The 54,546-nt window shown below is 63.7% G+C and carries 62 protein-coding genes (1 of these 62 running past the window's edge); 29 read left to right on the top strand and 33 right to left on the bottom strand.

Annotation, left to right across the window (positions count from 1 at the left end):
• The 3 genes in view from C7451_RS15135 to C7451_RS15125 are tightly spaced (at most 27 nt apart) and all read right to left on the bottom strand, a layout consistent with a single transcriptional unit that may run on beyond the window.
• Positions 1-332: the 5' portion of a hypothetical protein gene (locus tag C7451_RS15135; RefSeq protein WP_110299798.1), read on the bottom strand. The gene continues 46 nt to the left of window position 1, outside the view; only the first 332 of its 378 coding nucleotides appear in the window; it begins with the start codon at positions 330-332; its stop codon lies off the left edge, out of view.
• Between the two features lie 27 nt (positions 333-359).
• Positions 360-1,349 carry an aldo/keto reductase gene (locus C7451_RS15130; RefSeq protein ID WP_110299797.1) on the bottom strand — a complete coding sequence of 330 codons (990 nt, stop codon included), beginning with the start codon at positions 1,347-1,349 and terminating at the stop codon, positions 360-362.
• On the bottom strand, positions 1,346-2,566 hold the full coding sequence (locus tag C7451_RS15125; protein ID WP_110299796.1) for a dicarboxylate/amino acid:cation symporter: 1,221 nt from the start codon (positions 2,564-2,566) through the stop codon (positions 1,346-1,348). The genes C7451_RS15130 and C7451_RS15125 overlap by 4 nt, the downstream gene beginning before the upstream one ends.
• Before the next feature lie 278 nt (positions 2,567-2,844).
• Here C7451_RS15125 and glmM point away from each other — a divergent pair, with 278 nt between their 5' ends.
• The 4 genes from glmM to C7451_RS15105 all read left to right on the top strand — a co-directional run bounded on the left by glmM (position 2,845) and on the right by C7451_RS15105 (position 6,537).
• A complete protein-coding gene (gene glmM / locus C7451_RS15120) occupies positions 2,845-4,188 on the top strand; it encodes a phosphoglucosamine mutase (protein ID WP_110299795.1) in 1,344 nt (447 codons plus the stop codon).
• Complete coding sequence (locus tag C7451_RS15115) at positions 4,188-4,418, top strand: DUF1272 domain-containing protein (RefSeq protein ID WP_110299794.1); 231 nt, start codon at positions 4,188-4,190, stop codon at positions 4,416-4,418. The genes glmM and C7451_RS15115 overlap by 1 nt, the downstream gene beginning before the upstream one ends.
• 245 nt (positions 4,419-4,663) lie before the next feature.
• On the top strand, positions 4,664-5,797 hold the full coding sequence (locus tag C7451_RS15110) for a bifunctional hydroxymethylpyrimidine kinase/phosphomethylpyrimidine kinase (RefSeq protein ID WP_425266497.1): 1,134 nt from the start codon (positions 4,664-4,666) through the stop codon (positions 5,795-5,797).
• Positions 5,798-5,913: 116 nt separating this feature from the next.
• The gene (locus C7451_RS15105) at positions 5,914-6,537 is read left to right on the top strand and encodes a superoxide dismutase (protein WP_110299792.1); all 624 of its coding nucleotides are present in this window, start codon (positions 5,914-5,916) and stop codon (positions 6,535-6,537) included.
• 95 nt (positions 6,538-6,632) lie between these two features.
• Here the strand turns inward: C7451_RS15105 and C7451_RS15100 are convergent, their stop codons facing one another.
• The 7 genes from C7451_RS15100 to C7451_RS15070 all read right to left on the bottom strand — a co-directional run bounded on the left by C7451_RS15100 (position 6,633) and on the right by C7451_RS15070 (position 13,300).
• Positions 6,633-7,274 carry a hypothetical protein gene (locus C7451_RS15100; RefSeq protein WP_110299791.1) on the bottom strand — a complete coding sequence of 214 codons (642 nt, stop codon included), beginning with the start codon at positions 7,272-7,274 and terminating at the stop codon, positions 6,633-6,635.
• The gene (locus tag C7451_RS15095; protein WP_110299790.1) at positions 7,259-7,681 is read right to left on the bottom strand and encodes a hypothetical protein; all 423 of its coding nucleotides are present in this window, start codon (positions 7,679-7,681) and stop codon (positions 7,259-7,261) included. The genes C7451_RS15100 and C7451_RS15095 overlap by 16 nt, the downstream gene beginning before the upstream one ends.
• A gap of 130 nt (positions 7,682-7,811) precedes the next feature.
• Entirely contained in the window at positions 7,812-8,468 is a 657-nt protein-coding gene (locus C7451_RS15090; RefSeq protein ID WP_425266496.1) for an inner membrane-spanning protein YciB, read from the bottom strand.
• Positions 8,465-9,391: a signal recognition particle-docking protein FtsY gene (ftsY, locus tag C7451_RS15085; RefSeq protein ID WP_110299789.1), complete on the bottom strand. Its 927-nt coding sequence runs from the start codon at positions 9,389-9,391 to the stop codon at positions 8,465-8,467. The genes C7451_RS15090 and ftsY overlap by 4 nt, the downstream gene beginning before the upstream one ends.
• Entirely contained in the window at positions 9,388-10,764 is a 1,377-nt protein-coding gene (gene mtaB / locus C7451_RS15080) for a tRNA (N(6)-L-threonylcarbamoyladenosine(37)-C(2))-methylthiotransferase MtaB (protein ID WP_110299788.1), read from the bottom strand. Before mtaB ends, ftsY begins: the two co-directional genes overlap by 4 nt.
• Positions 10,765-10,769: 5 nt before the next feature.
• Positions 10,770-11,564, bottom strand: coding sequence for a diaminopimelate epimerase (gene dapF / locus C7451_RS15075; protein WP_110299787.1), 795 nt, complete (start codon positions 11,562-11,564; stop codon positions 10,770-10,772).
• Positions 11,565-11,605: 41 nt separating this feature from the next.
• Entirely contained in the window at positions 11,606-13,300 is a 1,695-nt protein-coding gene (locus C7451_RS15070) for a putative bifunctional diguanylate cyclase/phosphodiesterase (RefSeq protein WP_110299786.1), read from the bottom strand.
• A gap of 410 nt (positions 13,301-13,710) precedes the next feature.
• On the opposite strand from C7451_RS15070, the gene ffh reads away from it, so the two are divergent.
• The 10 genes from ffh to C7451_RS15020 all read left to right on the top strand — a co-directional run bounded on the left by ffh (position 13,711) and on the right by C7451_RS15020 (position 20,020).
• Positions 13,711-15,216 carry a signal recognition particle protein gene (gene ffh, locus C7451_RS15065; RefSeq protein ID WP_110299785.1) on the top strand — a complete coding sequence of 502 codons (1,506 nt, stop codon included), beginning with the start codon at positions 13,711-13,713 and terminating at the stop codon, positions 15,214-15,216.
• A gap of 40 nt (positions 15,217-15,256) precedes the next feature.
• The gene (rpsP, locus tag C7451_RS15060) at positions 15,257-15,685 is read left to right on the top strand and encodes a 30S ribosomal protein S16 (protein ID WP_110299784.1); all 429 of its coding nucleotides are present in this window, start codon (positions 15,257-15,259) and stop codon (positions 15,683-15,685) included.
• Positions 15,686-15,735: 50 nt separating this feature from the next.
• The gene (gene rimM / locus C7451_RS15055; RefSeq protein ID WP_110299783.1) at positions 15,736-16,209 is read left to right on the top strand and encodes a ribosome maturation factor RimM; all 474 of its coding nucleotides are present in this window, start codon (positions 15,736-15,738) and stop codon (positions 16,207-16,209) included.
• A gap of 31 nt (positions 16,210-16,240) precedes the next feature.
• Positions 16,241-16,516, top strand: a complete 276-nt coding sequence (locus tag C7451_RS15050; protein ID WP_110299782.1) for a hypothetical protein — start codon at positions 16,241-16,243, stop codon at positions 16,514-16,516.
• The gene (locus C7451_RS15045) at positions 16,513-16,887 is read left to right on the top strand and encodes a type II toxin-antitoxin system VapC family toxin (protein WP_110299781.1); all 375 of its coding nucleotides are present in this window, start codon (positions 16,513-16,515) and stop codon (positions 16,885-16,887) included. The genes C7451_RS15050 and C7451_RS15045 overlap by 4 nt, the downstream gene beginning before the upstream one ends.
• Positions 16,884-17,615 (top strand): tRNA (guanosine(37)-N1)-methyltransferase TrmD, encoded by a 732-nt coding sequence (gene trmD, locus C7451_RS15040; RefSeq protein WP_110299780.1) that lies wholly within the window; start codon positions 16,884-16,886, stop codon positions 17,613-17,615. Before C7451_RS15045 ends, trmD begins: the two co-directional genes overlap by 4 nt.
• A 10-nt stretch (positions 17,616-17,625) precedes the next feature.
• Positions 17,626-18,015: a 50S ribosomal protein L19 gene (gene rplS, locus C7451_RS15035; RefSeq protein WP_110299779.1), complete on the top strand. Its 390-nt coding sequence runs from the start codon at positions 17,626-17,628 to the stop codon at positions 18,013-18,015.
• A 259-nt stretch (positions 18,016-18,274) separates the two neighbouring features.
• Entirely contained in the window at positions 18,275-19,300 is a 1,026-nt protein-coding gene (locus C7451_RS15030; RefSeq protein ID WP_023836467.1) for an aspartate-semialdehyde dehydrogenase, read from the top strand.
• A gap of 50 nt (positions 19,301-19,350) precedes the next feature.
• A complete protein-coding gene (locus tag C7451_RS15025) occupies positions 19,351-19,617 on the top strand; it encodes a FitA-like ribbon-helix-helix domain-containing protein (RefSeq protein WP_146215386.1) in 267 nt (88 codons plus the stop codon).
• Entirely contained in the window at positions 19,601-20,020 is a 420-nt protein-coding gene (locus C7451_RS15020; protein WP_110299777.1) for a type II toxin-antitoxin system VapC family toxin, read from the top strand. Before C7451_RS15025 ends, C7451_RS15020 begins: the two co-directional genes overlap by 17 nt.
• Positions 20,021-20,044: 24 nt before the next feature.
• Here C7451_RS15020 and C7451_RS15015 read toward each other — a convergent pair whose 3' ends face one another.
• Genes C7451_RS15015 through C7451_RS15005 form a run of 3 tightly spaced genes read right to left on the bottom strand, consistent with a single transcriptional unit; the run spans position 20,045 to position 23,177 of the window.
• Positions 20,045-21,631 (bottom strand): DHA2 family efflux MFS transporter permease subunit, encoded by a 1,587-nt coding sequence (locus tag C7451_RS15015; protein WP_167398569.1) that lies wholly within the window; start codon positions 21,629-21,631, stop codon positions 20,045-20,047.
• Between the two features lie 6 nt (positions 21,632-21,637).
• Positions 21,638-22,750, bottom strand: coding sequence for an HlyD family secretion protein (locus tag C7451_RS15010; RefSeq protein WP_110299776.1), 1,113 nt, complete (start codon positions 22,748-22,750; stop codon positions 21,638-21,640).
• A complete protein-coding gene (locus C7451_RS15005) occupies positions 22,743-23,177 on the bottom strand; it encodes a MarR family winged helix-turn-helix transcriptional regulator (RefSeq protein ID WP_110299775.1) in 435 nt (144 codons plus the stop codon). The genes C7451_RS15010 and C7451_RS15005 overlap by 8 nt, the downstream gene beginning before the upstream one ends.
• A 93-nt stretch (positions 23,178-23,270) precedes the next feature.
• Here C7451_RS15005 and C7451_RS15000 point away from each other — a divergent pair, with 93 nt between their 5' ends.
• From C7451_RS15000 to C7451_RS14990, 3 genes are all read left to right on the top strand, one after another.
• Positions 23,271-23,921, top strand: a complete 651-nt coding sequence (locus C7451_RS15000; RefSeq protein WP_110299774.1) for a 2-hydroxychromene-2-carboxylate isomerase — start codon at positions 23,271-23,273, stop codon at positions 23,919-23,921.
• Positions 23,918-24,685: an alpha/beta fold hydrolase gene (locus C7451_RS14995; protein WP_110299773.1), complete on the top strand. Its 768-nt coding sequence runs from the start codon at positions 23,918-23,920 to the stop codon at positions 24,683-24,685. The genes C7451_RS15000 and C7451_RS14995 overlap by 4 nt, the downstream gene beginning before the upstream one ends.
• Positions 24,686-24,746: 61 nt before the next feature.
• Positions 24,747-26,588, top strand: a complete 1,842-nt coding sequence (locus tag C7451_RS14990) for a M2 family metallopeptidase (protein WP_110299772.1) — start codon at positions 24,747-24,749, stop codon at positions 26,586-26,588.
• Between the two features lie 142 nt (positions 26,589-26,730).
• Here C7451_RS14990 and C7451_RS14985 read toward each other — a convergent pair whose 3' ends face one another.
• The 5 genes from C7451_RS14985 to C7451_RS14965 all read right to left on the bottom strand — a co-directional run bounded on the left by C7451_RS14985 (position 26,731) and on the right by C7451_RS14965 (position 31,803).
• A complete protein-coding gene (locus tag C7451_RS14985; protein WP_110299771.1) occupies positions 26,731-27,306 on the bottom strand; it encodes a hypothetical protein in 576 nt (191 codons plus the stop codon).
• A gap of 187 nt (positions 27,307-27,493) precedes the next feature.
• Positions 27,494-29,113 carry a SulP family inorganic anion transporter gene (locus tag C7451_RS14980; protein ID WP_244181939.1) on the bottom strand — a complete coding sequence of 540 codons (1,620 nt, stop codon included), beginning with the start codon at positions 29,111-29,113 and terminating at the stop codon, positions 27,494-27,496.
• Positions 29,114-29,150: 37 nt separating this feature from the next.
• Positions 29,151-29,822, bottom strand: a complete 672-nt coding sequence (locus C7451_RS14975) for a carbonic anhydrase (RefSeq protein WP_110299770.1) — start codon at positions 29,820-29,822, stop codon at positions 29,151-29,153.
• A 37-nt stretch (positions 29,823-29,859) separates the two neighbouring features.
• The gene (locus tag C7451_RS14970; protein WP_110299769.1) at positions 29,860-30,201 is read right to left on the bottom strand and encodes an ArsR/SmtB family transcription factor; all 342 of its coding nucleotides are present in this window, start codon (positions 30,199-30,201) and stop codon (positions 29,860-29,862) included.
• A gap of 162 nt (positions 30,202-30,363) precedes the next feature.
• Positions 30,364-31,803: an AMP nucleosidase gene (locus tag C7451_RS14965; RefSeq protein WP_110299768.1), complete on the bottom strand. Its 1,440-nt coding sequence runs from the start codon at positions 31,801-31,803 to the stop codon at positions 30,364-30,366.
• A 140-nt stretch (positions 31,804-31,943) separates the two neighbouring features.
• Here C7451_RS14965 and C7451_RS14960 point away from each other — a divergent pair, with 140 nt between their 5' ends.
• Positions 31,944-32,495 carry a YbjN domain-containing protein gene (locus C7451_RS14960; protein ID WP_110299767.1) on the top strand — a complete coding sequence of 184 codons (552 nt, stop codon included), beginning with the start codon at positions 31,944-31,946 and terminating at the stop codon, positions 32,493-32,495.
• A gap of 148 nt (positions 32,496-32,643) precedes the next feature.
• Here C7451_RS14960 and rplI read toward each other — a convergent pair whose 3' ends face one another.
• From rplI to C7451_RS14935, 5 genes are all read right to left on the bottom strand, one after another.
• Positions 32,644-33,252 (bottom strand): 50S ribosomal protein L9, encoded by a 609-nt coding sequence (rplI, locus tag C7451_RS14955; RefSeq protein ID WP_023836481.1) that lies wholly within the window; start codon positions 33,250-33,252, stop codon positions 32,644-32,646.
• A 12-nt stretch (positions 33,253-33,264) separates the two neighbouring features.
• Positions 33,265-33,489: a 30S ribosomal protein S18 gene (gene rpsR / locus C7451_RS14950; protein WP_023836482.1), complete on the bottom strand. Its 225-nt coding sequence runs from the start codon at positions 33,487-33,489 to the stop codon at positions 33,265-33,267.
• Positions 33,490-33,510: 21 nt separating this feature from the next.
• A complete protein-coding gene (gene rpsF / locus C7451_RS14945; protein ID WP_023836483.1) occupies positions 33,511-33,870 on the bottom strand; it encodes a 30S ribosomal protein S6 in 360 nt (119 codons plus the stop codon).
• Between the two features lie 328 nt (positions 33,871-34,198).
• On the bottom strand, positions 34,199-35,338 hold the full coding sequence (locus C7451_RS14940) for a GGDEF domain-containing protein (RefSeq protein ID WP_110299766.1): 1,140 nt from the start codon (positions 35,336-35,338) through the stop codon (positions 34,199-34,201).
• Between the two features lie 115 nt (positions 35,339-35,453).
• Complete coding sequence (locus C7451_RS14935; protein ID WP_110299765.1) at positions 35,454-36,851, bottom strand: phosphotransferase family protein; 1,398 nt, start codon at positions 36,849-36,851, stop codon at positions 35,454-35,456.
• A gap of 152 nt (positions 36,852-37,003) precedes the next feature.
• On the opposite strand from C7451_RS14935, the gene fabD reads away from it, so the two are divergent.
• The 5 genes from fabD (at position 37,004) to mltG (ending at position 41,672) form a co-directional block, all read left to right on the top strand.
• A complete protein-coding gene (gene fabD / locus C7451_RS14930) occupies positions 37,004-37,939 on the top strand; it encodes an ACP S-malonyltransferase (protein WP_110299764.1) in 936 nt (311 codons plus the stop codon).
• A 179-nt stretch (positions 37,940-38,118) separates the two neighbouring features.
• The gene (gene fabG / locus C7451_RS14925) at positions 38,119-38,856 is read left to right on the top strand and encodes a 3-oxoacyl-[acyl-carrier-protein] reductase (RefSeq protein ID WP_110299763.1); all 738 of its coding nucleotides are present in this window, start codon (positions 38,119-38,121) and stop codon (positions 38,854-38,856) included.
• A gap of 109 nt (positions 38,857-38,965) precedes the next feature.
• The gene (locus C7451_RS14920; protein ID WP_023836488.1) at positions 38,966-39,202 is read left to right on the top strand and encodes an acyl carrier protein; all 237 of its coding nucleotides are present in this window, start codon (positions 38,966-38,968) and stop codon (positions 39,200-39,202) included.
• Between the two features lie 228 nt (positions 39,203-39,430).
• On the top strand, positions 39,431-40,690 hold the full coding sequence (fabF, locus tag C7451_RS14915) for a beta-ketoacyl-ACP synthase II (protein ID WP_110299762.1): 1,260 nt from the start codon (positions 39,431-39,433) through the stop codon (positions 40,688-40,690).
• 7 nt (positions 40,691-40,697) lie between these two features.
• The gene (gene mltG, locus C7451_RS14910; protein WP_110299761.1) at positions 40,698-41,672 is read left to right on the top strand and encodes an endolytic transglycosylase MltG; all 975 of its coding nucleotides are present in this window, start codon (positions 40,698-40,700) and stop codon (positions 41,670-41,672) included.
• On the opposite strand, the gene C7451_RS14905 is transcribed toward mltG, so the two are convergent.
• The gene (locus C7451_RS14905) at positions 41,673-42,092 is read right to left on the bottom strand and encodes a hypothetical protein (protein ID WP_110299760.1); all 420 of its coding nucleotides are present in this window, start codon (positions 42,090-42,092) and stop codon (positions 41,673-41,675) included.
• A gap of 220 nt (positions 42,093-42,312) precedes the next feature.
• On the opposite strand from C7451_RS14905, the gene C7451_RS14900 reads away from it, so the two are divergent.
• Together C7451_RS14900 and C7451_RS14895 are read left to right on the top strand one after the other, a co-directional pair.
• Positions 42,313-42,858: a peroxiredoxin gene (locus tag C7451_RS14900; RefSeq protein ID WP_066114329.1), complete on the top strand. Its 546-nt coding sequence runs from the start codon at positions 42,313-42,315 to the stop codon at positions 42,856-42,858.
• Positions 42,859-42,962: 104 nt separating this feature from the next.
• A complete protein-coding gene (locus C7451_RS14895) occupies positions 42,963-43,487 on the top strand; it encodes a 2'-5' RNA ligase family protein (RefSeq protein WP_110299759.1) in 525 nt (174 codons plus the stop codon).
• A gap of 191 nt (positions 43,488-43,678) precedes the next feature.
• Here the strand turns inward: C7451_RS14895 and C7451_RS14890 are convergent, their stop codons facing one another.
• The 8 genes from C7451_RS14890 to C7451_RS14855 all read right to left on the bottom strand — a co-directional run bounded on the left by C7451_RS14890 (position 43,679) and on the right by C7451_RS14855 (position 49,191).
• A complete protein-coding gene (locus tag C7451_RS14890; RefSeq protein WP_110299758.1) occupies positions 43,679-44,101 on the bottom strand; it encodes a Ros/MucR family transcriptional regulator in 423 nt (140 codons plus the stop codon).
• A gap of 129 nt (positions 44,102-44,230) precedes the next feature.
• Entirely contained in the window at positions 44,231-44,884 is a 654-nt protein-coding gene (locus C7451_RS14885; RefSeq protein ID WP_110299757.1) for a GNAT family N-acetyltransferase, read from the bottom strand.
• Positions 44,885-44,969: 85 nt separating this feature from the next.
• Entirely contained in the window at positions 44,970-45,398 is a 429-nt protein-coding gene (locus C7451_RS14880) for a helix-turn-helix domain-containing protein (protein WP_110299756.1), read from the bottom strand.
• Entirely contained in the window at positions 45,395-45,817 is a 423-nt protein-coding gene (locus C7451_RS14875; RefSeq protein WP_110299755.1) for a hypothetical protein, read from the bottom strand. Before C7451_RS14875 ends, C7451_RS14880 begins: the two co-directional genes overlap by 4 nt.
• Positions 45,818-45,848: 31 nt before the next feature.
• Complete coding sequence (locus C7451_RS14870; protein ID WP_110299754.1) at positions 45,849-46,199, bottom strand: hypothetical protein; 351 nt, start codon at positions 46,197-46,199, stop codon at positions 45,849-45,851.
• Positions 46,200-46,252: 53 nt separating this feature from the next.
• Complete coding sequence (locus C7451_RS14865) at positions 46,253-46,729, bottom strand: helix-turn-helix domain-containing protein (RefSeq protein ID WP_244181937.1); 477 nt, start codon at positions 46,727-46,729, stop codon at positions 46,253-46,255.
• Between the two features lie 235 nt (positions 46,730-46,964).
• A complete protein-coding gene (gene cysK / locus C7451_RS14860; RefSeq protein WP_110299810.1) occupies positions 46,965-47,882 on the bottom strand; it encodes a cysteine synthase A in 918 nt (305 codons plus the stop codon).
• A 52-nt stretch (positions 47,883-47,934) separates the two neighbouring features.
• Complete coding sequence (locus C7451_RS14855; RefSeq protein WP_110299809.1) at positions 47,935-49,191, bottom strand: MFS transporter; 1,257 nt, start codon at positions 49,189-49,191, stop codon at positions 47,935-47,937.
• A 156-nt stretch (positions 49,192-49,347) separates the two neighbouring features.
• Between C7451_RS14855 and C7451_RS14850 the strand changes: the two genes are divergently transcribed.
• Positions 49,348-51,087: a DUF885 domain-containing protein gene (locus C7451_RS14850; protein WP_110299752.1), complete on the top strand. Its 1,740-nt coding sequence runs from the start codon at positions 49,348-49,350 to the stop codon at positions 51,085-51,087.
• Between the two features lie 4 nt (positions 51,088-51,091).
• Here C7451_RS14850 and C7451_RS14845 read toward each other — a convergent pair whose 3' ends face one another.
• Positions 51,092-51,439, bottom strand: coding sequence for a BufA1 family periplasmic bufferin-type metallophore (locus C7451_RS14845; RefSeq protein ID WP_110299751.1), 348 nt, complete (start codon positions 51,437-51,439; stop codon positions 51,092-51,094).
• Between the two features lie 120 nt (positions 51,440-51,559).
• Between C7451_RS14845 and tgt the strand changes: the two genes are divergently transcribed.
• The 3 genes from tgt to C7451_RS14830 all read left to right on the top strand — a co-directional run bounded on the left by tgt (position 51,560) and on the right by C7451_RS14830 (position 54,533).
• Complete coding sequence (gene tgt, locus C7451_RS14840) at positions 51,560-52,702, top strand: tRNA guanosine(34) transglycosylase Tgt (protein WP_110299750.1); 1,143 nt, start codon at positions 51,560-51,562, stop codon at positions 52,700-52,702.
• 74 nt (positions 52,703-52,776) lie between these two features.
• The gene (locus C7451_RS14835) at positions 52,777-53,304 is read left to right on the top strand and encodes a DOMON-like domain-containing protein (RefSeq protein WP_146215385.1); all 528 of its coding nucleotides are present in this window, start codon (positions 52,777-52,779) and stop codon (positions 53,302-53,304) included.
• Positions 53,305-53,336: 32 nt separating this feature from the next.
• Positions 53,337-54,533: an exo-beta-N-acetylmuramidase NamZ family protein gene (locus C7451_RS14830; protein WP_110299748.1), complete on the top strand. Its 1,197-nt coding sequence runs from the start codon at positions 53,337-53,339 to the stop codon at positions 54,531-54,533.
• Positions 54,534-54,546 lie beyond the last annotated feature (13 nt).

Here is a 54,546-nt window from a genome sequence, read left to right as displayed (position 1 = left end):
AGGATGAGGGCCGGGATGATGATCAAGGCCCAGATCGCCGCGAACAGCGCGATCTCGTCAACGCCGCCGTTGAGCAGCAACCGGGGGCTGTTGAGGAGATAGACCGGCCAGCACCTGCGGCGGCATTCGATTCCATAAGCATCAGGCCAGCCAGTCCGCCCCGAAAGATAGTCGTAAACGGCTATCTCGCCTGCGACGAGCACGACAAATCCGAATGTCAGCAGGCACAGCTGCAGCCATGACAGCCTGATCGCGACGACACCGTCGGATCGCTCGCTACGCTGGTGGTTACCGCTGCCCTCAGACGGTGGCTGTTCGGATGGTCCGTCCATCTGCTTTGCCTGCGTGGGCAGGCCGCTTCAGAGTCGGACCATGCTCATGCCCATTTCGCCATAGCGCTGCCCCGCAGTCGATCCGGGCGGCGCTGCGGCATCCAGCGCGTCGAGATCCGCAGCAGACAGGGCCACGTTCACCGCTGCCATCGAATCTTCCAGCGTCGCGCGGCGCTTGGAGCCGGGGATGGGGACGATGTCATCGCCCTGCGCCAGAAGCCATGCCAGCGCGATCTGGGCCGGCGAGACGCGGTGCGCCACGGCCATCTGCTCGACCACATCGACGATGCCGAGATTCTTCGCGAAATTCTCTTCGGAATAGCGCGGGTCGTTAAGCCTGTAGTCGCCCTCGGCAAGGTCCGAACGCTGGCTGATCAGGCCGGTCAGGAAGCCGCGGCCCAGCGGGCTGTAGGGAACAAAGCCGATGCCAAGGTCCTGGCAGAGTGGCAGGATCTCCTCCTCCACCCCGCGCTCCCACAGCGAATATTCGCTCTGCAGCGCAGCGATGGGATGGGTCGCATCGGCGCGGCGAATGGTGTCGGCGCCAGCTTCGGACAGGCCGAGATAGCGCACCTTGCCCTCTTCGACGAGCCGCGACATCGCCCCGATGGTTTCCTCGATCGGCACGTTGGGATCGACGCGGTGCTGGTAATAGAGGTCGATCGTGTCGATACCGAGCCGCTTGAGCGAGCCTTCGCAGGCGCGGCGGACGTTCTCTGGGCTCGAATCGACGCCCCTGATCGCGCCATCCTCGATCCGGAAGCCGAATTTGGTGGCGATGACCAGCCGGTCGCGGCGACCCTTGATCGCCTGACCCAGCAGTTCCTCGTCGGCAAAGGGACCATAGACTTCGGCCGTGTCGAAAAAGGTGACGCCCAGTTCGATCGCGCGTTCGAGTGTGGCCAGGGATTCGCGATGGTCGGCCCTGCCATACATGGCCGCGCCGATACCGGCCATCGGCATGCAGCCCAGGCCCAGTGCGGAAACCTGCAGCCCACCCAGCTTGCGATAGATCACTCCGTATCTCCTTCTGCGCGGGCAATGGTCGTCGTCACTGCCATGTCCATGGTCACATTCCCCAATGTGCGCATGATATCGGGGAACACTTCAATCGCCAACAGCAGCGCCAGGGGTTCCACTGGAATACCCATGGCGATGCAGATCGGCGCGATCGAACTGATGAAACTGATAGAGCCGGGCAGCGAAACCGCGCCCATGGTGGTGATCGCGGCCGCTGCAATGCCAGCACCGAGCGCCACCGGACCCAGTTCGATGCCCATCAGATGCGCGACATAGACCGCCACGGCCATGTTCATGCAAGGGCCTGTCGCGCGAAACAGCGCCACCGCGATCGGCAGCACCACGTCGGCGGTACGTTCGCCCACGCCGAGCGACCGCACCCCGGTCAGCATTGCGGGCAGCGAGGCGAGCGAGGACTGGGTCGAAATGGCCACGGCCTGTGCCGGTATGGAGGCGCGCAGGAAGCGCAGCGGGTTGATGCGCCCGCCGACAAAGGCCAGCGTGAAGGCAGAAATCCAGACCAGCGAACCCGTGCCAGCGACGATCAGCACATAATGGCCGAGCGCGCCAAAGGCAGCGACGCCGGCGCGCGACCCCACGACCAGGCCGAGCGCGAAGACGCCGATTGGGGCCAGTGCCAGCACCCAGCTGATCAGGATGATCATGGCATCGGCAATCGCGGCAAACAGGCCCTGCACGGGGGCGCGCTGGTCGGCAGGCAGGCGGGTCAGCGCAAAGGCAAAGGCCAGCGTGAAGATGATCAGCGGCAGGATGGCGTCATTGGCAGCCGCTGCCACCGGGTTGGTCGGCACCAGCGCGCGCAGGAATTCGGTAAAGGGCGGGACCTCGCCGGTGGGGTCGGCGCTTGCCAGCGCGCCGCGCAGCGCAGCACGGGCCGCTTCGGGCAGCGGAAAGGCTGTCAGCAGGGCAGGGGTGACGAGAGCCGCCATCGTGGCCGAGGCCCAGAGCAGCGCGATCATCGTGGCAATGGCGCGCACCGTCAGCCGCCCGGCGCTGGCCATCTGCGCGGTGCGCAGGATGCCGGTGATCAGCAGGGTGACGACCAGCGGCACCACGGTCATCTGCAGCCCGCGCAGCCACAGCGAGCCGACGACGTCGGCGCCATCGACGACCCCCGGTGCATCGCCGCCGATCGCCATCCCCAGCGCAATGCCAATGGCGAGAGCGCCGAGGACCAACAGTGTTTTCAGCATTCAATACGCGCCCTTGTATCACGCCGCTGTTCTTGCAGACCGCCAAATCCGGTATTCCCGACCATGGCTTGCCCGCCCCGTCGCCCGGAAGTTGCTGCAGCGCCGTTCCCGCCGGAGACCGTTTCAGCTTCTGGGACACGATGGCGCATGAAACAAGCCTGTCTTGAGCCCGTTCCCGACGTTCAGGATGACGCGATTTGACATGACCGCTGGCGACAAGGTTGGCAAGTCCCGATCCAATCCGCTAAGCCGCCAGAAAACCAGGCAGGGGTTCACGCGTGACACGCAAGTTTTTCGGCACGGACGGTATTCGCGGCCGCACCAACCAGGGCTTCATGACCGCGGCCATGGCGATGGCGGTAGGGCAGGCCGCCGGCGCGCATTTTCTGCGCGGCACCCACAAGCATCGTGTTGTCATCGGCAAGGATACCCGGCTGTCGGGCTACATGATGGAAAACGCGCTCGTCGCCGGCTTTACCAGCGTGGGCATGGACGTGGTGCTCGTCGGCCCGATGCCGACGCCTGCCGTCGCGCTGCTCACCCGCTCGATGCGCGCCGATCTGGGCGTGATGATCTCCGCCAGTCACAATCCCTTCCAGGATAATGGCATCAAGCTGTTCGGCCCCGATGGCTTCAAGCTCTCGGACGAGGACGAGATGCAGATCGAGGCGCTGCTGGAGCAGGGCAACCCCCAGCTGGCCGCGTCCGAGGCGATCGGACGCGCGCGGCGCATCGAGGATGCGCGCGGCCGCTATATCCATGCGGTCAAGGCCTCGTTGCCCGATCAGGTACGCCTGGACGGGCTGAAGATCGTGGTCGATTGCGCCCATGGTGCCGCCTATCAGGTTGCGCCTTCCGCCTTCTGGGAGCTGGGCGCGGAAGTGATTGCCATCGGCGTCACCCCCAATGGTCTCAACATCAACGACCGGGTCGGCTCGACCCATGTCGAGGCGATGCAGGAGCGGGTCGTCGCATCCGGGGCGGACATCGGCATCGCGCTCGATGGCGATGCCGACCGGCTGATCGTGGTCGACGAGAAGGGCAGCATCGTCGATGGCGACCAGATCATGGCGCTGATCGGAAGCAGCTGGGCGCGCCAGGGGCGTCTGCGCGGCGGCGGCGTGGTGGCGACGGTGATGTCGAACCTGGGGCTGGAACGCTATCTCGGCGGGCAGGGGCTTGAACTCGTCCGCACCAAGGTCGGCGACCGCTATGTGCTGGGCGCGATGCGCGCGGGCGGCTACAATGTCGGCGGCGAGCAGTCGGGGCACATGATCCTGACCGACCATGCCACCACGGGGGACGGTACGGTGGCCGCGCTGCAGGTGCTGGCCGAACTGGTGCGCGAGGGCAAGCCGGCGAGCGAGCTGCTCCACCTGTTCGATCCGGTGCCGCAGCTGCTGAAGAACGTGCGCTTTGGCGGCGGCAAGCCGCTCGACAATTCCAGGGTGCAGCAGGTCATCGCCGATGCCGAGGACGAGCTGCGGGGCAAGGGGCGGCTGGTCATCCGGCCGTCGGGCACCGAGCCGGTGATCCGCGTGATGGCCGAAGGCGACGATGCGACGCAGGTGGAGGCGGTTGTCGATCGTATTTGCGCGGTCGTGGCGGAGGTCGCGGCCTGATGCTGGAGATGCGTCCCGATTGCGAACGCTGCGGCGCCGATACGCCCGCTCAGGCCCCCGGCGCTTTCATCTGTTCGTTCGAATGCACCTTCTGCGCGGAATGCGCGGAAGAGCTTGACGACCGCTGCCCCAATTGCGGCGGCGAACTGGTCGATCGCCCGGTGCGACCCAAGAAGCTGCTGGAGAAGTTTCCGGGATCGACCGTGCGGAAATTCACCCAGCATGGGTGAGCTTTCATCCGCACCTCTTCCGTTTGTCCCGAGCCCTTCGACGCCGCCTGTCGGCGTCGCTCAGGATAAACTTCAGCCTCCGGCTGAAGTCGAGGGACGTGATCGTAAGGGTGGTGCTAGGTCCCTCGACTTCGCTCGGGACAAACGGAGGTGATGGCGTGACAAACCTCGTCCGCATCCTCACCATTGCAGGCTCCGATTCCGGCGGCGGGGCAGGCATCCAGGCGGACATCAAGACCATCACCATGCTGGGCGGCCATGCGATGACCGCGATCACCGCGATCACCGCGCAGAACTCGCGCGGGGTCGATGCGGTGCAGGTGCTGGAGGCCGACATGGTCATCGCGCAGATCGACGCAGTGGCGCGCGATTTCGGGCTGGATGCGATCAAGATCGGCATGCTGGGCTCGCCCGAAATTGCCGAAGCGCTCGCCGACTGGCTTTCATCTTCGTCATTCCCGCGCACGCGGGAATCCCGCTTGGGCGGCGAGGGTGACATGAAGCGGGATTCCCGCGTGCGCGGGAATGACGAGGTTCCTGTTATCTTCGATCCGGTGATGATCGCATCGAGCGGCGCGGTGCTTGCGGACGAGGCCACCATCACCGCGTTTCGGAGGCTGATGACCTGCGCGACGCTCGTCACCCCCAACCTGCCCGAACTCGAAGCGCTGGGCGGCGAGGTGGCGGTGCTCGAGCTTGCGCCCGCGCTGCTGATCAAGGGTGGCCATGCGGGTGGCGAGATTGTCACCGACCGGCTGGTCACCCGCGGGGGCGAGGTGGCGCGCTGGAGCGATCCACGCATCCATAGCCCGCATAGCCATGGCACCGGCTGCACGCTTTCCAGCGCGATCGCCACGCTGCTGGGGCAGGGCGCACCGCTCGAAGCGGCGGTGGAGCGGGCGCGCGGGTTTGTGCGGCTGGCGCTGCGCGATGCGCCGGGACTGGTCGAGGCGAACGGCCCGATGGGGCACCAGCAGGTTCGCAACGATGCACTTGCGCCCGGCTGGCATCTCAACCAGGTGACGCTGGGCGCGTCCGATTTTGCCGCTTCGGTCACCTTCTACCGCGCGCTGGGCCTCCGCCAGATCGTCGACAGCCCGGACAACGGCTATGCCCGGTTCGAGGCAGACAATGGCGGAACGCTCTCGATCCATGCCGGCGAGCATGTCGGGGGCGCGATGGTCTATCTCGAATGTGCCGATCTCGACGCGCGCGTGACCGCGCTGGCGTCTGCAGGCTTCATCATCGACCAGTTCCCGCAGGAAGAGAGCTGGGGCTGGCGCGAGGCGCGGCTCAGCGACCCGGCAGGGAACGTGCTCTGCCTCTATTTCGGCGCCGAGAACCGGCGCTATCCGCCCTGGCGGATCGCAACCGAATGAGGTCCCTCCCGTAAATGCTGCAACCCCGCACGCATTGGCCCTTTACCCGGCTGCGCAATTGCCCATATGCGTTGCGGCAATCGTTCCAACGCTTTTCCCAAAACAGGAGATGACTCATGGCTTTCGTCCTTCCCCCGCTCCCCTTTGACAAGACCGCGTTCGGCGACGTGATGTCGGCAGAGACCTTCGACTATCACCACGGCAAGCACCACAATGCCTATGTCGGCAAGGCGAACGACATGGTGAAGGGCACGGACCTGGAAGGCGCGAGCCTCTCCAAGGTGATCGTCGCCGCGAAGGAAAAGGGCAACAAGGGCCTGTTCAACAACGCCGCGCAGATCTGGAACCACACCTTCTTCTGGCACTGCCTCAGCCCCGAAGGTCAGACGATCCCCGGATCGCTCGAAGAGCGCATCAACGCCGATTTCGGCTCGGTCGCCGACATGAAGGACAAGCTGAAGGCAGAAGCCGTCGGCCATTTCGGCAGCGGCTGGGCCTGGCTGGTGCTCAACGGCGACAAGCTCGAAATCACCTCGCTGCACGACGCGGACTCGCCGGTCGCGCACGAAGGCATGAAGCCGCTGCTGACGCTCGATGTATGGGAACACGCCTATTACATCGACTATCGCAACGCGCGCCCCGATTACCTGTCGACCGTACTCGACAAGGCGATCAACTGGGAATTCGTGGCGCAGAACCTCGACGGCAAGGGCACCGAGCGGGCCGACCAGGAAGGTTGATCACCCGGATGTCATAGGCAGGCTTGCAGCTTCGGCCGCAAGCCTGGCCGGGAAATATGCGGGGCTACGACGATGTCGTGGCCCCGCTTCTCGTTTCAGGGCTTGCCGCTTTCCGGGACTTCGTACGCCACGAACTCATCGCCTAGGCACTGGAAGGTTGCGCCATTTGCTGGCTGCCAGCCTTCAAGCCGCACGGAAAGCTCGGGATAAGCCGCGGCAAACTGCTGACGCGCTCCTTCCAGATCAGAAGAATAGCGCATGGCATTGCGCCGTCCCCCGTCCGCCATCTTTTCCAGCGCGAGCATCTCGAAATCGCCGACATAGGTAACGCTGCCGGGCTGGACCCGGAAAAGCGGCGCGCCAAGGCAGAAGACGTCGGTATAGGTCATGTTGAACGTCCGCCCTGCCAGAACATAGTCGCCTGCAGGCAGGATCGCGACGCGCAGCGCCTTCTCGCCCTTTTTCCCGCCGAAGACCGTATAGCTATAGGTGATCTTGGTACCGACCGGCTGACCCTTTGCGTCCACCGCTACCTTTCCGGTGGCCGGGTCGTAGCGGTAGAACAGGATGCGGTTGTCGCCGACCATTCCCGGGGCATGGGGACGCAGCACGATCATGGCTTCGTCGGCTCCTGGCACGGGGCGTTCGGGCCTCTTGAGGTCTACCTGCTCGGCAAGCTGCGCCATGGCCGGGGTGGCCAGCGCAAGACAGACCAGGGCAATCAGTTCTTTTGCCATAGCGCCGGCTCCGCATAATCATTGTGCCACGTGCGCAGCAGACTGCCGCGCGCCGGCTTTTCTGCGCCTACCAGAAGGGCGAGCTGCGCGTTGCGCTCTGCCTCTGGCAAGGCTTTCCACGCGCGGCCTTCCTCGCGCGTCATCGCATAGAGGTTCCACCCGCGGATCAGCATGCAGTTTTCAGTATTGATCCGCTTCTGGTCGCCGTCAGCCAGGGCCCCGCCGAGAACGGCGGCGATACCGCCCGCCAGAACGTCGATGGTGTTGATCTGGGATTCGGCGCCGCTCGCCAGCTTGCGACAGCTTTCGATCTCGCGGGTAGCAATTTCGGCAGTTGCTCCGGGCTTGTTGAAGAAACTGCCGTGGCCGCGATCGATCTTCGATGCTGCCCATCCCGGGTTCGGCACACACGCAACCAGAAGGGATGCGAGTATTACAAGGTTTCTGGCCATCCTCATCATTCCATCATGATCGCATTGGGCCGATCACCAGACCGGCTTGCGATTCCGTGTTGTTCCGAGGTCGCTCGTGACGTGTCTAATCTTTCGTCTGGGCGCCTTCAAGCGCCAAACCATGCTTCATCAGCATCGGGATCTGACTCATCGCGAACAGGAAGGACAAGGCGGTCACGCCCCAGACCTTGACCGTCAGCCAGGTCTCGAAGGTCAGGAACTGGCGCAGCCCCTCGTTGATCAGCGCCATGACGACAAAGAACAGCCCCCAGTTGCGAGAGAGCTTGAGCCAGCCGGTCTCGTCCAGCCCGTCATAGGCCGCCTGCAACAGGTAGCGCAGCAGCGGCTTGCCCATCATCCAGCCGCCGAGCAGCAGCGCGGCAAAGGCGGAATAGATGATCGTCGGCTTGATCTGGATGAAGCGTTCGTCGTTGAAATAGACCGTCAGCGCGCCGAAGCCGACGACCAGCACCGCGCTCAGCCACAGCATCGGCGAGACGCGGCCCAGCCGCCATTTCGATACCGCCACCGCGACCAGGATCGCGAGCATGAAGGCGAGCGTGCCGTTGATCGCCGCGCGGGTGCTGGCAAGCGCCGCGCCGTCGCTCTGGGTCAGCTTGAACACCGCGAAGAAGATCAGCAGCGGGCCGAAATCGAGCAGCAGCGGCAGCAGGCTACCTTCCGATTTCTTGGGCGCGGCTACGGCTTCGGCAGCGGCGGTCTGCGGCATTTCCTCGCTCACTTGGTGCCTCCGGCAATGACATGCGCGAGATATTCGGGATCGAACGGACGCAGGTCGTCGATCGTCTCGCCCACGCCGATAGCGTGGATCGGAAGACCGAATTTCTCGGCCGCCGCCACAAGGATGCCGCCGCGCGCGGTGCCATCGAGTTTCGTCATCACGAGCCCTGTAACGCCCGCGACCTCCTTGAAGGTTTCGATCTGCGACAGGGCGTTCTGCCCGTTGGTCGCATCGAGCACCAGCACCACGTCATGCGGCGCCTCGGGGTTGAGGCGGCCGAGCACGCGGCGGATCTTGGCGAGCTCGTCCATCAGCTCGCGCTTGTTCTGCAACCGGCCTGCGGTATCGACGATCAGCACGTCGATGCCGGTGGCGGTTGCCTGCTTGACTGCATCGAACACGATGCCCGCCGCATCGCCGCCTTCCTTGCCGCTGACGATCGGGATGCCCAGCCGCTCGGCCCAGACCTTGAGCTGGCCGATGGCGGCGGCGCGGAAGGTGTCGCCCGCCGCCAGCATCACGCCATAATCCTGTTCCTGGAACAGATGCGCCAGCTTGGCGATGGTGGTCGTCTTGCCCGATCCGTTGACCCCGATCACCAGGATCACTTGCGGGCGCGGGAAGGCGATGATGTCGAGCGGCTCGGCCACATTGCGCAGCGACTTGGCGATTTCCTCGCCGACGATCTCGCGCAGGCCGTCCTCGTCCAGCCCGCGCTCGAACCGGCCTTCGGAGAGGCGGGCGCGCACCTTGCCGGCCATCTGGGGGCCAAGGTCGCTGACAATCAGCGCTTCCTCGATCTCGTCGAGCTGGTCCTCGTCGAGCCGCGACTTGGTGACCAGACCTGTCAGGTTCTGGGTCAGCTTGTCGGACGTCTTGCGAAAGCCGCCCAGCAGGCGCTCGCTCCAGCTGCCTTCGCTCATGTTTCAATCTCCGCTGTCAGCATGTCGCCGCTTTGTCCCGTGATCGCCACTGGCACGATCCGCCCGATATGGGAAGGATCGGGTGCTGGCAAAGCGATGCGCACGAAATTCTCGCCATGGCCGGTGCGCCCGTCGCGCTCGACCAGCAGGTTCTGCCGCGATCCCACCAGCGAGGCGCGCCAGCGGGCGGCCCGCGCCTGGGCTGCAGCGCGCATTTCGCCGGCGCGCGCCTTGACCAGCGCCCGTTCGAGCTGGGGCATCCGCGCGGCGGGTGTGCCGTTACGCGGGCTGAACGGGAAGATATGGCCGTGTACGACATCGCACGCCTCGAGGATCGAGAGGTTGTTCGCGTGCATGTTCTCGTCCTCGGTCGGGAAGCCGGCGATCAGGTCCGCGCCGATGGTGATCTCGGGGCGCTTCGCCTTCATCCGCTCGACCAGCGCGATAGCCTGTGCGCGCGAATGGCGGCGCTTCATGCGCTTCAAAATCATGTCGTCGCCCGATTGGAGCGAAAGGTGGACATGCGGCATGATGCGAGGTTCGCCGGTGATCAGGTCGAACAGCCGGTCGTCCACTTCCACCCCGTCGAGCGACGACAGGCGCAGGCGCTTCAGGTCTGGCACGAGCTTGAGCACGCGTTCGATCAGCATACCGAGGGTGGGCGATCCGGGTAGGTCTGGGCCATAGCTGGTCACGTCCACTCCGGTCAGCACCACCTCCGCATAGCCGCGTTCGACCAGCGCGCGCACCGCATCGACCACGGCCCCTGCCGGGACCGAGCGGCTGTTCCCCCGGCCATAGGGGATGATGCAGAAGGTGCAGCGATGATCGCACCCGTTCTGTACCTCCACGAAGGCGCGGGCATGTTCGGCAAAGCTGGTGACCATGTGCGGCGCGGTCTGGCGCACGGCCATGATGTCGGAGACCTGGACCTTGGTGCTTACCTCTCCGAGTTCCCGAGCGAAGTCGAGGGACCTTCCACTACGGTCACGATCACGTCCCTCGACTTCGCTCGGGACAAACGGAGGGGGGAATGTGCTAAGGCCAAACGGGGTAGGGAACGATCCCGTCTCGAGCTTCTCCACATTGCCCAGCACCCGGTCCACCTCGGGCATCGCGGCAAACATCGCGGGGTCGGTCTGCGCCGCGCAGCCGGTGACGATCACCTGCGCTTGCGGACGAGCCTTGCGCGCCTTGCGGATTGCCTGGCGGGTCTGGCGCACCGCCTCGTTGGTGACCGCGCAGCTGTTGATCACCACCACGTCGTCGCGGCCGGCCAGCAGCGCGCGCATCGCCTCGCCCTCGGCAATGTTGAGGCGGCAGCCCATCGAGATGATCTCGGGACCGGTGCCAGGCTTCGCAAAATCCGCCATGATCGTCAGAGGTCGATCTCGCCGGTGAAGACATGGGTGGCGGGCCCCGCCATCCGGACCGATCCACCGGGCTGCCAGTCGATGGTGAGCATGCCGCCGGGCAGATGCACCGCAACCGGGCCGGTGACCAGCTTGCGCCGGATCGCGGCGACTGCGGTGGCACAGGCGCCCGTGCCGCACGCGAGCGTCAGTCCCGCGCCGCGCTCCCAGACGCGCAGGTGCAGGCCGTCCTCGGCCAGATGCGCGACATTGACATTGACGCGCTCCGGGAAGAGCGGGTCATTCTCGATCAGCGGCCCCAGCCGGTCGAGCGGGACTGCGTGCGTATCGGGTACAAAGAAGATCACATGCGGATTGCCCATGCTGACGGCGGCGGGATCAGTCAGATCCTCCCAGCCCACGGGCATGGTGAGCGTGTCCATCGGATAGGCGAGGGGGATCGCATCCCAGTCTAGCCCGGGCAGACCCATGTCGATGCTGACCTCGCCATCGCCCAGTTGCCCTTGCAACAGCCCTGCGCCCGTTTCGATCACCACATCGCGCCCCGCCAGCGCGACTACGCAGCGGGTGGCATTGCCACAGGCGCTGACCTCGCCACCATCCTGGTTGAAGATCTGCATCGCGAAATCGGCCTTGGCCGACGGGCGCATCACGACCAGCTGATCGCAGCCGATGCCGCGATGGCGATCGGCCAGCGCGCGCGCCTGCTCGCCGGTCAGGGCAAGGTCATGATTCCGGGCATCGAAAATGACGAAGTCATTGCCCAGACCGTGCATCTTGTGAAAGCGGTGTTGCGCCATGGCGGCGCTTTAGACGCTGGGGAGGCGCTTGTTAAGCGCTATCACTCGCCGCGTGCGGCGCGCAGCTGCGGCTCGGTGAGCGGCTCTGCATCGTCCTGCGGCACCGGCTGCGGCGTCCAGCCCAGGCCCAGCATGTTGCGTTCGGCGAGCAGGCGGCGGGCCTGTTCGATCGAGAGCGGCTGGCCGAAATGGAAGCCCTGACCCTTGGCGCAGCCGATCTCCGCGAGATGCGCGATCAGTTCGCCATCCTCGATCCCTTCGGCAGTGATCGGCAGGCCCATCGACTCGCCGAGCAGAGCGATGGTCTGCACGATGGCGCGGCTTTCCTTGCTTTCGTTCATCGAGGTGACGAAGCTGCGATCGATCTTGATGCGGTCGAATGGCAGCGCGCGCAGATGCGCAAGCGAGCTGTAGCCGGTGCCGAAATCGTCGAGCGCGACGCGCACACCCTGGTTCTTCAGGCTGCCGATGATCGACTGGGCGAGGCCCATATTCTCGAACAGGCAGCTTTCGGTGATCTCGATTTCCAGACGGCTGGCAGGGAAGCCCGTCTCCACCAGCAGCTTGACGATCTTCTGCGCCAGCCAAGGGTCGCGCAGCTGCACCGGGGAGATATTGACCGATATGGTCAGGCTCTGGTCCCAGCCGCGTGCATCCTCCATCGCCTGGCGCATGACGCTGGCCGAAAGATCGCCGATCATGCCGGTATCCTCGGCGATGGGGATGAAGATCTCTGGAGAAATCTGGCCGAGCTCGGGCGAGTTCCAGCGCGCAAGAACCTCGAAACCGATCAGCATGCCGGTGTTGAGATCGATCTGCTGCTCGTAATACGGCACGAACTCGCCCCGGCTGATGCCGATGCGCATGCCCGATTCGATCTTGTTGCGGAACTGGACCTCGTTTTCCATGCGCGGGTCGAACCAGCAATAGCGGTTCCGGCCGTGTTTCTTGCTGGCGTACATCGCAATGTCGGCGCGGCGCATCAGCACGTCCAGGCTGTTCTCGCACTGGTCGGCGCGCGCGATGCCGATCGAGGCTGTTACCGTCAGTTCGGCGGTCCCGCTGCTGGCCGGGCCGGTAATCGGCTTGCTGACCTGCTCGATCAGGTCTTCTGCCACTCGCTGCACGGTTTCCGGGAAATCGGCGTCGAAGATGAAGGTGCAGGCGAACTCGTCGCCGCCCAGCCGCGCGACATGACTGTTGGGCGGCATAGTGGCCTTCAACCGCTGGGCAACCTCGACCAGCACCTTGTCGCCTGCATCATGACCCTGGATGTCGTTGATATTCTTGAAGTTATCCAGGTCTATCATCAGATAGGCCACGGTCATGTCGCGTCGCGCCGCTTGCGCGATCAGGTTCGCGCTCGCCTCGCCGATGGCCCTGCGGTTGAGGCATCCGGTCAGCGGGTCGGTGACGGCCAGCGTCTTGGCCTGCTCCTCGGCGTATTTGTGATGCGCGATCTCGCGGTGCAATTCGCCATAGCGGCGCCAGCCGAAGATGATCAGCGCGATGTTGAGCAGCAGCGCGGTCACGGCGATATTGTCGGGCGAAACTTCCTGCCCGTAGATCCGGCCCAGGGCATCGGGGAGCACACTCCCTGCCGATCCGACGAACATCACGATGGCCGCCGTCATGATGCCGCCAACGACGAAATCGCGGCTGCGGGTGACGCGGCCACTCAGCGTGTCGGTACGGCTGCTGCCGGTATTGGCGGAGGCATCCTGCTGCACATTCATTCCCCTCAACCGGAATGAGGCATCCGGCCGAATGGGGGAAGACTAAGCAAGGAGCGTTAAAAGAGTGTTTACACCGAAACCGCCATTCTGGTGGAATGTCCTGCATTTCTGCGGACTGCGATGGTAAACAGCGCATTAACGTGTCTTTCTGCCTATCGGGAGAAGTGTTGTGCCCAGCTTGACGCTTGCCAACCGGCTGCCCCTGCGCTAAGGGCGCCGGAGCTTCATGGGCAGGATCTGCGCATGGGGCACCCAGTTGAGCCGCTTATACCGCAGTGTCGGTCCATGCGCGCGCCGGTCGGCGAGGTTTCGCCCACCGGCGATTTTTGCGTTTGGTATTCAGGTTTGAAGGGTGTCCTTGATCGGATCGTGCCGGGCAGCCATGTGGGCGGACAGAAGGAGAAGCGGATATGTTCGATAATCTGACTGATCGCCTTGGCGGCGTGTTCGACCGGCTGCGCGGTCGCGGTGCGCTGAAGGAAGAAGATGTCCGCGCCGCGATGCGCGAAGTCCGCATCGCGCTGCTCGAGGCGGACGTTGCTCTTCCGGTCGTCCGCGATTTCATCAACACCGTCACCGAACAGGCTGTCGGCCAGGCGGTGCTCAAGTCGGTCGCGCCCGGCCAGCAGGTCGTCAAGATCGTCAACGACGCGTTGACCGAGATGCTGGGCTCCGAAGCGAGCGACCTCGACCTTGCCGTTGCGCCGCCCGCCGTCATCATGATGGTCGGCCTGCAGGGTTCGGGCAAGACCACCAGCACCGCCAAGATCGCCAAGCTGCTGAAGGAAAAACACGGCAAGAAGGTGATGATGGCCTCGCTCGACGTGCAGCGTCCAGCCGCGCAGGAGCAGCTCAAGGTTCTGGGCGAGCAGGTCAATGTCGCCACGCTGCCGATCGTCGCCGGCCAGATGCCGGTCGATATTGCGCGGCGTGCGCTGCAATCGGCCAAGCTGCAGTCGTTCGACGTTGTGATGCTCGATACTGCAGGCCGTCTGCATGTCGATCAGCAGCTGATGGACGAGATGAAGGCGGTCGCCGCCGAGGCTACCCCGAAGGAAATCCTGCTCGTCGTCGACTCGCTGACCGGTCAGGACGCGGTCAATGTCGCGCAGAACTTCTCCGATCAGGTCCCGCTGACCGGCGTGGTGCTCACCCGCATGGACGGCGATGCGCGTGGCGGTGCGGCGCTTTCGATGCGCGCGGTCACCGGCCGTCCGATCAAGTTCGTCGGCATGGGCGAGAAGATGGACGCGATCGAGCCGTTCCATCCAGGCCGTGTCGCGGGCCGCATCCTCGGCATGGGCGATGTCGTCAGCCTGGTCGAGAAGGCCGCGGCGACGGTCGAGAAGGAAGATGCCGACAAGCTCGCGGCCAAGATGGCCAAGGGTCAGTTCGACATGAACGACCTGCGCACCCAGCTCAGGCAGATGACCAAGATGGGCGGTCTGGGCGCGCTGGCTGGCATGATGCCGGGCATGAAAAAGGCCAAGGCTGCAATGCAGGCGAGCGGCATCGAGGACAAGGTGCTGGTGCACATGGATGCGATCATCGGATCTATGACGCCCAAGGAGCGCGAGAAGCCCGGCCTGCTCAACGCCAAGCGCAAGATTCGCATCGCGAAGGGATCGGGTACCACCGTGCAGGAAGTCAACCGGGTGATCAAGATGCACCAGGAGATGGAAGGCGCGATGAAGAAGATCCGCAAGATGGGCGGATTGAAGGGGCTCGCCGCCATGTTTGGCGGCGGTGGCGGCGGAGATGGCGGCATGGGCGGCCTTGGCGGTGGCAAGATGCCGACCGAGGACGACATTGCTGGGCTGCTCGGCGGCGGAGGTGGCAAGGGCATTGCAGGAGGGCTTCCCGGCCTTCCCGGCGGGCTCCCCCCCGGTTTTCAGAATTTCAACAAGAAGAAGTGATTTCGTTTTTTTCAAATTTATCAGAAAGGTAAGGTCTACAATGTCGATTTCCATGCGTCTGTCGCGCGGCGGTTCCAAGAAGCGCCCCTATTACAAGATCGTCGTCGCCAACAGCCGCGCGCCCCGCGACGGCAAGTATCTTGAGCAGATCGGCACCTACAACCCGCTGCTCGCCAAGGATTCGGGCGAGCGCGTGAAGATCAACGAAGAGCGCGCCAAGCACTGGCTTTCGGTCGGCGCACAGCCCACCGATCGCGTGGCCCGCTTCCTCGACGCCGCCGGCCTCAAGGAGCGCAAGGCAACCGTGAACCCCAAGAAGGGCGAGCCGGGCGAAAAGGCCAAGGAACGCGCCGAGGAAAAGGCTGCGAAGATCGCTGAAGCCGAAGAAGCCGCCAAGGCCGCTGCCGAAGCGCCTGCTGCTGAAGAAGCACCGGCTGAAGAAGCTGCTGCCGAACAGGCCGAAGGCTGATCGACTGAGCCGGAGTGGTCCTCTTCGACCACTCCGGCTCCGGTTCTGCGATGGCTGACCGCCCCATCACCCTGGCCGTGATCGTCGGCGCGCATGGCGTGACCGGCGAGGTGCGCGTGAAGCTGTTCGGCTCGGGGCTCGATGCGCTCAAGGCGCACAAGAGCTTCAACAACGGCGCGCTGACGCTCAAGTCGCTGCGTCCGCAAAAGGACCTCGGCATCGCGCGCTTTGCCGAGATAACCGACCGCAACGCGGCAGAGGCCGCGCGCGGCACCGAACTCACCGTTCCCCGCTCCGCGCTTCCGCCCTTGGGCGAGGGCGAATATTATCATGCCGACCTGATCGGACTGCCTGTGGTGTCGGAAAGCGGCACCGCGCTCGGCACCGTTCGCGCGGTCGAGAATTTCGGTGCGGGCGATGTGCTCGATATAGTGGGCGAAGACGGCAAGAGCTTCATGGTGCCGGTCAACGTCGGCGAAATCACCGATGCCAGCGTGATCATTGACCCCGTCTGGGCTGAATAGTATATACATCGCGTATATACAGGAGGCTCTGATGGGCAAGGAATACCGCGCAAAGAGCTTCAAGTCGGGCAATTCCGTCGCCATTCGCATGCCTGCCGCGCTGGGCATCGAGCCGGACCGCGAATGGACCATCGTCGAGAAGGACGGTGAATTTCTGGTCCGGGCAGTGGGCGAGCAAAGGCGCAAGTTCAACATCGACAAGGTGGCGGGCTCTGCCACCAGCCTGAAACGCATCAAGCCAGAGGACCGGGCTATTGAAGCCAGGCCGCTGCGTTGGGATTTGCTGGACGGCGGCAATGAAGCATGAAGTATCTGCTCGACAGCAATATCATCATCCTTTTGACCATGAACGCTGATGCAGGCGTCGTTGCGCGCGCGGCAGAATGCTTTGAAGGCGATCTGGTGACATCAGCCGTGGCAATCGGGGAAGTGGCGCTCGGATCGGTGCGCGGAAAGCCGCCCGCTTTTGCGCAACTGCAGGCATTTCTGGAGGAGGTACCGGTGTTGCCGTTCGATTTTTTTGCGGCACGCGCCTATGCGACGCTTCCGTTCAAGCGCCGCAGCTTCGACCGGCTTATCGCGGCACAGGCACTTGCGCTGGACGTCGTCCTCGTCACGGATAATGAAAAGGACTTCGCCGACATTCCCGGCCTGAAGGTCGAGAACTGGACCCTATGACCTTCGCCGCCCAAGTCCTCACACTCTATCCCGAGATGTTCCCCGGGCCGCTCGGCCACAGCCTCGCCGGGCGGGCGCTGGCAGAGGGGCGATGGTCGCTCGATGCCATCCAGATCCGCGATTTTGCGACCGACAGGCACCGCAGCGTCGATGATACGCCAGCGGGCGGCGGGGCGGGGATGGTGCTGCGCGCCGATGTGCTCGCTTCGGCGGTCGATCATGCGCTGGAGCGGTCGCCGGATGCGCCCATTATCGCAATGACGCCGCGCGGAGTTCCGTTGACGCAGCAACGCGTGCGTCAGCTCGCAGCAGGGCCGGGGGTCACGATTCTCTGCGGTCGCTTCGAGGGATTCGACCAGCGCTTGTTCGAGGCGCGGCCGATCGAGGAAATTTCGATCGGCGATTACGTGCTTTCGGGCGGAGAAACCGGGGCTCTGGTGCTGCTTGACGCTTGCGTTCGGCTGTTGCCCGATGTAATGGGCGCGTCTTCCAGCGGAGACGAAGAATCGTTCGAGAACGGTTTGCTCGAATATCCGCACTACACCCGACCTCAAATCTGGGAAGGGCGTGCGATCCCCGAAGTGCTGCGATCGGGGGATCACGCGAAAATCCGGGCCTGGCGTGAAGCACAGGCTGCGGAGATCACACGGCTAAGGCGGCCGGATCTTTGGGAGCGCCATGGGGGCACTCCGGATCGGTCGCCCTCTGGTGCGCGGCGAAAGACATAGGACAGGTCATATGAACCTCATCCAGACGCTCGAAGCGGAAGCTATCGAGGAATTCAAGTCGAAGAAGTCCATCCCCGATTTCCGGGCTGGCGATACCGTTCGCGTCGGCGTGCGCGTGGTCGAAGGCGACCGCACCCGCGTCCAGAACTATGAAGGCGTGTGCATTGCACGCTCGAACCGGGGCCTGGGCTCCAACTTCACCGTGCGCAAGATCTCGTTCGGTGAGGGCGTCGAGCGCGTGTTCCCGCTCTACTCGCCGAACATCGATTCGATCACCGTCGTCCGTCGCGGTGTCGTGCGTCGTGCGAAGCTCTATTATCTGCGTGGCCTGACCGGCAAACGCGCGCGTATTGCCGAGCGCCGGGACAACCGTCCGGCGAAGGACAGCGCCGAAAGCTGAAATTCCGGGGTTCATCCCCAGAAACAGGAAGAGGGGCGGTCCGGTCGGATCGCCCCTTTTTCTTTGCCTCGCGTCAGCACAGAAGGGCCTCAGGCGAAAGCATGCTGCCCGATGACGTGCTGACGGGAACGAAAACTGCGTGAAACCCTTTTCGCGCGAAACGATATGCAAGGTGAAGCCTCGTCCGGCTTACTCGCGGCTTGTATTGCGGGGGGTAAGCGGCTAGGCGCGCCGGGCATTGCACTGGAGGACAGATCAAGTGGGTTATCGTGTTGCCGTTGTCGGCGCGACCGGAAATGTCGGTCGCGAAATGCTCGCCATCCTGGCGGAGCGCGAGTTTCCGATTGCCGAGATTGCGGCCGTTGCCTCGCCGCGTTCCACGGGCTCGATGATCGAGTTCGGCGAAACCGGCAAGATGCTCAAGGTCCAGAATATCGAGCATTTCGATTTCACCGGCTGGGATATCGCGCTGTTTGCCGCGGGCTCGGCCGCTACCAAGATCTACGCGCCCAAGGCTGCCTCGCAGGGCTGTGTGGTCATCGACAACTCGTCGCTCTATCGCATGGAGCCTGACGTTCCGCTGATCGTGCCCGAAGTGAACCCCGATGCGATCGACGGTTATACGCAGCGCAACATCATCGCCAATCCCAATTGCTCTACCGCACAGCTCGTCGTCGCACTGAAGCCGCTGCATGATGCCGCGACGATCAAGCGCGTTGTCGTCGCCACCTATCAGTCGGTGTCGGGCGCCGGCAAGGAAGGCATGGACGAACTGTTCGAGCAGTCGCGCAACATCTTTGTCGGCGACAGCGCCGAGCCCAAGAAGTTCACCAAGCAGATCGCCTTCAACATCATCCCGCATATCGACGTATTCCTGGACGATGGTTCGACCAAGGAAGAGTGGAAGATGGTGGTCGAGACCAAGAAGATCCTCGACCCCAAGATCAAGCTGACCGCAACCTGCGTGCGCGTGCCGGTGTTCGTCGGCCATTCCGAAGCGGTGAACATCGAGTTCGAGAACGAGCTGTCCGCCGAGGATGCCCAGAAGATCCTGCGCGAGGCCCCGGGCATCATGCTGGTCGACAAGCGCGAGGACGGCGGATACGTCACCCCGGTCGAATGCGTCGGCGATGGCGCGACCTATATCAGCCGCGTCCGCGACGACAGCACGGTCGAGAATGGCATCTCCCTGTGGTGCGTGTCGGACAACCTGCGCAAGGGGGCTGCGCTCAACGCCGTGCAGATCGCCGAGCTGCTCGGCCGGCGCCACCTCAAAAAGGGCTGATCTTGCCGCGATGATAGCATTTTGCTATCATCGCGGGCATGGGACAGGTCTTGATCCGGAAGATTAGCGACGAAACGCTGAAAAGCTATCGTGCCCTCGCGCGTGAGCGGGGCACTTCGCTCGAGGCGGAGCTGCGCGACATCATCGAGGCGCACCGCCCATTGATCAAGAAGCCCGCCGCACAATTGCGGCAGATGTCGGAAAAGGCACTGGCACTCAGGCCGCCGGGTGCCCCCTTGGGCAGCGACAGCACCCTCATCGTTCGCGAGGATCGCGATACCCAACACGGCAAATGGGTCGATGACGCTGGTCGTTGACGCAAGCGTGGCTGTAAAGTGGCTCGTCCGCGAGCATGATACCTCGGCGGCGCGGCAGCTATTCGAAATCCCTGATCCGCTAATTGCGCCCGATTGGTTGATGGTGGAAGCGGCCAGCACGCTGTGGCGCAAGGTCAAGCAATCGGAATTGGCAGAGATTCATGCCGAGCAGCATCTGAAGGAACTGCCTGAATTCTTCAGTCAAATGCTGCCGTCCTCAGAACTGGTCAGCGGTGCGTTGGCTATCGCGTTCCACTTGCGCCACCCGATCTACGATTGCCTGTATATAGAGATGGCCCGTCGAATGGCTTGCAAGATGGTCACCGCAGACAAGGAATTGCTGAAACGCGTTGCCCGGTCGGACTATGCACAATTGGTCGTCGATCTTTCCGACTATGCTTGACCCGGCAAAGCAAGATGCGTCGGCTCATTCCCCGATATGCACTGGCAAGCCGCCCATGTTCGCGGGGCGGCGCAGCAGGAGCAGCAGCGGGATCGCGCACAGGTTGATGAGCATCATTGCGTGGAAATCGTCGATATAGGCGATCATTGCAGCCTGGCGGTTGACCTCGCCATTGATCGCCATCATCGTCGCATCGCCCAGCGAGCCAAACTTCTCGATCGTTCCGGAGTCGATCGCGGAGAGCGTGCTGTCGGTGATATGCGCGGCAAGATCACCATGGCTGACCTGGATGTTGCGGCTGAGCAGGGCGGTCATGCCTGCGATGCCGATCGACGCGCCGATGCTCCGCGACAGGTTCAGCAGGCTGGCGCCGTCGGTGCGGTGGCGCGGCTGCAGCGTCGAGAAGGCCGTCATGTTCAAGGGTATGAACACCAGCCCCATGCCCAGGCCCTGGACGAGACCGGCAACCACCATCGGCTGCCAGCTCATCTCCAGCGACCAGCCGGTCATCATGTAGAGCGAGTAGGTCGTGATGATGGCCCCGGTAACCATCAGGTAACGCGGGTCGATCCTCGTCACCAGGCGACCTGCAATCGCCATCGACACGAGGATGCCGAAGCCGCGCGGGGCGAGCAGCAGGCCGGTGTCGAGCACGGTATAGCCGAACAGCTGCTGCAGCATCGGCGGCAGCAAGGCCATGCTCGCAAACATCACCATGCCGACGACGAGCATGAACAGCAGCGCAGCGGCCATGTTGGGATTGCCCAGCAGCGTGCGGTCGAACAGCGGCTGCCTGCCCCAGAGCATATGCAAGGCAAACATCCACAGACAGGCGATGGCGATCGCGCCCTCGATCAGGATTTCGGTGCTGCTGAGCCAGTCGAGCTGTGTACCGCGGTCGAGCATCACCTGCATGCTGGCGAGGCCGAGTGCCAGCATCGAGAAGCCGAACAGATCGAACCGGCGATCGGTCTTCGGGCGGCTGGGCAGCAGCCACAGCATCAGGATGACGGTAACGATGCCCAAGGGCACGTTGATCAGGAACACCCAGCGCCAGTTGTAGTTCTCGGTCAGCCAGCCGCCGATCACCGGGCCCATGATCGGTCCGACCATGATGCCCATGCCCCATAAAGCCATGGCCTTTGCCTGCTTGCTGGGCGGATTGATGTCCATCAGCACGGTCTGCGACAGCGGGCCGATGAACGCCGCGCTGATCCCCTGAAAGGCGCGGAACAGCACCATTTCGCCTAGGCTCGTCGCGGCGCCACAGAGCAGCGAGGAAAGCGTGAAGGCGATGACCGCCCAGATGAAGAGGTTGCGCGATCCGATCCGTTCGGCCAGCCAGCCGGTGATCGGGATCGCGATCGCCGAAGCGACAAGATAGCTGGTCAGCGCCCAGGTCACCGTTTCCGATGTCGCGCCCAGGCTCGATTCCATGTGCGGCAGCGCGACATTGGCTATGGTGGTGTCGAGGATCTGCATGATCGACGCCATCATCACCGCCAGCGTCAAAAGGCCGTGATGCCTGACCGGCAGCGTCGCGACATCGCCCGGTGCAGCAGGCGACGGCTCGGTGCGTGATGCGGGGGCAGGTGCGGCTCGGCTGGCCATCGCCGGTTACTTGCGCTTGCCGGTATCGACGGTGACCTCGGCGGAAAGCCCCGCGATCAGGCGACGGTCGGCGGGCTTGTCGAGCCGGATGCGCACCGGCACGCGCTGCGTCACCTTGACCCAGTTGCCGGTCGCGTTCTGCGCGGGCAGCACCGAAAATTCCGCGCCGGTGCCTGCGCCGATGCTCTCGACCCGGCCGGTGAGCTTGAGGTCGGGATAGGCATCGAGTGTTACCTCGGCTGCCTGGCCAACGCGCATATGGTCGAGATCGGTTTCCTTGAAATTCGCCTCGATCCAGCTGCGGTCATCGACCACCAGCGTCAGCGCGGGCAGACCGACGACCATTGCCTGACCCTTTTGCAGCCGATCGGCCTGGACGACGCGGCCGCTCACCGGCGCGCGGACGACGGTGCGGGCAAGGTTCAGCGCAGCGGTCTCGCGGCGCACGCGCGCCTGCGCAATCGCGGGATTGACGCCAGGCACTGCGCTGCCGGTCGCGAGCTTTGCACGGGCATCGGCGGCATCGGCCTGCGCCGCGCGCAGCTGTTCGCGCGCCATCTGGACGCGGCGCTCGGCCTCGTCGAGCCGCGCCTTGGTGGTGAAACCGCGCGCCATCAGTGCCTGCTGGCGCTCCAGATCGATCCTGGCATAGTCGATCGCATCCTGCGCCGCTGCAATGCCCACCCCGGTCGAGCGCGCCTCGCTGGCGAGCGTCGCGACCGATACCTCGGCTCCGGCGATATCGGCGTCGGCCTGACGCACCGCCAGCTCATAGGGCTCAGGATCGATGCGGAAGAGCACGTCGCCCGCTTTCACCGCCATGTTCTCGGCTGCGCGCACATCAATGATCGGGCCGCCGACCTCGGACGTCACGGCGACCTTGTCCTGCTGGACATAGGCATTGTCGGTCGAGACATAGCGCCCGCCCGAAAGCCAGTAATAGCCGCCCGCCACCGCCAGCGCGAGCGGGACCGAAACCATCACCACCCGCTTCAGCCACTTGCGGGGAGCCTTTTCAGATGGCTGCTGCGCAACCGGCGAAGGGGCGGCGGCACCCGAAGGGGAATCGACTTCCACCATATCCTCGCTCACCGATATGCGTTCGTCGCGGTCAAGCATCGACGGCCTCCTTGCGCGAAAGATTGGCGCGGACACGCTCTACCAGCCCGGCGAGCACGTGGCGCTCGTCTTGGCTGAGACCGGCAAAGGCATGATCCTCGACTCGCCTGGCCTCGGCTTCCAGCTGGCGGATCAGCCCGTCGGTCTTGTCGGTGAGATACAGGTTCCAGGCGCGCCGGTCATTGGGGTCGGGCTTGCGGCAGACCATGCCGCTATCGGCCAGCCGGTCGATCATGCGCGACAGGGTAATCGGCTCGACCTCGAGCAGATCGGCCAGCTCGCTCTGCCGCATGCCCGGTTCGCGGTTCAGCCGCGCGACCGTGCGCCATTGCAGGCTGGTCATCCCCAGATCGCGCAACATGCCATCAAGCGTCCGGCGATAGAGCCGGGCAGTATCGTTGAGGAGAAATCCGATCGAGTCTGTCATGGCATGCGATATAATAGCATATGACATTATATGGAAGTGCACTGAGCACAATTCCGATTGCACAAAACGCCATGTTTTGGCAGTCTGTGTGACATGACACTCACAGCCGATATATTCTGGTCGTTCCGCTCCCCCTACAGCTATCTGGCGATGCGTCGCTATCGCGCGATGGAAGAGCAATATGACCTGACGCTCAATCTGCGCCCGGTATATCCACTCGCAGTGCGCGAGCCGACATTTTTCGAGCGCAATCATCCCGGCTGGCTGCGCTACACGCTGACCGACGTGTTTCGCCTGTCGCAATATCTGGAAATTCCCTTCTTCCCGCCCAATCCCGATCCGATCGTGCAGGACATGGCCACGCGGACGATTGCGGCGGAACAGCCCTATATCTATCGCATCACCCGCATGGGCCAGGCCGCAGCGCGCATGGGCAAGAGCCTGGCGTTCTGCGACGAGGTGTCGCAGCTCATCTGGGGCGGCACCGCCGGCTGGCACGAGGGCGATCACCTGAAGCATGCAGCCGAACGCGCGGGGCTGGACCTCGCCGAACTCGACGCGATCGCGGTTGCCGAAGCCGAGGCGCTCGACGCCGAACTCGCCGCCAACCAGCAGGCGCTCGAAATGGCAGGGCACTGGGGCGTGCCGACATTGGTGTTCCAGGGCGAACCCTTTTTCGGCCAGGACCGCATCGGACTTGCCATCTGGCGCATGGAGCAGGCAGGCCTTAAAGAGCGGGGATGACCGCAACCATTCCCAGCATCACCACCACCCGCATACGCTCCTTCGACGGCACCCCGTTGGCCGTGCACGAAACCGGCGAGGGCAGGCCGCTGCTGCTGCTGCATGGACTGTTCTCCAGCGCGGAGACCAACTGGATCAAGTTCGGGCACGCGGCGCGGCTGGCGGCAGCGGGCTATCGCGTCGTCATGCCCGATCTGCGCGCGCACGGGCAGAGTGCGGCACCGCATGATCCGGCGGCTTATCCGCATGACGTGCTGGTCGATGATGCGCTGTCGTTGATCGACACGCTGGGGCTCGACGATTTCGATCTGGGCGGATTTTCACTCGGCGCGCGCACCACGGCGAAGCTGCTGGCGGCGGGCGTGACGCCGGGCAAGGCGATCCTTGCGGGCATGGGCTGGCAAGGGCTGACCGGCTGGACGCGGCGGCGCGATTTTTTCGTCACCGCGATCGACCGGCGCGACGAGGTGAAGCGCGGCGACCCGCATTTCATGGCGGTTGCCTTCATGAAGACGCAGGGGATCGATCCGGTCGCGGCCCGGCTGCTGCTCGACAGCTTCGGCGTGGTCGATACCGATGCGCTGGTTGCCCGTGATGTGCCGGTGCTGGTGGTCTGCGGCGCGGACGACCAGGACAACGGTTCCGCACCCGAACTCGCGCGCCAGCTCAAGAACGCGACCTATCGCGAGATCAAGGGCACGCACATGTCGAGCGTGCTCGAACCGGCGCTGGCCGAAGAAATGGTTTCATTTCTGACCACTTGACGCTGCCGCGCCGGGGTTCCATCGTCCGTCGCGAATTGCCGTTCGCACAAGGACCTCGCTCATGAAATCGTTCAAATCGCTTGCATCCGTGATCGCGCTGTCGGTTGCGACTGTCGCTGCCCCGGCCTTTGCCGAAGAGGTGGCCCCGCAGGCCGCTGCGGCCAAGCCGACCGCCGCCGATGCCGAGGCCTTTGTCGCGGCGGCGGAGAAGGAGGGCTTCGATTACACGGTCTCGGCAAGCCGGGTGTTCTGGATCAACTCGACCTATCTGACCGACGATACCAATGCGCTCGCCGCCGAAGTCGGCGCCAAGGGCACCGAGATGCAGGTACGCTTCGCGCTCGAGGCGGCCAAGTATAACGACGTTCCGGGCCTCAGCGAAGAGACGCGGCGCAAGCTCGACAAGCTGCGCGGCGGCATCGTGCTGCCTGCGCCGACCACCGAGGGTGCGGCGGCCGAACTCAACACCATCGCGACCGAGCTTCAGTCGATCTACGGCAAGGGCAAGGGAACGCTCGACGGCAAGCCGGTCAGCGGATCGGATATCGAGGCGGCGATGGGCGATGTCCGCGATCCGGCAAAGCTCAAGGAAATGTGGGTGAGCTGGCACGACAATGTCGGCGCGCCGATGAAGGACGATTATGCGCGCATGGTCGAGATCGCCAACCAGGGTGCGCGCGAGCTGGGCTTCAGGAATGTGGGGGCCATGTGGCGCGGCCAGTATGACATGAGCGCGGACGAGTTCGCCGCGCTCACCGAGAAGCTGTGGCAGCAGGTCAAGCCGCTCTATGACGACCTGCATTGCTACACCCGCACCAAGCTGAACGAGAAATATGGCGATGCGGTGCAGCCGAAGACTGGCCCGATCCGCGCCGACCTGCTCGGCAACATGTGGGCGCAGGAATGGGGCAATATCTATGATGTCGTGGCGCCGGCGGGCGCGGGCGATATCGGCTATGACGTGACCGAACTGCTCAAGGCGAAGAATTACGATCCGCTAAAGATGGTGAAGACCGGCGAGGGCTTCTTTTCGTCACTGGGCTTTGCGCCGCTGCCGGAGACGTTCTGGCAGCGCTCGCAATTCGTGAAGCCGCAGGACCGCGAGGTCGTGTGCCATGCCTCGGCCTGGGACATCGACAACATGGACGATATCCGCATCAAGATGTGCATCAAGGTGAATGCCGACGATTTCACCACGATCCATCACGAACTGGGGCACAATTATTACCAGCGCGCCTATAACCAGCAGGATCCGCTGCATCTCGATGGCGCGAACGATGGCTTCCACGAGGCGATCGGCGACATGGTCGCGCTCTCGATCACACCCGATTATCTGGTCGAGATCGGCCTGCTCGACAAGGCGAAGGTGCCGGGTGCGGACAAGGATCTGGGCCTGTTGCTGCGCCAGGGCATGGACAAGCTTGCCTTCCTGCCGTTCGGCCTGCTGGTCGATCGCTGGCGCTGGGGCGTGTTCGACGGCAGCATCAAGCCCACCGGCTACAACGACGCCTGGACGGCGCTGCGTCTGCAATATCAGGGCATCGTGCCGCCCGCCGATCGACCGGATGATGCCTTCGACCCCGGCGCGAAATACCACATCCCGGGCAACACGCCTTATACCCGCTATTTCCTGGCGCGCATCCTGCAGTTCCAGTTCTACAAGGCAGCGTGCGACATTGCGGGATGGAAGGGGCCGCTCCATCGCTGCAGCTTCTATGGCAACAAGGAAGTGGGCAACCGGCTGAACGCGATGCTTGAAATGGGCGCGTCAAAGCCCTGGCCCGATGCACTCGAGGCGTTCACCGGATCGCGTGAAATGGACGGAACGGCGCTGGTCGAATATTTCGCGCCGCTGCAGACGTGGCTCAAGGAAGAAAATAAGGGCAAGCAATGCGGTTGGTGACCGCATCGCCTGCCCCTGAAGTTGGCTTCTTCCACTAGATTTGGGGCCTGCCCTCCGGAAGCGGGGGGCGCCTCTGTCTGGAACACAGGCCCCGAGGCTCCGCGCCTGAGGGAATCGAGCGCGGCTCCTGACTCCGAGACGATCAGTGAACGTTGTAGGCCGTTCCGGCAGCGCCCGTGGTTGAGGGCACGACATTCTGATCGACATAATCGCTATTCTCGTCGGGCGTCGTCGCGGCCGCGTTCTTGTTGCGACGCGACACGGCAATGGCTGCAGCAATCAGCGCGATGCCGCCTGCCGCGAGACCAAGCGCGAGCGCGGGATGGGCCCGGGCCTGCTGGGCCGCATAGCGGCTGTTCTCGCTGACCTTGCCGGACAGTTCGCGTGCAACCACCGCCAGACGCTCGCTCGCATCGTGCGCCAGTTCGTCGGCCTTGTCGCGCAGCGGGCCAACTTCGGTCGTCAGCGACTTGGCATTTTCGGTGATGATCGCGGCTGCAGCCGACGCATTGCGCTTGACCAGATCCGAGGCGATCCTTGCATTCTCCGCGATCACTTCGCCGGCCAGTCTTGCTGTCTCGCTCGCCTTGGAGCGCAGCTCGTCACGATTGTCGTTGACCGAGGCGAACGCGCTGGAAGCTTCGCTGCGGGCACGCTCTGCCAGATTGAGGGCATCGGCCTTGATGCGTTCGGCGGCGTTCTTGATGGCGTCACTCATGGTGATCTCCTTTGATATCGATCGGGCAGGTGCGAACCTCCCGACATCGCAACCAATACGCCATGCCCTGCGCTTTGTTCCGCGCCGTTCGGTGTCCGGATCAAATCTTTCGACCAACGGACACGAAAATGGCCACCGGATCGCTCCGGTGGCCATGTCTTTTTGCGGATGATCTGTCTGGCCCGGATCAGGCCGCCGGCTCAAGCACCGGCCTGGCTTTTTTTGGCCCGTCTCCTGGCCAGGTGCCTTCGCCATCGGCCGAATCCTGCATCTTCTGATAGGGCGATGCATAGCGCTCGCGCAGGTCCTGCCATTCCATCACCATGCTGCCGCCAGTTGCCTTGTGCTGCTTCTCCCATGCACCCAGCATGTCGAGACAGGCATGGTCGATATGGTCCAGATGCTCGACATGCACATGCACCTCGCGACCCGGCTTCACGGTTTCCAGCACGCCGGCAAGACGCGGGATGGAAAAGAAGGTCGCCGACCCGTGCAGGAACACGTCGGTACGGCCCGCCATCTCGTCATCCTCCAGATCGACCCGGACATGGGTGAAGGTATAGACCACCTTGGCCGTTGCCAGCACGAAGCCGATGATCACGCCGGTCAGCAGGTCGAACACCACGATGCCGCCCAGCGTGGTAAAATAGATCGCCAGTTCGACACGGCCGTAGGAGGCGATCTTCTTGATCTGCGCGATGTTGACCAGCTTGTAGCCCGTATAGACCAGGATTGCAGCCAGCGCGGCGGTCGGGATCAACGCGAGCAGCCAGGGCAGGGCGACGACCGTAGCCAGGATCCACACGCCGTGCATGATCGCCGACATGCGCGACTTGGCGCCCGCCTGCACATTGGCAGAGGAGCGCACGATCACGCCGGTCATCGGCAGCGCGCCGACCGCGCCGCACAGCATGTTGCCGATGCCCTGAGCGCGCAGTTCCTTGTCATACTTGGTGCGCGGACCGGTGTGCATCTGATCGACGGCTGTGGCGCACAGCAGCGTTTCTGCGCTGGCAACAAAGGCGAAAACCACGCCAAGCAGCAGGATTTCCATCGTCAGGCCGCGCTGCAGCGCTTCCATGGTCGGGATGTTGAGCGAGGCGACGATATTGTCGGGCACGGTGACGCGCTTGATATCGAACCCGGCAAAGGCCGCGACCAGAGTGCCGACAATCACCGCGATCAGCGGGGCAGGGACCATGGCCAGCTGCTTGGGCTTGAACTGGTTCCAGATCAGGATCGCCGCGATCGTGGCAACGCCCGTGATCGCCGCGAGGTGATGGCTGTCCATGGCCATCGGGAAGATTGCCTTGTAGATCGCCTCGGGGATCGACAGCAGGTTCTGGATGCCGCTGCCGCGCGGGCTGTCGTCGATCATCACATGGAATTGCGACCCGAGGATCAGCACGCCGATGCCGGCCAGCATGCCGTGGATCACCGAGGGGGAGATGGCGCGGAACCATTGACCGAGCCGTGCTATGCCCGCGATCAGCTGGAGCGCGCCGGCAATCAGTCCGACCACTCCCATCATGATCAGGCCCTGTTCCTGGACCAGCTGATAGCACAGAACCGCAAGGCCCGCAGCAGGGCCACTGACCTGCAGCGGCGATCCCGCCAGAGTGCCGACGACCAGACCGCCGATAATGCCAGTGATCAGACCAAGAGCGGGCGGCGCGCCCGATGCGATGGCGACGCCAAGGCAGAGCGGGAGCGCCACCAGAAACACGACGACCGAAGCGAGCAGGTCCTGGGGCCAGCTCCGCTTCATCGTCTCGAATTCACCCATCTGGGCGGTTGCTGCAGTCATGACCAGTGTCCTTGAATGAGGCGTTTCAGGCTTCCGATCAGGCGGCGCACTGGTGCTTTTCGAGCGCCAGGGCTGCCATTTCGCTGGCATAATGCTCGTGCACCGGATTGAACTTGCCTGTCGCCTCGTCATAGGCGGTCACGTCACCGGTCTTGATGTCATAGACCCAGCCGTGCAGCTGAAGATCGCCCATCGCGAGCCGCACTGCGACGGAAGGGTGCGTCTTGAGATGGTTGAGCTGCAGGATGACGTTCTGTTCGAGCAGCATCTTCATCTTCGCATCATCGTCCAGATCGGCGCCCAGATGCTTGACCACCTCGACTGCCGCACGCGAATAGCCCAGCCATTCGCGGACATGCGGCAGGCTGTCGAGACCTTCGGGGTTCATCGCGCCCTTCATCGCACCGCATTCGGTATGGCCACAGACCACGATATGCGGGACCTTGAGCGCGGCGACCGCGAACTCGATCGACGCGGTCATGCCGCCGGTCTGCTGGGTGTGCGGGGGCACGATGTTGCCGGCATTGCGGCAGATGAACAGCTCGCCCGGCTCGGTCTGGGTGATCATCGCGGTTTCGATGCGCGAATCCGAGCAGGTGATGAACAGGGCTTCGGGTGACTGGCCCTTGGCCAGACTTTCGAACAGCTCCTGCTTTTCGGGAAAGACTTCGGTCTGGAAGCGGACGACGCCGGCGGCGAAATGAGGCATGGGGATGCTCCTTGTTGAGGCTTAAGGGGTGGTGTGTTCACGACCAGAGTTCGCGCACCTCGCGCAAATCTCCGGCCAGGGCCGCAGGGGCACGGGCCTCGACAAAGGCGAGCCCGTCGGTGATCCAGCCGGCGATCTGCGGCTGGGCCAGGCGATAGAGATGCTGCCGGCCGTTGCGCCGTTCCTCCACCATGCGCGCGGTGCGCAACAGGCTGAGATGCTGGGAAAGGCGGGTGGGCGGCAGGTTCAGCTTTTCCGCCAGCGTGCTGACATCGCACTCGCCGGTGCGAAGCTCCTCGATCAGGCGAATCCGGTCGGGATGCGCGATCAGCTTGAAGACCTCGGCCAGTTCACGAGCGACAGGGACACGGTGCGGCATGCCATCGATTATGGCTATCCGCTAAACTAGGTCAATACATACCTGCAAATATATGCAGATGTTACGGTAACGAATGGGCAGAAAGCGCAAGGGCCACAATGGGTTGAGACTTGCTCGCCCATGTGGCCCTTTGGAGTTGGCGATGTTGCCGAGCAGTGCCGGTTAGCGGAACGGCGGTTCGTTGAACGCGCGCAGCTTGCGGCTGTGCAGGCTGTTGCTTTCCCCGCGCAGCATCTCGCAGGTGCGGATGCCGATCTGCATGTGTGCGGCGATGGCCTCCTCGTAGAAGCGATTCGCCTGGCCGGGGAGCTTCAACTCGCCGTGCAGCGGCTTGTCCGAAACGCATAGCAGAGTCCCGTAAGGCACACGGAAGCGATAGCCTTGTGCCGCGATCGTTGCGCTTTCCATGTCGATCGCGACCGCGCGCGATTGCGAGAAGCGCAGCGCGCTGGTCGAATAGCGTAGTTCCCAGTTGCGGTCGTCGGTGGTGACGACGGTGCCGGTGCGCATCCGCCGCTTGAGGTCCGCACCACTGGTGCCCGAGATTTCTTCGGCGGCCCCTGCGAGTGCCTGCTGGATCTCGGCGATTGGCGGGATGGGGATTTCGGGCGGCAGCACCTCGTCCATGATATGGTCGTCTCGAAGATACGCATGGGCCAGCACATAGTCGCCGATCCGCTGGGTCGGACGCAGGCCGCCACAATGGCCGATCATCAGCCACACCTCGGGGCGCAGCACGGCAAGGTGATCGGTAATCGTCTTGGCATTCGAGGGGCCGACGCCGATATTGACCAGCGTGATCCCGCCGAAATCGGGCGCAATCAGATGATAGGCAGGCATCTGATGCCGGCGCCAGGCGCTGTCCGCAACCAGCTGGCTGGGGTCTGCCCCGGGCTCGTCGGTATAGAGGCCGCCCGCGCCCGACAGCGCGGTATAATGGCCCTTTCCGATCTGGCTGCAGGCCCAGCCAACGAATTCATCGACATAGCGGTGATAGTTGGTGAACAGGATGAAGCGCTGGACATGCTCGGGTGGGGTGCCGGTATAGTGCCGCAGCCGCGCCAGCGAGAAATCGGTGCGCAGTCCGTCGAACAGCGACAAGGGCCTTTCGCCGCCATAGCCGAAAGACAGGAACCCGTCGGCAATCTCGTCGCCGATATCGGCGAGCTCGGTAGTCGGGAAATAGCGCGCCAGTTCGAGCGGTGTGATACCGCCCAGCTCCGGTCCCGAAATCCCGTCGAGGACATAGGGGAAGGGGATCTCCTGATCGCTCGCTCCCACCGACATGGTCACATCGTAATTTTCGCTGAGCAGGGTGAGCTGTTCGGTCAGATAGTCCGCGAACATGCGCGGCCGGGTGACCGTGGTTGTGTAGACCCCCTGTGCATTCAGGCGACCGAAGGACAGGCCGGGCGCGGGGCCGCGCTCATGGCCGTCATATTCGATGCGCAGGCAGGGATAGCTGAACGCTCCGTTCGCGCGCAGCGCCGGATCGGGCGGCGTGCCGTGTTCGACAAAGGCGCGGATCGCGGTCTGGAGAGTATGGACCGACTGCTCGTAATGGTCGGCAAGCTGGGAGATGATGGTTTCGATAGTGCTCATGTTAAGCTCTTAACGACTCTGGATGTCACTGTCATTACCGTTGTAAGCCGCTGCCGAGCACCTGATTCCAGGTGGTTGCAACCCGGCGCGCGCACCGCTTATGATGCCGCCGGCGATCAGGAACATCAGGAAATGGAGCGATGACATTGAAAACGCTGCGGCCAAGCGCCCTTTTGCGGACCGCAGGCGCCATCGCCCTGCTGCTCCTCGCCCCTGCCGTGCCCGTCCTGGCGCAGGAGAATGCGGATGACCGGACCGAGGTCAATGCCTTTACACCGGCCAGCGTCCGCGAAATCCTGTCACCGTTCGGCAACTCGGTGACAATCGCCGATCGCCAGACTCCCGAAGGCCGGCCCTATGTCGAGGCCAGTTTCGGCCAGCTCAAGGTCAACATGTTCTTCACCGCCTGCCCACCGAGCCAGCCGAACCAGTGTCAGGGGCTGTATCTGCTCGCCTTCTGGCCCAAGCCTGCGGAGCGCAATGCCCAGAATCTTGCGGGTGCTGCCGCCGATTTCAACCGGATGTACGAGTTCAGCAAGGCTGGCGTCTCGGTCGCGGGCGAGCCGTTCGTCGCTCGCTATCTGATCAGCGATTTCGGGGTGAAGCGCGGCACGCTGCGCCGCGAAGTGACCAATTTCGTGGTGCTGGCCCAGCGGTTCAACCAGGAAGTGGTGAACCCGCCAGCGCAGTGACCGTGCTGATCCACAGCTGACATTGCGCTCCCTGGTCAGGGAGGGGAGCCTGGATGTGCGCCATGCGTGAACAAAGCTGCCCCTGAACATAAAAGGGCCGGGCTCCATTGCTGGAACCCGGCCCTTTTGTTGAACCGTGATCGTCCGATCAGGCGGCGGCGTCTTCGCCTTCGCCTTCTTCGGGCTCGTCAACCGGGATGGTGCCCGGCTCGGCATTGGGGTCGAACTTTTCGACGAAGCCGGCAGGCGCCTGGTCTTCCTCGAACATCTGCGCCATCACGTCGACACCGGCCTTCTGCAGCTCGGCTTCGTCGTCGCTGCGGGCGACGTTGACGGTCACGCTGACCGACACTTCCGGGTGCAGCGCGATCTTGACCGGGAACACGCCCAGCGTCTTGATCGGGCGCTCCAGGATGATCATCGCCTTGGTGACATTGGCGCCATCGGCGTTCAGCGCGTCGGCGATGTCGCGGACCGACACCGAACCGTACAGCTGGCCGCTGTTCGACGACGCGCGGATCAGAACGACCTGCATGCCATCGACCGACTCGGCGCGCTTGGCAGCTTCGTCGCGCTTGGCGAGGTTTTCGGCCTCGATGCGCTCGCGATTGGCTTCAAACACCTTGCGGTTGGCTTCGTTGGCGCGCAGCGCCTTCTTGTTGGGCAACAGGAAGTTGCGGGCATAGCCGTCCTTGACGGTGACGACGTCACCGATCGAACCCAGCTTCTCGATCCGTTCGAGCAAAATGATCTGCATGTCCCTTGCTCCTTACTTCACGATGTACGGCAGCAGGCCGATATGGCGAGCGCGCTTGATGGCCTTGGACAGCTCGCGCTGCTTCTTGCCGGAAACCGCGGTGATGCGGCTGGGGACGATCTTGCCACGTTCGGACATGAAGCCCTGAAGCAGGCGCACATCCTTGTAATCGATGGCGGGAGCGTTCTTGCCCGAAAACGGGCAGGACTTGCGGCGGCGGAAAAATGGGCGTGCCATGTGTCGTTATCCCTTTCTGTCTCAGGCTTCGCGGTCGCGGCGCGGGCGCCGTTCGCGGTCCTGCTTGCGCATCATCACCGACGGGCCGCTTTCCAGCTCGTCGACGCGCACGGTCAGGTAACGGATGATGTCTTCGTTGATCGAAGTCTGACGCTCCAGCTCGGCGACGACGCCGGCGGGGGCTTCGATGTTCAGCAGAACGAAGTGCGCCTTGCGGTTCTTCTGAATCTTGTAGGCGAGGTTGCGCAGACCCCAGGTCTCGGTCTTGGTGACCTTGCCCTCGTTCTGTTCGACAATCTCGGTTGCGGTCTGGGCCAGCGCGTCCACCTGGGCCTGGGACAGGTCCTGGCGCGCCAGAAACACATGCTCGTACATCGGCATGTTGGCTTCCTTTACTCATCTGCCGATCGCTGATGTGCGCCCCATGCGACACACCCCTCCGGCTTTCTTCATGCCAGGGTCGAGGATCACTCGTCCGAAGGCAAGCGCGGGCTAATACCCAAAAGCCGGAAGAAAGCAAGCGTCGTGACGAGAAAAAGCGGCATGGCTGCGGATGCTCTTGACCTTGATGCCGCCTGGCCATCGTCACCCCCGCGCAGGCGGGCGGCCCGCTTCTGCGCGACGGTCATTGAAGGTAGCGGGATTCCCGCTTTAGCGGGAATGACGGAGGTGGAGTTCGGAAAACTGCGAGGTTTGACCCAGTGCAGCGTTAGTCGCCGTGATAGATCAGCACCTGGTTGCGCCCGGTGTTCTTGGCTTCGTACAGCGCGGCATCTGCATTGCGCAGCACCTGGCGGTTGGCCTCGCCGGGAATGAAGGGCGCAACCCCGGCAGAGAAGGTGATACGGCCGATCGGCTGGCCGTTTTCCTTGTTGATCAGCGAACGGTCCGCCAGATCCTCGCGCACTGCGTCGATCTGCTTCTTCGCTTCGGCGGTCGTGGTGTTTTCCAGCACGATAACGAATTCCTCACCGCCGTGCCGGGCGAGATGGCAATTGCCGCGGGTGAAGCCGTCGAGCGTCTTGGCGACCAGCTGCAGCACGCGGTCGCCCGCCTCATGGCCGTGCGTGTCGTTGACCTGCTTGAAATGGTCGATATCGATGAACGCGACCGACAGCGGCTCGAACCGCTCCTTGGCGCGGATCGTCGCCGCAGAGAATTGCTGCTCGAACGCCCAGCGGTTGGGAAGGCCGGTCAGCTGGTCGCGCTGCGCCTTGTCGTTCGCCTCGTCGAGGCGGCTGCGCATCTGGCTGAGCTTCTTGGTGCTTTCATCGAGGCTCTCGCTCGCCTTCTTGGTCGACTGCATCATCTGCGTCGTGATCTTGAGCAGCGCCTTGAACTGCGCCTCGATCGGCATGTCAGCCTGTTCGGCCGGGTCCAGATCGCGCATCCAGTCGAGCCGGGTTTGCAGCGCCTCGGCATAAGCCATGCTTTCCTTGCCGCTCTTGCTCAGGGTCTTGAACCCTCCGGCGAGCAACGCTTCGCTTTCGGCAACCAGGCTGTTGAGGTCCTGAACCTTCATCTGGCCTTCGCACTCGTCGAGTATCTCGGCAACCATCTCCGACGACAGCCGGCCGTTGGTGTCGAGCTTGCGGTCCACCGCAGAGCGCAGCGTGTTGTTGCCGCCGTTCAGATATTCCCAGGCCAGCTTGTAATTGTCCGGCACGGGATCGAGCTGAACCTGCTCGAGAAACGAGAAAACCTTGAGATACTGCTGCTTCTTGATGTTCTCGAAGATGGTCTCCCGTCTCGGAGCCTCCTCTTCGAGCTTGCCCTGACCTGCCAGGATCGACGCGGCGAGTTTCATCCGGTCCCTGAGATTGCCGCGTTGTGCCTGGAGTTCTGCCATCGGTTGACCCAATCGTGCTTAATTGATCGTTCATCAGGCTTAACGACCGCAAGCGGCGCCGATTAAGAACCAAATCGGGTTCATGTTGTATTTTTTCGCCATCGGCCAAACGGGTTCAGGTCCAGGCGGATCGGGCCATGGCCAGCCCTGCATAGCGGGGCTGGTCGATCAGGCAGTTTTCCGCCGCAAGCCGCCGCAAATGATGGTGCACGGCCGGGGTGACGCTGGCCGGATCGCGGCGCACGGCAGTGGCAAGTCCCGGCGCATCATAGCCCAGGATGCCCAGTCTTCCCTCCTGACTGCTCCGGAAGCGCGGCCCGAGCGCGGCGTCGCGCGCCGCCATGCCCAGCGCATTCATCGCCACCCTGGCTTCGAACCGAGCATGTCCGCGGGCATTGGCAGCGACCTGCCCCTCGATCCACAGACTGACCGCATCGGCAAGCGCGGCACCGCCTGGCACGCCGGTTTCTGCCGGGACATCGCAATCCGGCCAGTCCATCGGCGCCGGCACCGCAGCCAGCTCGTCCGACAGCATCAGCATCAGGTCGATCTCGACTTCCGAAACGCGGCGCCCGATCACCAGCCGCTCCGGACCCGCCTGGTCGCCGCGCCGCCAGATATCGGCCATGATCAGGCAGCATACGCCCCACCACAGGCACGAATAAACCAGCCAGAAGCGGAAGCGCGCGGGATCGACCTGCGCGCCGGTGATTGCCGCGTAATGCTTGAGCATGTCCTCGGGCTGGCCAAAGCCGCCGAGCACCTTGTCATAGCGCCCGAAGCGCCAGCTCGGTATGCAGCCAAAGGCCAGATCCTGCACCGGATCGCCCAGATGCGCCAGTTCCCAGTCCAGCACGGCGGAAAGACCCTCGGGCGTTACCAGCAGGTTGCCCATGCGGAAATCGCCGTGGCACAGACGCGGCTCGACCGGATCGGGCAGCGCGCGCTCCAGCCAGCCGAAGGCCAAAGCATAGATCGGGGAAACCCCGCCCAGTTCGCGCCAGCGCGTCTCCAGATCGGTAACCATGTCAGCCGGGCTGCGATAGCTGAGCGCCTGGGGCAGGGTGGCAGGGGCGATCGAGTGGATGGCCGCCAGCTGTTCGGCCCATTGCTTCGGCAGCGCGCTGAGCGCGTCCGCAAAGGCCGGATCGCGCAGCAGAACCTGCGGCAGCGCCTCTCCGGGCGCACAGGCCATGATGAAGCCCTCGCCAAGGCCATCGCCCGGCACCAGCCGCGCGCGCACCGCCGGGGCCATCACGCCTTGCTCGACGGCACGCTCGATGACGTCGGCCTGGCCATCGAGATCGAGCGCACCGGAATCGATCGCGGTATCGTCGCTGCGCATGCCGTCGGGCATCCGTCGCAGGATCAGCAACTCGTCGCCCCAGGCAAAGCGCCAGCTCTGCATGCTTGCGCCGCCGGAAAGCCGCCTCAGGTCGGCAAGCGGGCCGGTTCCGCCCAGCGTGGCGCGGCAAAGCGTTTCCAGCCGCTGGGCAAATGCTGTATCGTCCATGCACCGTTGTTAATCGATCGGTTAAATCGCCGCAAGCGGCTTGCCACCAAGTGCCTTGCAACAAAGTGGTAACACGATTAACGGGCGGCGCTTGATGCACGGGGCTGGAGGGCGCCGGCGCGAAACCAGCGGGGCGAGGGACGACGACAGTCATGACACGCGCATTCATTTTTCCGGGACAGGGCAGTCAGAAGGTCGGCATGGGCAAGGCCCTGGCCGAAGCGAGCGCAGAGGCGCGCGCCGTGTTCCAGGAGGTCGACGACGCGCTCGGCCAGAATCTGTTCAAGCTGATGACCGAGGGGCCGGCGGACGAGCTGCAGCTGACCGAGAATGCCCAGCCCGCAATCATGGCCAATGCCATTGCCGTGCTGCGCACACTGCAGCACGAGGCAGGCGACGTGCCGGTCAGCTTTGCCTATGTCGCCGGGCACAGCCTGGGCGAATACAGCGCATTGTGCGCCGCCGGTTCGATCGATCTGGCCACCACGGCAAGGCTGCTCAAGCTGCGCGGTCAGGCCATGCAGGCGGCGGTGCCGGTGGGCGAGGGCGCGATGGCCGCGCTGCTGGGCATCGAGTTCGAGGAAGCGCTTCGTGCAGCGGAACAGGCCGCAGGCGACCAGGTCTGCGCCGTCGCCAACGACAATGCCTTTGGCCAGGCGGTGATCTCCGGCCATGTCGCCGCCGTTGAGCGCTGCCTGCCGATTGCCAAGGAAATGGGCGCGCGCAAGGCGATGATGCTTCCCGTGTCGGCGCCCTTCCACTGCGCGCTGATGCAGCCTGCGGCCGACCGCATGGCCGAGGCGCTGGCCACCACCGAGATCAGGGATCCCATCGTTCCGCTGTTCGCCAATGTCACCGCCGCCCCGGTCGGCGATGCCGCCACCATCCGCAGCCTGCTGGTCGAACAGGTCACCGGCATGGTGCGCTGGCGGGAATCGGTGATGGCGATGCGCGATGCGGGCGTAAGCCACTTTATCGAACTGGGTGGCAAGGTTCTGGTCCCGATGATCAAGCGTATCGTCGAGGATGTCGACAGCGAGAGCATTGTCGAGATGAGCGATATCGGCAGTCTGCTCGAGGCGGTTTGATGTTCAACTCCACTCCCTTTACGGGAGAGGGTACAAGGGCTTGGCAGCTTGCTGCCTGGCTGACGTTGGAGAGGGCTGGGCAGGATCATGCCCCCTCTCCCGCTGCGACTAGGCGGACAAGCCGCCAAGTCTCGCGGCCTCTCCCGCAAGGGGAGAGGCAAAGCTAGGGAGAATTTCGCATGTTCGATCTTACTGGCATGACCGCCCTGGTCACCGGCGCAAGCGGCGGCATTGGCTCGGCCATCGCGCGCGGCCTTGCGGCGCATGGCGCGCGGCTGGCGCTGTCGGGCAGCAACGAGGCGAAGCTGCAGGAGTTTGCGGTGTCGCTGGGCGGCGACCATGTCGCGCTGACCTGCAATCTTTCGGATCCGGTTGCCGTGGACGCCCTCGTGCCTCGGGCAGTCGAGGCGCTGGGATCGCTCGACATTCTGGTCAACAATGCCGGCATCACCCGCGACAACCTCGCCATGCGGATGAAGGACGAGGAATGGGCGGACGTGATCCGCGTCAATCTTGAAGCCGCGTTCCGCCTCTGCCGCGCCGCTGCCAAGCCGATGATGAAGGCGCGCTTCGGCCGCATGATCTCGATCACCAGCGTGGTGGGCGCGACGGGCAACCCCGGCCAGGCCAATTATGCCGCTTCCAAGGCCGGGCTGGTCGGCATGTCCAAGGCGCTGGCGGCAGAGCTTGCCAGCCGCAACATCACCGTCAACTGCGTCGCGCCGGGCTTCATCGCCTCGGCTATGACCGAGGTTCTTCCTGAGGCGCAGAAGAGCGCCCTGCTGGGCCGGATTCCGGCGGGCAAGCTGGGTGAGGGTGATGACGTTGCGGCAGCGGTCGTCTATCTTGCCAGCCGCGAGGCCGGCTATGTCACCGGCCAGACGCTGCACGTCAACGGCGGTATGGCGATGCTGTAAGGCCGCCCCGCCCTGCCAGCCCTCTTGCCAGCCGAGAAAAGCGGCATTAGGGCGTGGCGGTGATTTCAATTCGCATTTTTTCGTTACACACAAATCGAAGGAACTCTGCATGAGTGAGACTGGCGACCGCGTTAAAAAGATCGTGATCGAGCATCTCGGCGTGGAAGCCGAGAAGGTCACCGAAGACGCAAGCTTCATCGACGATCTGGGCGCTGACAGCCTCGACATCGTCGAACTGGTGATGGCATTCGAAGAAGAATTCGGCGTGGAAATCCCTGACGATGCTGCCGAGAAGATCAGCACCGTCAACGACGCCATCGAATATATCGATAGCCACAAGGGCTGAATTGCAGCTCGCACGGGGGCCCATCGCACCGGCAGGACATCGCCTCGCGCGTGAGCGGCGGGTCGGGTCCGGTGGGCAGCGTCGCTGCGTTTTCGCGGCGACCATGTGAAGATAGGATGGCTTCCCTGATCGCCCACTAGCGAACGGGGAAGCCATTTTTCGTTTTCGCGCGAGGCCGGGGCCATTGCTCCGGTGTCAGGCGAAGAAGGTTTTGCAGGAGTAGGGCGAATGCGCCGTGTAGTCATTACGGGTCTGGGTCTGGTCACGCCGCTGGGGGCAGATGTCGAGACCGCGTGGAGCAATCTGATCGCTGCCAGGTCGGGCGCCGGCACCATCACCCGTTTCGACGCGAGCGAGTACAAGTGCCGCATCGCCTGCGAGGTGAAGCCTGCGACGCACGAATATGGCTTCGACCCCAACAAGCGTGTCGATCACAAGGTGCAGCGCCAGGTCGATCCATTCATCATCTATGGCATCGATGCTGCGGGACAGGCGCTGGAAGATGCCGGTCTCACCGACATGACCGAGGCCGAACGGCTGCGCGCGGGCTGCTCGATCGGATCGGGCATTGGCGGATTGCCGGGCATTGCCAGCGAATCGCTGGTGCTCAACGAAAAGGGGCCGGGCCGCGTCAGCCCGCATTTCGTGCATGGCCGCCTGATCAACCTGATCTCGGGTCAGGTCAGCATCAAATATGGCCTTATGGGCCCCAACCATGCGGTCGTCACCGCATGCTCGACCGGCGCGCACTCGATCGGTGATGCCGCGCGGATGATCGCGCTGGATGATGCCGATGTCATGCTGGCGGGTGGCGCGGAAGGCGCGATCTGCCCGATCGGCATTGCCGGCTTCGCGCAGGCACGCGCGCTTTCGACCGGCTTCAACGACACGCCCGAACGGGCATCGCGCCCCTATGATGTCGACCGTGACGGTTTCGTCATGGGCGAGGGCGCTGGCGTCGTGGTGCTCGAGGAATACGAGCGCGCCAAGGCGCGTGGCGCAAAAATCTATGCCGAGGTGATCGGCTATGGCCTGACCGGCGATGCCTATCACGTCACCGCCCCGCATCCCGAAGGTTCGGGCGCGTTCCGGTCGATGGAAATGGCGCTGCGCAAGTCGGGCCTGGCACTCGAGGACATCGACTATATCAACGCGCACGGCACCTCGACCCCGCTGGGCGACGAGCTGGAGCTGGGCGCGGTGCGCCGCCTGTTCGGTAGCGCCATCGACACGCTGTCGATGAGCAGCACCAAATCCGCCATCGGCCACCTGCTGGGTGGCGCGGGCGCGGTGGAATCGATCTTCTGCGTGCTGGCCATGCGCGATCAGATCGTGCCGCCGACGCTCAACCTCGACAATCCGAGCGAGAGTTGCCTGGGCGTCGATCTGGTTCCGCACAAGGCCAAGGAGCGCAAGGTGCGGGCGGTGCTCAACAACAGCTTCGGCTTTGGCGGCACCAACGCCAGTCTGATCATGAAGGCGGTCTGAGGCAATCATGCTGCGCCGTCTGGGATGTATCGTTCTGGCTGGCGCTGCGGCGCTGGTGCTGCTGATCGGCGGCAATTTCTACTGGGGCTGGACCGCGTCCGGCCCCGCGCCCGAGGAAATGGCGGTGGTCATTCCTGCGGGCAGCTCGCTGGCCAGTGCGGCGAGGGTGCTGGAGGAGAAGGGCGCGATCAGCTCGGCGGGCGCGTTCCTCAACCGGGCGCGCGTGTTCGGCGGCAGCGATCCGATCAAGGCCGGCGAATTCATCATCCCCGCAGGCGCTAGCAACGCGCAGATCCTCGATATCCTGCAAGGCAGCGAGGTCATCCGGCGGATGGTCACCGTGCCCGAAGGGATGCCCAGCATCCTGGTGCATGAAAAGCTGATGGCGCAGGATCTGCTGACCGGCGAAGTGCCCGTGCCCGAGGAAGGCTCGATCCTGCCCGAGAGCTACAGCTTCGAACGCGGCGAGAAGCGCATCGCGGTGATGCTGCGGATGCAGAAGGCGATGCAGGACACGATCGCCGAGCTCTGGCCCAATCGCTCGCCCGAGACAGTGGTGAAGACTCCGCAGGAAGCTGTCATTCTGGCGGCGATCGTCGAGAAGGAGACCGGCAAGGCCTCCGAACGGCGGATGATCGCGGGCGTGTACAGCAACCGTATCCGCAAGGGCATGATGCTGCAGGCCGACCCGACGATCATCTATCCGATCACGCGCGGCAAGCCGCTCGGTCGCCGCATCCGCCAGTCCGAAATCTCCGCCGTCAACGATTACAACACTTATGCGATGACCGGGCTGCCCAAGGGCCCGATCACCAATCCGGGCCGGGCCTCGATCGAGGCGGTGCTCAACCCCGCGCGGACCGATGCGCTGTATTTCGTCGCGGACGGCACCGGCGGCCATGTGTTCGCCAGCACGCTCGCCGACCATAACCGCAATGTCGAAAAGTGGTTTGCCATCCGCCGGGCCCGCGGGGAAATGTGATCACCGGCTCCAGCGGCGCTTGCGCGCAGTAAGGGCCAGCCAGATGGCCAGAGCGATCGACCCGGCGACCAGCGCCTGAAAACCGAGCACATCGGCCGAAAGACGCGACGGATCTGCAAACAGCCATGCGTTCTGCAGCACCAGCCCGATGGCTGAAGCGACGAAAAGCCACAGAGCGATATTGCGGCGAAGCAGCAGCGCGATGGCGCCGGCGGTTCCCGCGACCGTGGCCAGCACAAAGCCGTAAAAGGCGATAGCAGGCCGCTCCGCGTAGATTGCCTGCTGTTCTGCAGCGAGTTTCGACACATCGCCGACGCCGAGCACCGGATCGAAGAGCAGCGCCACCAGCCCGATGACGTTCCACGCCAGCAGAACAATGGCCAGCAGCCAGAACCAGCCCAGGGGCCGTGACAGGATCATAGAAGCTCCCCTTCGATACATCCAAAATGGATATGATTTTCAGCCAAAGCAAGCATGTCACGTCTGTCTGCGCCCGGTCCAATCGACTGTCATGGCGAATGCGACCAATTCATCGAAAAAAGCGATTACGGCCCACGAATGTTTTCATTTCACAGCCGGCATCGGCATCCCTAAATGTTGCGGTGCAAAATATTCCCCCCCATCGTTCAAGGAGTTTCCCATGATCGGACGTCAGGTTCCCAATGTCTGCCTGAAAACGCGCGTACGCGACGACAGCATCGAAGGCCCCAACCCCTTCCGCTGGGAAGACAAGCTGACCGGTGATCTGGTGGCCGGCAAGCGCGTCGTCATCTTCTCGCTGCCCGGCGCGTTCACGCCCACCTGCTCGAACTCGCAGGTCCCCGGCTTCGAAGCGATGTATGACGATTTCCGCGCCGAAGGCATCGACGAAATCTATTGCGTGTCGGTCAACGATGCGTTCGTGATGTACCAGTGGGGCAAGTCGCTGGGCGTCGAGAAGGTGAAGCTGCTTCCCGATGGCTCGGCCGACTTCACCCGCCGCATGGGCATGCTGATCCGCAAGGACCATGTCGGTTTCGGTGAGCGCAGCTGGCGTTATGCCATGGTGGTCGACAATGGCGTGATCACCGACTGGTTCGAAGAGCCGGGCATCAACGATCATGGCCTCGACAACGATCCCTATGGCGAAACCGCTCCGGAAAACGTGCTCGCCAAGATCAAGGCGAAGCAGCCCGAACTGGCCTGAGCCGGTTCGCCGACGAAATCCCTAGACGGGTCGCAAGCGGGGGCGTGGTGCAGCAATGCACCGCGCCCCTTTTGCGTTCTGGCCAGGGCGGCTAGGGAAGGGCGATGCGGCGTGAACCCATCATCATGACTGCCATGCTGGGATCATCAGACCAGGTCTGGGCCAATGCGCTGCGCCGCGCGCATTATCCTGCCGATCGCAATGTGGTCGATGCGCATGTCACGCTGTTCCATCATCTGCCCGGTCCCTATGAGGGCGAGCTGGTCGTTCGGACGCGGGCGCTGGCACGCGAGTATGCACCTCCGGCAGCGCAACTGAGCGATGTGATGCGCATGGGCAATGGCGTGGCCTATCGCATCCATTCGCCCGGGCTGCTGGCAATCCGCGCGATGATGGCCGATGGGCTGCACGGCCTGCTCACCGCGCAGGATCAGGGTGTGCCCCGGCTGCACATCACCGTGCAGAACAAGGTGGAAGCCGCTGCAGCCCGCACGCTGCATGCCGAGCTGTCTGCCGTCTTCGTGCCACGCCCGCTAGTCATTTCGGGGCTGGCGCTCCATCGCTACCTGGGCGGGCCGTGGGAGCCGATCGGCAACTGGCCGTTCCGTGGCAAGGCGCAGGTCCGCTAACGCCGAGGCAACACCAGGCCGATCGGTATTATTGGCTGCGCATTCAGGCGCGACTGCGGGCAGGGCCCGCCATGAGTCGCGGAGTATTCCACGGTACACGCAGGCGCGGAGCCCGCATGCAAACGGGGGAGCATCTCCTCCCGAAGATGCTCCCCCGCCCAGTCCTGCAAACAGGCCTGAAGGTCAGTTTATCAGACTTTCTTCTTGCGCCCGCCACCTCGGCCCTGCTTGCCAAGGCCAATCTGAAGCGCCAGCTCGCGGCGGCGCTCTGCATAGTTGGGAGCTACCATCGGATAGTCCTTGGGCAGGCCCCATTTGGCGCGATATTCGTCCGGTGTCAGGTTATAGTGCACCATCAGGTGGCGCTTGAGCATGCGCAGCTTCTTGCCGTCCTCAAGGCAGACCAGATGATCGGGCTTGATCGACGAGCGGATCGGTACTGCCGGTTCCTTGGGAGCTTCGGGCTGTTCTTCTTCTGCAGTTGCGATGCCTTGAAGCGCAGCATGGACGGAGGAGATCAGCTGTGGAATATCCGAATTTGCCACCTTGTTGTTGCTCAGATGCGCGACAACAATATCAGCGGTCAAAGAAATCAAGGTTTCCACATCGTCCATAGTCGCACCTGCTTAGCTGATTGATCCAATCTGGCGGGACTATTAGTCCGTTATGGACCAAATGCAAATCATAACTGTCCGCAAAAAGTGACGCCTTCTGGCACAATCTGTTGCGTCTGGCGCAGCCGATCACCGACTTTCGGGGGCGCACGGGCTGTCTTGCGCAGGGATGTAGCGCGCCAGGGCGGCGACGATGTCATGCACGCCCTGCAGATCGGAAGCGGCGGAAATCTGCCGGATGGCCGGTCTCACCGGCAGGCGGAAGCTGATGACGCCGGCCTCGCTTTCCTGTCGCCGAGCGCCGATCGAGAGGATGAAACGGATCGCAGGCATGTTCTCAGCCAGGGTCTGCACCTCCAGCTCGCACATGGCCTCCACCTCGCAATGGATGAGCAGCACCGTGGTCAGCATCCGGGCGAGTCCAAGTCCGTGATAGTCGTCGAGCACCGCTATCGAGAACTCGCCGGCGCGGGGCTGGTGCTCGCTGCGAATCGCATGCACAGCGCCAACCGCCGGATTTGCGCGCCCGTCGAGATGGATCGCGCCCCATGCGATATGGTCGTGGCCGTCCGCGTCGAGCAGCCGTTCGATGACCGGGTCCGACGGCATGGGCTGGACCGAAAAGAAACGCATGTAGCGCGACTGTTCGGAAAGCCGCGCGATGCCTTCGCGCATCCGCACTTCATCGGAATGGCGGATCGATCGCAGGCAGATGCGCTTGCCGTCTGCAGCCACGGTCTCGATGATCTCGTCGTGCAGCGCCCTCGATTGCGGTCCGTCCACCCTGTGCCTCCTCAGGCTCGTCGGAGAGACATGATGGCACAATTGGCAGGCTGTGCGCAGGCCCGGAACGACCGGGACGCGATTTTCAGGCCGTCATCAGTTCCTCGCGCAGCGAGTCGACCCATTTCGCGACCGCGCGAAAGGCCTTTTCGGTCATGCGCAGATACACCTTGCGGTGGTCGTTCATGTCCTTCTCACGCGTGATCAGCCCCTGTTTCATCATGCGGTCGATATAGCGCAACGAGGTGGTGGCGGGGCGGCGCGAGGCAACGCAGGCGCTGGTCACCGAAACGTCGCGCCCGGTGATATGGCCGACAAACAGGTCGAGCAGCATGTCCCATGCGGGGTCCGACAACAGGCTGGGTCCTGCAATCGCATCGCGTTGTCCGCGCAGCTTGAGATAGCGGCTGGCGGCTTCGGCACGCGCCTTCCAGGGTTCGTTGGCATCCAGCAGCGGCTGGGGAGCCTGCTGGCCGTTTTCCGGGACGAGGATGAGGCAATAGAACTGGGTCATTGGGGGGGTACCAGACGTTTGAAGGCGCGATGATCGAGATACACCCCGGCCACCATGCTGAGCAGCAGGGGGACGGCCCAGAAAGTGGCGATGGCCGAATAGATTTTCGGCAGATAGCCCGGGGCGAGGATCGTCGCGAAATGGGTGGCTACGGTGAGGAGCTGGAAGGCGGTGATCCACAAGGGCCAGTACCGGTTGCTGCGCAGCGCGAACACGTAAGCGGCGACGAGATAGGCCGTGTCGACCGCCATCAGCGGCCAATGCGTCTGTCGCCATTCGGTATCCACGGTCTGCGCGGCCCAGGTGAGCAAGGTCGCAATCACGAAAAGCCCGACGGCCTTCCTGCCTTCAGTCTCGCCGTGCAGCCAGACAAAGCCGCAGCTGAGCGATGCGAGGAGCCAGAAGATGATCGGAATCATGGCAATGGCTCATCGCATCGCTGGGCTGCCGTCAATCGAATGCCGGCTCGGCTTGCGGCGCATCTTCCTGGAGCGACCCGGAAAGCGGCGTTTCGCCGGGGCATCCGACATTCATCGGCGCCTGATTGCTGCGGCGCTTGACCGATTGGAGATGTCCGACCAGTTTCACCATCGACCCGCGGGCCGAAAGCAGGTGGCCGGTGCTTTCGTGGATGGCACGCAGCGCGATCTGCGAATCGCCAGCAGGAACCTCCGAAAGCGCGCTGGCTTCGAGCATGGTCACCGAAAGCCGGGCCGCATCGAGGATTGCGCGGTCATAGCTGGCAAAGGACGAGCGGGTATCCTGTGCGACGATGCGGACGGCGTTGCCATCGATATGCATGGTTCATCTCCTTCTCGCACCCCTCAGGGTGCAGCGATTGGCATGACACCGGATCAGCTGAACGCCTTGAGCGCTCCGCCCAGCACCAGCGCAAAGGCCATCGTGCAGATGAGCGCCAAGCCCGCGATACGCAGGATGGCTGCCGTCTTCTGGCTTGCGTCGAGTGATTGTCCGATGCCACCGACAGGAGGAAAGCCGAACCGCATCTGCCACTGGCTGGTGGAGAGCGTCTCGGGCAGTTCCGCTGCCGACGCCGAAGGAGGTGTCACATCGGTCAGGGGGTCGGCAACTGGCGCCGGCTTGAGTTCAAAAGACTTGAATCCGCGTTCCGACCGGCTTTCGACGTACCAGCGCGCGGCGGTTCGCCGATCGGGTGCACCGAGCGCCGTCTTGGCGCGCTGCAGATACTGATCGACCGTCATCGGTGTCAGGCCCAGGCGCTTGGCAATTTCCTTAGATGTATATCCCTCTGCGACAAGGCACAGGCAATTGACCTGAACATCGGTCAATTCTGCGTGCGCATGGTTCAAGTCATCGCCCCCGATTTGACGGTACATCCACTTTGGATACCATTAACCTTCACTTCGGACATATCGCATTCGCAAGCCGAATGGAATTGTTCCGCGCCGGGACAGGCGCGTCGAGTTCGGTCCGGAATCATCGCCTATTTGCGGCGCAGTGCCTCTGTTCGCCAAACCGCAGGCAAAAGGCCGCGCGAATCACAAGGATTGGCGCGGCCTCGAACATCCAGAGGAATGGGGTGCCTTATTCCGGCAGGAAATCGGGGACCGACAGATAGCGTTCGCCGGTATCGTAATTGAAGCCGAGCACGCGCGAGCCTGCGGGCAGATCGCTGAGCTTCTGGGCAATGGCGGCAAGGGTAGCACCCGAGGAAATGCCGACCAGCATGCCTTCCTCGCTGGCCGAGCGGCGCGCCATTTCCTTGGCGTCGGCGGGATCGACCTGGATGACGCCGTCGAGCAGTCGGGTGTGAAGGTTGCCGGGAATGAAGCCGGCGCCGATCCCCTGGATCGGGTGCGGGCCGGGCTGACCGCCTGAAATGACCGGGGACAGGGTCGGTTCGACCGCATAGACCTTGAGACCCGGCCAGTGCTTCTTCAGCTCCTCGGCGCAGCCGGTAATATGCCCGCCGGTGCCGACGCCCGTAATCATCACGTCGATCGGCGAATCGGCAAAGTCGTTCAGGATCTCCTGCGCGGTGGTGCGAACATGCACCGATACGTTGGCCGCATTCTCGAACTGCTGGGGCATCCAGGCGCCTGGCGTCTGATCGATCAGCTCCTGCGCGCGCTCGATCGCGCCCTTCATCCCCTTTTCGCGCGGGGTCAGGTCGAAGGTCGCGCCATAAGCGAGCATCAGTCGCCGCCGCTCGATCGACATGCTTTCGGGCATCACCAGCACCAGCCTGTAGCCCTTGACCGCCGCGACCATGGCGAGGCCCACGCCGGTATTGCCCGATGTCGGCTCGATGATCGTGCCGCCGGGCTTGAGCGAACCATCCGCTTCGGCCGCCTCGATCATGGCGAGCGCAATCCGGTCCTTGATCGATCCGCCCGGGTTCGAGCGTTCGGACTTGATCCATACCTGGGCGTCGCCGAACAGGCGGTTGACGCGCACATGCGGTGTCCTGCCGATGGTTTCGAGGATATTGGCTGCGATCATCTCGATGTCTCTCCTGCTGAGCGCGCCGTTGCATATGGCGCTGGCGATGGGATCAGGCTTCTTCCTCGGCAGGATCGAAGCTGCGCGCGGCACCGATCTGCGGAAACAGGCGGGACCAGAGCGCTGTGATCAATATAGCGCCGCCACCGCCCGCCACAACCGCCGCCACGGGGCCGATCAGCCAGGCCAGCATGCCCGAAAAGGCATCGCCCAGTTCGTTCGAGGCGGAAACGGTGAGCAGCGACACGGCGGAAACGCGGCCACGCTTGTCGTCAGGGGTGTTGAGCTGGATCAGCGACTGGCGGACATAGACGCTGAACATGTCGGCCGCGCCCGCGACGAACAGGCATGCCATCGAGACGACGAGAATGCGGCTGAAGCCGAAGATCACCGTGACCAGGCCGAACAGCAGCACGCTGATCAGCATCTTGTTGCCGACATTGGCGCGGATCGGCCGGAACGAGAAGATGAACGCGACCAGCGCGGCACCTGCGGCGGGCGACGAGGCCAGCAGCGACAGCCCCTGTTCGCCGACCTGCAATATGTCGCGGGCAAAGACCGGCAGCAGCGCCGTCGATCCGGCGAGGAACACCGCGAAAAGATCGAGCGTGATGACGCCCAGCACAAGTTTGTTCTGGCCGACATAGGCCATGCCGTCGATGATCTGCGCGATCGGCCCCTTGCCCTTGTCCATGATGGTGCGCGGCACGGGTCCCACGGTCAGCATGGCAAGGCCAGCCAGCGCATAGAGACACGCGCTGACGATATACGGAAGATCAGCCCGGATCGCGTAAAGCGGCCCGGCCATAGCGGGGCCGATCAGCATGCCCGATTGCCAGGCGATCGAGGACAGTGCGATCGCGGTGGGGAGCGAGGCCTTGGGCACCAGATTGGGCGCCAGCGCGCTGAGCGAAGGGCCAAGAAAGGCGCGAGCAGTGCCCAGCAGTGCCGCGATGGCATAGAGGATTGGCAGGCTGATCAGGCCATGCGCGGTGGTCCAGGCGAGGGTCGCTGCGATCGCGGCCTGACAGAACAGCACGGTCCGCGCAACGAAGCGCCGGTCCATGCGGTCCGCGATCCAGCCGACCAGCGGAGTGAGCACGAACAGCGGCGCGAACTGCAGCAGCCCGATCATTCCCAGCCGCGCAGAGCTCGAAGCGATGTCCATCGTCTCGCGCGCGATGTTATAGGCCTGCCAGCCAACGATCAGCATCATCGAATAGAGCGCGAGCATCGACGCGAGCCGCGTCAGCCAATAGGCGCGATAATTGGGGATGGTGAACGGGTGAGGGGCGGCAGCAGAATCCATGCCGCTCCGGTAGGCCAGGGTTTCCCGTCCGGCAAGCAAGATGACCTTGGGTGCGCCATGCGGCAGATGTCCTGCGCAGACGAAAAAAATGCCTCTTTCCAACCGCGTGGCGAGGTGTCAGCAAGGGTACAACCGAGAATCCAATGAGGTCGCCTTATGCTTTTTGCCAAACGCATCCTTGCCGCCTGTTCCCTGGCGGCGCTGACGGTGTCTTGCAGCGGCGAGATTCCGTCCGATCCTTCAGCACAAAGCACCGGCATCGATACCGCCAGCGATTGGGGCAAGTTTCTCGACGGGTTCCTGACCGGCTATTTTCCGCGCAATCCCGATTTTGCGGTCTATCAGGGGCGGCACGAATTTGACGGCAAGCTGCCCGACTGGTCGGAGGAAGGGCTGGCGGATCAGATCGCGTTTCTCGAGAAGACGCTGGTCGATGCGCAGGCCATGGACGCAGGCAAGCTCGACGATGCGCAGAAATTCGAGCGTGGCTATCTGATCGCGGTGGTCAAGGGCAAGCTGTTCTGGCTCAAATCGGCCGACTGGCCACACCGCAACCCGGCTTTCTACACCGGCACGCTCGATCCGTCGGTCTATGTGACGCGGCCCTATGCCGATGTGACGACGCGGGCCAGGGCGTTCATCGCCTATGCGCGTGCCGTGCCGAAGGCGGCCGAGCAGATCAGGGCGAACCTCAGATCGCCGCTCGACCCCTATGCCATCGATTATGGCGTCAATGCGTTCGGCGGCTATGCCACCTTCTTCACAGGCGATGCGCGCGCCGCTTTTGCCCAGGTCGAAGATGCGGCCGTCAAGCAGGAGCTGGAGGCCGCAACGGCCGAGGCGAGCAAGGCGATGCAGGGGCTGGCCGACTGGCTCAAGGCCGAGAAGGCGACCTCAAAGGTCGGCTATGCCATCGGCCCGCAACTGTTCTCGCAGATGCTGGCCGATACCGAGATGGTCGACCTGCCACTTGCCGAGCTGAAGGCGATCGGCGAGGCGGACCTCAAGCGCAACCAGCAGGCGCTGGCCACCGCCTGCGCGCAATTCGCGCCAGGCGCGACCATGCCCGATTGCATGGCCAAGCTCGCCAAGGACAAGCCCGAGGATGGCCCGGTGGCCGAGGCGCGGCGGCAGCTGCCCGAATTGCGCGCCTTCCTGGTCGACAAGGATCTGGTCTCGATTCCCGGCACCGAGGAAGCCAAGGTCGAGGAATCGCCGCCGTACAACCGTCAGAATTCGGCCTATATCGATATTCCAGGGCCGTACGAGAAAGGCCTGCCGTCGGTCTATTATATCTCGCCGCCCGACCCGTCATGGGCTCCGCAAGTCCAGGCCGAATATATTCCGCCGAAAAAGGACCTCTTGTTCACCAGCGTGCACGAGGTGTGGCCGGGCCATTTCCTCAACTTCCTCCACGCCAACCGCGCCAAGTCGTTCTTCGGCCGGCTGTTCGTCGGCTATGCCTATGCCGAGGGCTGGGCGCATTATACCGAAGAGATGATGTGGGAGGCAGGGCTCGGCCAGGGCGATCCCGAAGTGCATGTCGGCCAGCTCGCCAACGCGCTGCTGCGCAACTGCCGGTATCTCTCGGCCATCGGTCTGCACACCGGCGGCATGACCGTCGACCAGTCGATCGCGCTGTTCCGCGACCAGTGCTATGTCGACGAGGGTAATGCCCGGCAACAGGCGCTGCGAGGCACCTATGACCCGGGCTATCTCAACTATACGCTCGGCAAGCTGATGATCCGCAAGCTGCGCGCCGACTGGACGGCGGGCAAGGGCGGGCGCGAGGCGTGGAAGGCGTTCCACGATGCCTTCCTGTCCTATGGCGGCCCGCCGGTGCCGATGGTGCGTGCAGCGATGATGGAGGAGAAGACGCCCAAGGCGATATTTTGAGCGCTCAGCCCTTGAGCGGAGCCGGAGGATCGTTGTCCGTGACCTCGGTCAGCGATCCGCCCATCTTTTCGCACTCGCCCGCCTCTGTGAACTTCCAGGCATTGCCCTGGTAATCCACGCTGGAAGTGCCCGCGCAGCTGGTGCCGGGTCCTGCAGCGCAGTCATTCTGCTTCGCCAGCGCAATGCCATAGCATTTTTCCTGCGCGGCAAGTTCGGTCGCGGCCTTGTCAATGGCCTTGGTGCTGGTCTGCTCGGTCTCTGCCTCTGCCGGCTTTTCCGATGAACAGGCGGCCATCGATGCGGCAGCGATCAGTGCGGAAGCGAGCGCAGCAAGGCGGGGATTGTGCGACATGGGCGGGGCTTTCTGGTGGGTTGCGTCCTTGCTTATGGCTGACACAAGGCGCGCGAATCGTCAAACCCCGCAGGCTTCACCCTTTGCCCCCGGTCGCCAAAGCCGCTAGAGCGCGCCGCCATGACCGAGACTTCTCCCAGATTCGCCTTCTCCGTGACCGCGCGCGACGGCAAGGCGCGGCTCGGCGAACTTGCCATGAAGCGCGGCACGATCCGCACGCCCGCCTTCATGCCGGTCGGCACCGCTGCGACGGTCAAGGGCATGAAGCCTGCCGAGGTTCGCGAACTGGGCGCGGACATCATCCTGGGCAATACCTATCACCTGATGCTGCGCCCCGGCGCCGAGCGCGTCGCGCGGCTGGGCGGGCTGCACAAATTCATGGACTGGCCGCGCCCAATCCTGACGGACAGCGGGGGTTATCAGGTGATGAGCCTGTCGGCGCTGACCAAGGTGACCGAAGAGGGAGTCGCGTTCCGCAGCCATCTGGATGGTTCGAAGCACATGCTGAGCCCCGAGCGTTCGATGGAAATCCAGCGGCTGCTCGGATCGGATATCGTCATGGCGTTCGACGAGCTGGTTCCCGCGACCGCGACGCGTGATGTCCAGGCGGCGGCAATGGAACGCTCGATGCGCTGGGCACGCCGCTCCCGCGAGGGCTTCGACAGCGGCGGTGAGCATGCGCAGCGCGCGGCCCTGTTCGGCATCCAGCAGGGCTCGCTCGACGAGCAGCTGCGCCAGCAATCCGCCGATGCGCTGCGCGAGATCGGCTTTGACGGTTATGCCATCGGCGGGCTTGCGGTGGGCGAGGGGCAGGAGGCGATGTTCGGCGTGCTCGATTATGCGCCCGGCCAGCTGCCCGAGGACCGTCCGCGCTATCTGATGGGCGTGGGCAAGCCCGACGATCTGGTCGGCGCGGTCGAGCGCGGTGTCGACATGTTCGATTGCGTGCTGCCGACACGATCGGGGCGCAACGGCCAGGCGTTCACCTGGGACGGGCCAGTCAACATCCGCAACGCCAGGCACGCCGAGGATCAGGGGCCGTTGGACGAGGCGTGCGGTTGCACCGCCTGCACCCGGTTCAGCCGAGCCTATCTTCACCATCTGGTCAAGTCGGGCGAGATGCTGGGCGCGATGCTGATGACCGAGCATAATCTGCGCTTCTACCAGGACCTGATGGCGGCCATGCGCGCAGCGATCGGCGAGGGGCGGATGGCGCAGTTCGGCAACGATTTTCGCGCGCGCTATTACGCCAGGCAGGGCTAGCGCTTGCGCGGCCGGTGATGTCTGGGGGACGAGCAGGCTTGAATTGCACCCGTGCAGGCGCGACACCGGGGCACATGATACACGCGCTTGTCCCTCATGACGATTTTCCGCCGCCCCCAGGGGTCGGCCTTTCGGTCGGCTGGTCGATGGACGCGCAGAGCCGATTGCGCATCGACTATCATGTCGATGATCCCGAATGCCTGATCCGCTGGCACGACAGCGGTTCGGGCCGCACGGATGGCCTGTGGCAGCACAGCTGCCTCGAGGCTTTCGTCGCCTCTCCCACGACGCCCGGCTATGCCGAATTCAACCTTGCCAGATCGGGCGCCTGGGCAGCCTATGCCTTCGATGCCTATCGTGCCGGGATGCGCGACATGGCGATGGAAGAAGAGCCGCAGATCATGACGGACGCTGCGGGCCTCTCGGCCGTCACGCTCGGCCTGAGCGGACTCGCGTCGCAGATCGGTGCTCCGCCCTGGCGGCTGGCCATCACTGCCGTGATCGAGGCGCGCGACGGCAGCAAATCCTACTGGTCGCTTGCCCATCCGCCAGGAAAGCCCGATTTTCATCACCCCGATTGTTTTGCCGCGCAGCTTGGCTAAACAGCGCGCATCCTGTTGCAGCGAGGGCCCATATGCTTTTCGGTATCGATCGACTTCTGGCAGAGCCTGATCTGCGCGCACCGCTGAAAGGGCGACGCGTCGCACTGCTGGCGCACCCCGCCTCGCTGACGGCAGACCTTGCCCACTCGCTCGATGCCCTGGCTGCGCTGGACGATATCACGCTTACGGCCGCTTTCGGTCCGCAGCACGGCCTGCGCGGCGACAAGCAGGACAATATGGTCGAAAGCCCGGATTTCATCGATCCGGTTCTCGGCATTCCGGTGTTCAGCCTCTATGGCGAAGTGCGGCGCCCAACCCAGGCGATGATGGACAGTTTCGATGTGATCCTGATCGACCTGCAGGACCTGGGGTGCCGTATCTACACATTTGTCACTACACTGCTGTACATTCTGGAGGCAGCGGCGGCGCAGGGCAAATCCGTATGGGTGCTCGATCGCCCCAATCCTGCCGGGCGTCCGGTCGAAGGCCTGACGCTGCGCGAGGGGTGGGAGAGCTTTGTCGGCGCTGGGCCGATGCCGATGCGCCATGGTCTGACACTGGGCGAGATGGGGCACTGGTTCATCCGCCACTACGGACTGGATGTCGATTACGGGGTTGTCGCGATGCAGGGCTGGCAGCCCGAAACCGCGCCGGGCTTCGGCTGGCCGTCGGATCGCCTGTGGATCAACCCCAGCCCCAATGCGCCCAATGTGAACATGGCGCGCGCCTATGCCGGCACGGTGATGCTGGAAGGCACGACGCTGAGCGAGGGCAGGGGCACCACCCGTCCGCTCGAGATCTTCGGAGCGCCGGACATCAACGCGCGCCACGTGATTGCCAGGATGCGCGAACTGGCGCCCGAATGGCTGGCCGGATGCGCCCTGCGCGAAATCTGGTTCGAGCCGACTTTCCACAAGCATGTCGGCGAGCTCTGCCATGGCGTGCATATCCATGCCGAGGGGCGCTTCTACGACCATCAGGCTTTCCGTCCCTGGCGTGTTCAGGCCCTGGCGTTCAAGGCAATCCGCGCGCTCTGGCCCGATTACCCGCTCTGGCGCGACTTCCCGTATGAATATGAAATCGGCAAGCTCGCCATCGACGTGATCAACGGCGGCCCGCTGCTGCGCGAATGGGTGGATGATGCAGCGGCCGAGCCGGGCGATCTGGACGCGATCACGCGTCCGGACGAAACAGCCTGGGATGGGATCGGGTCGTTCGGCCTCTACTGACACGAACGGCGCT

The organism is Blastomonas natatoria, from assembly GCF_003201955.1.
Lineage (GTDB): Bacteria > Pseudomonadota > Alphaproteobacteria > Sphingomonadales > Sphingomonadaceae > Blastomonas > Blastomonas natatoria.
Note: the sequence above shows the minus strand (reverse complement) of the source record. Positions and strands in the feature narration are given on the sequence as shown.

Bases quoted from the DNA above. Each gene is read 5' to 3' on its own strand.
- C7451_RS15125 (WP_110299796.1), bottom strand. From the start codon at position 2,566: ATGCTGAAAACACTGTTGGTCCTCGGCGCTCTCGCCATTGGCATTGCG.
- C7451_RS15115 (WP_110299794.1), top strand. From the start codon at position 4,188: ATGCTGGAGATGCGTCCCGATTGCGAACGCTGCGGCGCCGATACGCCC.
- C7451_RS15110 (WP_425266497.1), top strand. From the start codon at position 4,664: ATGCTGGGCGGCCATGCGATGACCGCGATCACCGCGATCACCGCGCAG.
- C7451_RS15105 (WP_110299792.1), top strand. From the start codon at position 5,914: ATGGCTTTCGTCCTTCCCCCGCTCCCCTTTGACAAGACCGCGTTCGGC.
- C7451_RS15100 (WP_110299791.1), bottom strand. From the start codon at position 7,274: ATGGCAAAAGAACTGATTGCCCTGGTCTGTCTTGCGCTGGCCACCCCG.
- ftsY (WP_110299789.1), bottom strand. From the start codon at position 9,391: ATGAGCGAAGGCAGCTGGAGCGAGCGCCTGCTGGGCGGCTTTCGCAAG.
- mtaB (WP_110299788.1), bottom strand. From the start codon at position 10,764: ATGGCGGATTTTGCGAAGCCTGGCACCGGTCCCGAGATCATCTCGATG.
- dapF (WP_110299787.1), bottom strand. From the start codon at position 11,564: ATGGCGCAACACCGCTTTCACAAGATGCACGGTCTGGGCAATGACTTC.
- C7451_RS15070 (WP_110299786.1), bottom strand. From the start codon at position 13,300: ATGAATGTGCAGCAGGATGCCTCCGCCAATACCGGCAGCAGCCGTACC.
- ffh (WP_110299785.1), top strand. From the start codon at position 13,711: ATGTTCGATAATCTGACTGATCGCCTTGGCGGCGTGTTCGACCGGCTG.
- rpsP (WP_110299784.1), top strand. From the start codon at position 15,257: ATGTCGATTTCCATGCGTCTGTCGCGCGGCGGTTCCAAGAAGCGCCCC.
- rimM (WP_110299783.1), top strand. From the start codon at position 15,736: ATGGCTGACCGCCCCATCACCCTGGCCGTGATCGTCGGCGCGCATGGC.
- C7451_RS15050 (WP_110299782.1), top strand. From the start codon at position 16,241: ATGGGCAAGGAATACCGCGCAAAGAGCTTCAAGTCGGGCAATTCCGTC.
- C7451_RS15045 (WP_110299781.1), top strand. From the start codon at position 16,513: ATGAAGTATCTGCTCGACAGCAATATCATCATCCTTTTGACCATGAAC.
- trmD (WP_110299780.1), top strand. From the start codon at position 16,884: ATGACCTTCGCCGCCCAAGTCCTCACACTCTATCCCGAGATGTTCCCC.
- rplS (WP_110299779.1), top strand. From the start codon at position 17,626: ATGAACCTCATCCAGACGCTCGAAGCGGAAGCTATCGAGGAATTCAAG.
- C7451_RS15020 (WP_110299777.1), top strand. From the start codon at position 19,601: ATGACGCTGGTCGTTGACGCAAGCGTGGCTGTAAAGTGGCTCGTCCGC.
- C7451_RS15015 (WP_167398569.1), bottom strand. From the start codon at position 21,631: ATGGCCAGCCGAGCCGCACCTGCCCCCGCATCACGCACCGAGCCGTCG.
- C7451_RS15010 (WP_110299776.1), bottom strand. From the start codon at position 22,750: ATGCTTGACCGCGACGAACGCATATCGGTGAGCGAGGATATGGTGGAA.
- C7451_RS15005 (WP_110299775.1), bottom strand. From the start codon at position 23,177: ATGACAGACTCGATCGGATTTCTCCTCAACGATACTGCCCGGCTCTAT.
- C7451_RS15000 (WP_110299774.1), top strand. From the start codon at position 23,271: ATGACACTCACAGCCGATATATTCTGGTCGTTCCGCTCCCCCTACAGC.
- C7451_RS14995 (WP_110299773.1), top strand. From the start codon at position 23,918: ATGACCGCAACCATTCCCAGCATCACCACCACCCGCATACGCTCCTTC.
- C7451_RS14990 (WP_110299772.1), top strand. From the start codon at position 24,747: ATGAAATCGTTCAAATCGCTTGCATCCGTGATCGCGCTGTCGGTTGCG.
- C7451_RS14985 (WP_110299771.1), bottom strand. From the start codon at position 27,306: ATGAGTGACGCCATCAAGAACGCCGCCGAACGCATCAAGGCCGATGCC.
- C7451_RS14980 (WP_244181939.1), bottom strand. From the start codon at position 29,113: ATGACTGCAGCAACCGCCCAGATGGGTGAATTCGAGACGATGAAGCGG.
- C7451_RS14975 (WP_110299770.1), bottom strand. From the start codon at position 29,822: ATGCCTCATTTCGCCGCCGGCGTCGTCCGCTTCCAGACCGAAGTCTTT.
- C7451_RS14970 (WP_110299769.1), bottom strand. From the start codon at position 30,201: ATGCCGCACCGTGTCCCTGTCGCTCGTGAACTGGCCGAGGTCTTCAAG.
- C7451_RS14965 (WP_110299768.1), bottom strand. From the start codon at position 31,803: ATGAGCACTATCGAAACCATCATCTCCCAGCTTGCCGACCATTACGAG.
- C7451_RS14960 (WP_110299767.1), top strand. From the start codon at position 31,944: ATGACATTGAAAACGCTGCGGCCAAGCGCCCTTTTGCGGACCGCAGGC.
- rplI (WP_023836481.1), bottom strand. From the start codon at position 33,252: ATGCAGATCATTTTGCTCGAACGGATCGAGAAGCTGGGTTCGATCGGT.
- rpsR (WP_023836482.1), bottom strand. From the start codon at position 33,489: ATGGCACGCCCATTTTTCCGCCGCCGCAAGTCCTGCCCGTTTTCGGGC.
- rpsF (WP_023836483.1), bottom strand. From the start codon at position 33,870: ATGCCGATGTACGAGCATGTGTTTCTGGCGCGCCAGGACCTGTCCCAG.
- C7451_RS14940 (WP_110299766.1), bottom strand. From the start codon at position 35,338: ATGGCAGAACTCCAGGCACAACGCGGCAATCTCAGGGACCGGATGAAA.
- C7451_RS14935 (WP_110299765.1), bottom strand. From the start codon at position 36,851: ATGGACGATACAGCATTTGCCCAGCGGCTGGAAACGCTTTGCCGCGCC.
- fabD (WP_110299764.1), top strand. From the start codon at position 37,004: ATGACACGCGCATTCATTTTTCCGGGACAGGGCAGTCAGAAGGTCGGC.
- fabG (WP_110299763.1), top strand. From the start codon at position 38,119: ATGTTCGATCTTACTGGCATGACCGCCCTGGTCACCGGCGCAAGCGGC.
- C7451_RS14920 (WP_023836488.1), top strand. From the start codon at position 38,966: ATGAGTGAGACTGGCGACCGCGTTAAAAAGATCGTGATCGAGCATCTC.
- fabF (WP_110299762.1), top strand. From the start codon at position 39,431: ATGCGCCGTGTAGTCATTACGGGTCTGGGTCTGGTCACGCCGCTGGGG.
- mltG (WP_110299761.1), top strand. From the start codon at position 40,698: ATGCTGCGCCGTCTGGGATGTATCGTTCTGGCTGGCGCTGCGGCGCTG.
- C7451_RS14905 (WP_110299760.1), bottom strand. From the start codon at position 42,092: ATGATCCTGTCACGGCCCCTGGGCTGGTTCTGGCTGCTGGCCATTGTT.
- C7451_RS14900 (WP_066114329.1), top strand. From the start codon at position 42,313: ATGATCGGACGTCAGGTTCCCAATGTCTGCCTGAAAACGCGCGTACGC.
- C7451_RS14895 (WP_110299759.1), top strand. From the start codon at position 42,963: ATGCGGCGTGAACCCATCATCATGACTGCCATGCTGGGATCATCAGAC.
- C7451_RS14890 (WP_110299758.1), bottom strand. From the start codon at position 44,101: ATGGACGATGTGGAAACCTTGATTTCTTTGACCGCTGATATTGTTGTC.
- C7451_RS14880 (WP_110299756.1), bottom strand. From the start codon at position 45,398: ATGACCCAGTTCTATTGCCTCATCCTCGTCCCGGAAAACGGCCAGCAG.
- C7451_RS14875 (WP_110299755.1), bottom strand. From the start codon at position 45,817: ATGATTCCGATCATCTTCTGGCTCCTCGCATCGCTCAGCTGCGGCTTT.
- C7451_RS14870 (WP_110299754.1), bottom strand. From the start codon at position 46,199: ATGCATATCGATGGCAACGCCGTCCGCATCGTCGCACAGGATACCCGC.
- cysK (WP_110299810.1), bottom strand. From the start codon at position 47,882: ATGATCGCAGCCAATATCCTCGAAACCATCGGCAGGACACCGCATGTG.
- C7451_RS14855 (WP_110299809.1), bottom strand. From the start codon at position 49,191: ATGGATTCTGCTGCCGCCCCTCACCCGTTCACCATCCCCAATTATCGC.
- C7451_RS14850 (WP_110299752.1), top strand. From the start codon at position 49,348: ATGCTTTTTGCCAAACGCATCCTTGCCGCCTGTTCCCTGGCGGCGCTG.
- C7451_RS14845 (WP_110299751.1), bottom strand. From the start codon at position 51,439: ATGTCGCACAATCCCCGCCTTGCTGCGCTCGCTTCCGCACTGATCGCT.
- tgt (WP_110299750.1), top strand. From the start codon at position 51,560: ATGACCGAGACTTCTCCCAGATTCGCCTTCTCCGTGACCGCGCGCGAC.
- C7451_RS14835 (WP_146215385.1), top strand. From the start codon at position 52,777: ATGATACACGCGCTTGTCCCTCATGACGATTTTCCGCCGCCCCCAGGG.
- C7451_RS14830 (WP_110299748.1), top strand. From the start codon at position 53,337: ATGCTTTTCGGTATCGATCGACTTCTGGCAGAGCCTGATCTGCGCGCA.